The sequence below is a fragment of the Petralouisia muris genome (genome assembly GCF_004793545.1).
Classification (GTDB): Bacteria; Bacillota; Clostridia; order Lachnospirales; family Lachnospiraceae; genus Petralouisia; species Petralouisia muris.
This window is the reverse complement of record NZ_SRYA01000007.1, coordinates 57,672-115,342: the sequence shown is the minus strand read 5'-3', so window position 1 is coordinate 115,342 and position 57,671 is coordinate 57,672. Positions and strand designations below refer to the sequence as shown.

Below are 57,671 nucleotides of genomic sequence, written 5' to 3'. Positions count from 1 at the left end.
GGAATTCGCAGTTTACGTCATTGAGCACTTTAAAATATGCTACAATAGCATGTTTCTTGTCCTCTGATACTGCCATCCATGCGGAAATATTTCCCTCAAAGGGGCTTGCCAGCCGATAAAACGTTCCAGTATGGATTAATTTCCGGTATTTTTTCACAAACCGGATCTGTTCCTTTACCTCCTCCTTCTCTTTCTCTGTAAGCTGCGCCAAATCCAGTTCGTATCCAAACGCCCCGAAATACGCCACATCACCGCGCATTTTCAGGGGTGTATTTCGAAACAGCTGATGGTTGGGCGTAATGGACACATGGGCTCCCATGGAACTGATGGGGTAAGCATAAGACGTCCCATATTGGATTTTCAGCCGTTCTACCGCATCCGTATCATCGCTGACCCAGGCCTGCGGCGCATAATACAGCATACCGGGATCAAACCGTCCGCCGCCGCTCGCACAGGATTCAAAAAGAATCTCCGGAAATTCACTGGTAAGTCTCTCATACAAATCATAAACTCCAAGGATATAGCGGCGGAAAATTTCTCCCTGCCGGCAGGCTTCCCACGCTCCGGAAAAGCATTCTGTAATATTGCGGTTCATATCCCACTTAATGTAGGATATTTTTGATTCCCGAAGAATCGCTGCAACCATTCCGTAAATATAATCCACCACTTCTTTTCTGGAGAAATCCAGTACATACTGTTTCCTTCCATGAGAGCTGGGGCGGCCCGGCGTACGGAGAATCCAATCCGGATGACTCCGGTATAATTCACTGTCCTTATTCACCATCTCCAGTTCAAACCAGAGTCCAAATTTTAATCCCAGCGCTTCCACCTTTTCGGAAAGACCCCGGATTCCGCCAGGCAGCCGGTCCTTATTGGGCCACCAGTCCCCAAGTCCGCTGGTCTCTCCGCATCTGCTGGAGAACCAGCCGTCATCCAGAACAAATAATTCCACCCCGGCTTCCTTTGCTGTTTTTGCAATTTCCAGCAATTTCTCCTCTGTGAAATCAAAATAAGTTGCTTCCCAGTTATTCAAAAGAACTGGCCGCTCTCTGTCCCTCCAATATCCCCGGGCAAGGCGCGTGCGGTACAAGCGGTGAAAGGTCTGACTCATCTGATTCATGCCGCCGTCCGAATATACCATAACCGCCTCCGGAGTCTGAAATTCCTCTCCCGGTTTTAAACACCAGGAAAATCCAGCAGGATGGATTCCCATCATCATTCTTGTAACCTTATAAGTATCCACCTCTGCCTGTGCCAGAAAATTTCCGCTGTACACCAAAGAAAAACCAATAGCCTCTCCCTGAAATTCATCTGCAGCAGGCCGTTTCAAAATTACAAAGGGATTATGTACATGGCTGGATGCCCCGCGTCTGCTTCCTATAGACTGGATACCCTGCTGAAGCCTGCGGGTTTTCATATAGCGCTCCCTGGACCATGCGCCGGAAAACTGCACCCATTCATATTCATCATCCGGCAAATCCAGCGAAAGGCTCATAGCTGTGGTAAGCTGATAATCCCCTCTGCCTTTATTTTCAAAATGCACACTTCGCGCAATTGCATTTTCTTTCCGGAAAATGGTATATAGAAGCGTCAATTCCACCTGCAGCACCTCATCCCGCAACAGGATTTCCAAAGTATCCGCTTCCTCTGCAGATTCCGTATAAGTTGCCGGAAGCCCATAAAGCGCCGGTTTCCCTTGAGAAATCTTATGAGAGACATATTTAAAATCTGTAACCCTGCTTCCATTTCCTTGAAAAATTTCCACTGCAGGCATCCTGAAATCCGTTGTCCCATAAGACGGATACTCCTGTTTCAGATGTTCCAGAGAGAAAGAATACTCTCCCTCATATACATAAGCAGAAACCGGACGATAACAATTTTCTGTCAGATAATTATAGTTTTCTTTCTGAGGCACCCGTTTTCCAAAATATAACTGCCCCATCTGTCCATTTCGCATTACTTTCATTAAATAACTGATTTCATCATTGTACAAATGGAACTCCTGCGTTTTTTCATTATAGATAATTCCCATTTTACATCTCCTTTCCTTATTTCATATTTCCCTGAGCCATGCGAAGCTGATTCATCTGTTCTGTCACCTGATCCATTTTCTCCCCTTTCAGTGTATAACATTTCGTATAAATCAGATAACTGCATACTGCCATGAAAATCGGAAGCGCCACCATCAGCGCCCGCAAGCCGTTCACGGTAAAGGGGCTCTGAGTTTCCAGCTTTGCGTTATACCCTACAATCTGAAGGCCGATTCCTGTAAAGAGACCTGCCGCCGCCTGTGCTGATTTCATCAAAAATGTCTGGGTGGAACAGATAATTGATTCATTCCTAGTGCCGAATTTCACTTCCCCGTAATCGATCACATCCGCAATACAACAGGTGGTTACGCCAAGAGACAGACCTGAACCAAACATGAACAGGCAGCAGCAAATTACCACGAGCACTGCATTAGTGGGCATCACGATACCACAGATCCCCAGAAGAGCCAGACCAACAATAGGCAGTGCGCAGGCCAGCGTATAGGTTTTTTCCCTTGATATTTTCTCTGCAATCAGCGGAAAGCACACAAGTCCCAGCATCTCCGCCAGCTTCGTACCGCCGAATACAGAATACAGATATTCATTTCCGCAAACCACTTTGAAATAATACACTGCAAATCCCCATACTATCTGAGTACAGAGGTTGAAGGTCAAAAGCAGCCCGATAAACGCCAGCAGTTCTTTGTTTTTCGTAATAACCTGCACCGCCTGCTTCAGCCCGATTTTCTGCCCGCTTCCTCCGGTGGTGGCTTCCTCTCCCACATTCAATACTGTAATTGCAATTGTCACAATAAAAATCACAACAATTACAGACGCAAACATGGTAAATCCATATTCATCCATTTTCTCCTTTCCGGCCCTTTCATTGAAACCCTGGATGATATACAGCCCAAAAGTCGCAATGCAAAACCCTGCCAGGGAAGCAAAAAACCGCGGTATCACTGATACTTTTTCCCGCTGCCTCGGATCATTCGTCAGATTCGGCAGCCAGGACCAGTAAGGCACGTCCATAATGGTATAAGTCATGCCATACAGGATATACACTACAGACACATAGGCATACAGGGAAGTTCCCTGCAGTCCGAAGCTTTTAAACAGCAGGACAAACACGGCTGAGTTCAGCAGCGTTCCCACGGACAGCCAGATACGGAACTTGCCGTATTTGGTCCGAGTATTATCCACAATCATCCCCATTACCGGGTCGTTGACTGCATCCCATACCCGCGCTACAAAAAACAATCCTCCCACAAAAGCGGCGCCAGAAACAGTGTATCCGTAAAATAAAGCATTAAAAATGCCGCCACCATATTTACCACACTATCTTTCCCGATTGCTCCAATGCCAAAACAATATTTCTCCCTGTTTGTCACCTGTTTATACACAGGCATACTGGTATTTTTATTGCTCATAGTTATTCTCCTTTTCTGTGCATTTGAATCGGCCGTGTTCCTTTTACAATACCTATTTTACCTTTTTTCCTACATTATTCCAGCTAGCTTCGTCACAAAAAACTATCCATTTGTTAGATAGAAATCAAAAAAACCGTTTTTTCCCCGCATATTCTGCAGAGAAAAAACGGTTTCTCAAAATATCAAATTGCAAAATGCCAGCGTTCTGTCATCCCGCCTTGCTGATAATCTTCTTCGGGCACTTCTCAGCGCAGGTTCCGCAGCCCGTACATTTCTCATAATCAATATGGGCAATATTATCTGTTACGGTAACTGCGCCTTCCGGACAATTCTTCTCACAGAGTTTACATCCGATGCATCCTACGGAACAGGCTGCCATCACGTCCTTGCCCTTATCCTTGGAGCTGCACTGCACCTTATTCTTTGCATCATAAGGCACCAGTTCAATCAGGTTCTTAGGGCAGGCTGCCACACATTTTCCACAAGCCTTGCAGGCGTCTTTATCCACCAGTGCAATGCCGTTGACAATATGCACTGCATCAAAGGGACACGCCTTTACGCAGCTTCCATAGCCAAGACAGCCGTAGCTGCAGGATTTCGGCCCGCCGCCGGGAATAAAGGCCATTGCTGCACAATCTTCCACACCGGTGTATTCATAGTCCTGCTTTGCTTTCTCGCAGTCGCCGGCACATTTTACAAAGGCAGCCATTTTCACGCCACCTTCTGCAGAAACGCCCATAATCTCACCAATCTGAGCTGCCACCGGATCGCCGCCTACCGGACACTGGCCTACCGGAGCTTCCCCTTTGGCAATGGCAGCTGCAAGGCCGGAACACCCTGCATAACCGCAGCCGCCGCAGTTATTTCCCGGAAGAACCCCCAGGATTGCCTCTTCTCTTTCATCTACTTCTACTTTGAATTTTTCCCCAAAGATCCCAAGGAAAAAGCCAAGGAAAATACCAGTTCCGCCCACTACCAGGGCGGCAATGATAATTGCTGTTACATTCATTTTTTTCCCTCCTAATATTGCTGGCCTCTCGCGCCAAACTGTGAAATCAGATCATTCCTGAGAATCCCATAAAAGCAATTGACATCAGGCTGGCTGTAATCAACACAATGGCTGTTCCCTGAAACCGTTTGGGAATATCGTTATACTCAATTTTCTCACGGATACCTGCCATAATTACAATAGCAATAAAGAATCCAATAGAGGTTGCAAGGCCGTTAACCACGCCCTGCAGCAAATCATAGCCTTTGCTTACATTATTCAGGGCAACGCCTAATACTGCACAGTTTGTAGTAATCAGAGGAAGGAATACACCCAGGGATTCATACAGCGGGGGCATATTTTTCTTTAAAAACATTTCCACAAACTGCACCAGTGACGCAATGACAAGGATAAATACAATCGTCTGTAAATATTCCACATGGCAAGGCGTCAAAATAAACTTATAAATCAGACCGGTAACAAAGGAAGCCAGGGTAATAACGAAAATAACCGCGCCGCCCATTCCGGCTGCTGTTTCTGTTTTCTTAGACACTCCCAGAAACGGGCAGATGCCCAAAAACTGGCTTAATACTACGTTATTTACAATGGCAGAGCCGATTGCTATAATTAATAATTCTTTCATCTATTCTGCCTCCTATTCTTCGGACTTTTTCTGTGACCCTGGTAATTTACCGGTACACATAGCTGACTGGGAACAGCTTGCGCAGTCTCCGGTCAGACATCCGGAAGGAGCTGCCAGCGGCTTGCCCTTCTTCTCCATCTTTTCCCGGATGACATTCATGCCGGCAACCAGAAAGGCCAATACCAGGAACGCGCCCGGCGCCATAATAAACACGGTAATTCCAAGGCTTGCCCCTAAAATCTGACGGATCAATCCAATGCAGGTCAGGCCAATGGTAAATCCAAGGCCCATTCCAAGCCCGTCAAAGATAGACGGCGCAATTGGATTTTTGGAAGCATAGCTTTCCGCCCTTCCCAGGATGATACAGTTTACCACAATCAATGGGATATACACGCCTAAAGATGCGGAAAGGGATGGCGTATACGCCTGCATCACGAACTGCACAATTGTAACAAGAGAAGCCACCACCACAATATAAGCCGGCATACGGACGCCGTTTGGAATCACTTTACGGAACATGGAAATCAGCAGGTTGGACATAACCAGAACCACCGTGGTGGAAAGACCCATGCCGATTCCGTTGATTGCGGAAGACGTCACCGCCAGGGTGGGACACATTCCCAGCATCAGCACAAAGGTAGGATTTTCCTTAATAATACCGTTATATAAACGTTCTACATATTTATTCATACTTAGTTACCTCCCTGCAAAGCGTTTCTGAAATACACCAGGCATGCATTTACGCCGTTGGTGACTGCTCTGGAAGAAATGGTAGCGCCGGTGACTGCCTGAATCTCATTTTCAGCTGCCGGAGCTGTCTTTACTACGGAATAAGTCTCTTCGGTCTTGCCTTCAAACTGGGAATAGAAGGGCTCTTCCTGTACCAGAACTCCAAGGCCCGGCGTCTCGCTGATAGACGTAATGGAATAACCGTTTAACGTCCCGTCATTCTGTACACCTACGGAAAAAGAAATATCCGCCTGGCTTCCCTCATGTGAAGTCACATTGATGACATACCCAAGCACATTGCCGGAGCCGTCCAAAGCCTTGTTGACTGCCGTAATTTCATCCTTGGAAAACTCACTTGCTCCAATAATCTCCGCTGCCTTTGCCGCATCAAAATTCTCATCTGCTTCAAAAGAAGCCGCATCTGCAAACACGACTTTATACGCTTCGTCCAATGCGGCTTTTTCTGCCGCTGCAATGGGTTCTTTGGTGATATCATATACCACGCCCAGCAGAAATCCCAGCACTAAGGTAAAGGCGGTTAAAATCAACGCATCATGTACAATCTTTTTATTCATGCTATTTTACCTCCTTTTTCTGGCCAAACGCTCTTGGAATGGTAAATTTCTCAATAATCGGAACCAGAAGGTTGCCTAAAATAATCGCAAAGGAAACGCCTTCTGCATTGGCTCCGAACAGACGGAACAATCCCGTCAGGATTCCTAAAACAATCCCGAATACTACTTTTCCCATTGGGGTAATGGGGGAGGTCACATAATCTGTCGCCATGAAAAACGCTCCCAGCATCAGTCCGCCGCCGCAAAGATGTGCTGTCAGGTAAGTCACATCAAATCCATGGCCGCCGAACAGAAGCACAAACACGCCAAAGGACAGAATGTAACTTGCAGGAATGGTCAAATCAATGACTCCCATCAGAATCAGGAAAATCGCTCCGATTAAAATGGCAATCACACTGGTCTCACCAATGGTCCCCGCCGTGGTTCCCAACAGCATTTTCATGGTATCCACACTCTCGCCGTTCTTTAAAAGAGCCAGCGGGGTAGCTCCTGTCACTCCGTCATAGGTAAAGCTGGTCATCGTTCCTGCAAAAGACACAAGCAAAAAACATCTGCCGCCCAAAGCCGGATTCATAAAGTTCTGTCCCAGGCCGCCAAACAGCATTTTTACAATGACAATGGCAAAAACACTGCCCAAAACCGCCTGCCAGATAGGCAGTGTGTGAGGCAGGTTTAACGCCAGCAGTAATCCTGTTACTACAGCGCTGAAATCATTAATAGTACTTTTTTTATGTATCAGCTTCTCAAATATCCATTCCGAAGCCACACAGGTTGCAACGCACACTAAAATCAATATCAACGCCTGTAATCCGAAGTTCCAGATGCCAAACAAGCTGGCCGGCAGCAATGCAATTGCCACATAAAGCATTATTTTGGCAGATGTATCCTGGGAACGAATGTGGGATGACGATGATACATTATACATATCACTCACAATAAGACACCTCTTTCTATCCTGAATTTATATGGTATCACGCACATTTTTATGCACTTCGTGCCAGCGCGTGAACAGGTAATCAATTTATTTCTTTCTCCGCTCTGCAAGAATCTGCTTCTTCATGGTGCGGATGGACTGTGCCAGCGGTATTTTGGCCGGGCAGATATAGCTGCAGCTTCCGCATTCAATACATTCCATGCCGTTCCACTTTTCAAATCCTGCCATATCCCCATGGCCTGCCATTTTCGCCAGCCTGGTGGGAATAATCTGTTCCGGACATGCAGATACGCAGCGGCCGCAGTTGATACATGCGGTTGTCTCGCTTGCCGCCACATCATCTTTGGCAAGACAGAGCAGGGAAGAGGACGTCTTTGTAGTGGGAATATCCAACCCGAACATGGAAAATCCCATCATAGGCCCACCGGAAATAATTTTCTCAGGCTGCACCTTAAATCCGCCTGCCGCTTCTAACACTTCCCCGTAACTCATACCCAGGCAGATATCAAAGTTCCCCGGCTCTGCCACCGCATCTCCCGTTACCGTAAAAATACGGTTCATCACAGGCTTGCCCAGCTTTACAGCCTTATAAATAGAAATCAAGGTTTCAACATTGTCTACAATGCAGCCTGCATCTGCGGGAAGCATGGTGGAATTGATTTCTCTGTGAGTGGTGGCGTAAATCAGCTGGCGCTCACCGCCCTGGGGATATTTTGTCTTTAACGGACATACTTCCATGCGAGGTTCATCCTTTGTCAGCTCCTGCATTTTAGCAATGCAGTCCGGTTTGTTGTCCTCAATGCCGAATAATCCCTTGGCGTGGTCAAACAACTGAAGGACAATGCGCATCCCCTCTATCAATTCTTTTGGATTCTCCAGCATGCGCCGGTAATCCGCCGTCAGATAAGGCTCACATTCTGCGCAATTTGCAATGATGTACTCAATTTTATCCGGCTCCTTGGGAGATAATTTTACATGAGTTGGGAACCCGGCTCCGCCCATTCCCACTACACCTGCTTCTTTCACTTTTCCTATAATCTCTTCTTTGGAAAGAACAGCCGCATCTTCGGCCGGAACATATTCCACTTCCTTCATCTCTCCGTCATTTTCAATAATGATGGAATTCACCATATCGCCTACTGCGCCTCTGCGCGGCTGAATTGCCTTCACCGTACCAGATACGGAAGAATAAATCGGTGCAGATACGAATCCGCCGGCTTCTGCAATCTTCTGTCCCCGCAGTACGGTATCGCCAACTGCTACCACCGGGCTTGCCGGCGCCCCGATATGCTGCGATACAGGAAATACCAGTTCACCTTTGGGCAGTAACTCACGTATTGGCTTATCTTTGGAAAATTCTTTTCCATCGTGCGGATGGACGCCGCCCTTAAATGTCATGAAACCCATTTTTCGTGCCCCACTTTCTTTAAAAATATTTTTAAGAAACGGTACAGAATACTTCTGTACAATTTCTAAGCACAGCTTCCTGCATATTTGTGCAGGCTGCTGTCCATCTTAACTGAATATATTTTATGCCTTATGATAAATCATAAGTCAATAATTTTGATTATAGCACATTTTATTAACTGTAGCACATCTTTTTTCGATAAATTTGTACTTTTTTCAGCACAATAAACCATTGGGCATGGCAAAGCCCAGGAACGCCCATTTAAGCTAAAAAGAGAGCTGCATTTCTCTAAGCAGCTCCCGCAATTCTTTTTGATATATTATTTTCTAATGGCATAAACTGAAAGATATCAATCATCGGCAAATTCCTCTTTGATTTCTTTCCGGATTGATTTAATCAAGCAGCTCTTTCTTAATGCGCAAAATATTCTGCCCATCCTTATATTCATACGAAATCTCATCCATGCTCTTCTTCACTATATAGATGCCAAGACCGCCGATTTCCCGCTCCTGTGCTGTAAGCGCCACATTGGGGTCTTCCCTGGCAAGGGGATCATAGGCTATGCCATTGTCAATAAACGTCACCACAACAGAAAGAGGCTCCTGCAGGACATCCACGCGGACTGTAGCCGGACCTGTCTCGGGATTGTAGGCATAGTGGGCAATATTGCCAAAGAGCTCGTCAATGGCAATGTCAATCTGCATCTGCGCTTTCAGCGGACAATTCAGCTGCTCTAACTGCTCATCCACAAATGCCGTCACTTTTCCTATATTTTCTATTGTTGCATCAATTGTCAATTCCTTCATTATGCATCCTTTCCCTGTATTCCAGACATAACATGGTGATATCGTCAAACTGCGGCGCATCGCCCACAAAAGCATCAATATCTTCTTTAATTTTCCCCAGCAGTTCCATCGGCGGCAAAGCTGCATTCCGTGCAAGGATATCTCCCAGCCGCGCCATGCCATAGAGCCTGCCGTCCTTATCCGTTGCCTCTGTCACCCCATCCGTATACTGGAACAGCCGGTCACCGGGAGATAGCTGCATCGTGCCGCATTTGTAACGTATCCCCTCCATACCGGCAAGCACAAATCCTGCACGGATTTTATAGGGCTCATAGCTGCCATCCTTTTTGCAGATAAAAGGAATTTCATGGCCTGCATTGACAAATGTAAACTCACCGCTCACAAGATCCAGTACGCCCTCAAAGGCGGTAATAAACAGCCCTTCACTATTAGACTCGCATAAGAGGTCATTGACCTTGGTAAACACCTCCCCCAAATCTTTGCCGGGCTGGGTATGATCCTTAATCAAGGTCTTGCCAATCACCATGAACAGCGCCGCTGGCACGCCTTTTCCTGAAACATCCGCCATGACAATCGCCAAATGACTTTCATCCACCATGAAAAAATCATAGAAATCACCGCCTACCTCTTTTGCCGGATTCATGGTGGCATAAATATCAAATTCCGTTTTCTCGGGAAACGCCGGGAAAATGCCGGGCAGCATATCCGCCTGTATCTGGGTGGCAATGGAAAGCTCCGCGCCAATCCGCTCCTTTTCTGCCGTGACCATGGTAAGGTTTTCTACATACTCCACAATATCTCTTTCCATCTTCTCCACAGCCTTTGCCAGCACGCCGATTTCATCATTTTTCTTAATGGCTGACAGCTTATCCGAAGGCGTATTGGAATCCGCAAAACGCTTGGCCTCGTCTGTGACAGCAAGAATCGGCAGCAGGATCTCCCGGTACAGGAACATGCTGTACACAAGCAGAAACAGGCAGACAGCAGCCAAAACCCCAAGCAACACATCTTTTACATAAGTATTGCGGGCATTTTCCAGTCTCTTCATCGCCTTTTCCACACCGAGAATTGCCACAATTTCTCCCTTTGAGTCATATATGGCAATGCCTGCCGTGGTATGTGCCCCGGATTCCTCCGAATAAGAATAAAGATACTCTGTGGCACGCTCCCCTTTGGTAATGATATTGCGTACATTATTCACATACTCCTCAGCCACGCCAATTGCTGTATAGCCCAGAGGATAACGGTCAAAACCGCTGGCGGAATTCACCGAGTCATAAATATAAGTAAGCGTGCGGTAATCTGAAGTATCAACCTTCGCCACATAGACCAGCGTCGTGCCCGTGGCATCCACCAAATCGTCCAGCCGTTTTTCAATCTCACGATACTCCCCATCCACTTTCCCTGTGGACAAATATTCTTCAAATTTATCGGGATTTAAGTACCTTGCAGCAGTTTCCGCAATCTCGTAAGCCGAATCATTGTACTGCTGTTCCAACACAGAGGTAAATTCCCGGTAGCCAATTATGCTGATGATTGCCCCCAGCAAAATGCCAAAGATTATGATGCCCAGCGTCAGCTTTCCCGTAAGTCCGGTAATCCTTTTTTTCATTCCACTTCTTCCTTCCCTGACAGCACCTGGCTCTATTATGATACATGATCCTTAGGAATTTCTCTAATTTTCCGGTAAGAATTCTCCTGGGCAGCAAAAAACTGCTTCTTCTCCGCCGTGTCCAGAATGCACGCCTGCTTATGCTGCCCCATCTGCTTACCACTCTTTGCCAAATGCTCCTCATAACATTCAAAACTGCCTGCACGCAGATAGGAAATCCGGACTTTGCCGATTTCATTCATCTTTCTGCAGCCCTGATATTCATAATTCACACGGCACAGACAATCATCTAAAATATCTTCTGCGCCTGAACTATTAATATCTGTACATTCCAGATAAAACTGATACCGGGGCAACAGATCTGACATATCCTCCTGCACGCAATACCCCATAACCTCACAGCGCATACAAAACGCAAACCGCTTGATGGCCTCCGCAAGCTGCTCCTGGTTGCTCTTTTCCCCGGCAATATTGATCACCTGGTTTTTACGGTAGCAAAACTGCACGATGGGCGCCTGCCCATACCATCCAATGACCTCAATCACGTCCCCCATACAGTAACGGTACAACCCGGAATGATTTGTAAACACAAGCTCGTACCGCTCCCCGGTGCTGATCTCCCACATAAATAAAGGCCGATTTTCTTCCACCTGCCCTTCATTAAGCGGCAGGAACTCAAAGAATCCCGCCTCTGGAAAAAGAATATAACGATCCGGCTGATCCATCTTCTCCGCAATGCCAAAAATTCCTTCGGAAGCCGCATAGGCATAAGGATGGATGGGAATGTCTCCCGCATATTCCTTCATCTTTTTTGTATAATGAGCAAAGGATTTCCCGCCAATTGCCAGCACATACCGGACCTTCGGCCAAATCTTTTTAATCATATTTTCACGCAGCGTCTCATGGGAAAGAAGGCGCAGCTGTGCTGCCCGCAAAGGATTGGGCGGCAGTTTTCTCTCTACATACTCCCGCCACCTGGGGCTTAAACCCACGCATTCATCCACACTTCCATGCTCCATATCCCTCAGCAGCATTTCCCAGTTTCTCCAGATATAATCCATAACACCTGCCGCCCGGTTGATAAAAACGCCGTGTATGGCGCGAAGCTCCCCTTCTGCCAATGCAAACCGAACCTTAACGTAGAGCAAATCTTCCAACGTATCCGGAAACAACACCTCCTTAGGCACACAATAATCCCCCGCATCAAACTTCCCATCCCTGTCCAGCCACTGGTACACGCAGCCGGATCGGATGCCGTTCATTGTGCCGTTTTCCATATAGGTCTTTGCAAACTCCCCAATCTGAAAAATCTTACCAAAAACCTCCTCCTCCGGCAAATCCCGGTAATACTCTTTTACCATGCCAAAAAGAACGCCATACGCATAAGTATACTGAATCTTTAAATCTGTCTCCGTAAGGGGCAAATACTTCGCATCTCCGGTGGTGCCGGAACTGATACAATAATAAACGGCTGGCTCTTCTGTCAGAACCCTTTCCTCTCCTGCAATCATCCGCAGAATGTAATCCGCATAATTTCCATACACAGAAAGCGGCACTTTTTTCTGAAACTCCCCGGCAGTCCTGATTTCCCCAAAACCATATTTCTTCCCATATACGGTTTCACAGTTGCGGCACATGAGCTCAGCAAGCAGCTGCAGCTGCACATCGGCTGCCCGTTCCAGGGTATCCTTAAGTGAATTCATAGATTCCTGCCCCAGTTTCCCATAATTGGTTTTCATTCTTTCCTCCGTCTCCTGTTATATGTAAATCTGAATCGTGTTCATGCCAAAGGTCCGCTGATACATTGCCGTCTCCACCATATCCTCAATCATACGGACGCCCAGATACATATCAGAAAGCCCTGCTTCCTCCCCAGGCACATCATCACCATTCAGTCCTTTGTTTTCTATAGGGCAGAATGGATTGAACTCCTGGCCGCTGTAACGAATGCGGATGCCGATAACGCCCTCCAGGGCATACACCCGGAGGTCAAATTCCACGCCTTTTGCCTGATTCACAGACAGAATCAACGTCATCAGCTCTTCCATCGCCAAACTCACACGCATAACCTGTCCGGGAAGCATACCGTTTTCCTCACAGAATACCGTAATCTTGCTGCTGGCGTCGCAGATAGCCTCTTCCTTGCCCTGAACAGAAAAATTAATGACCCGGCCAGTCTCTTCCAACGTATGATCCATCAACAGGAAACGGGAACAGCGCCTGTGGAAATGCTGATACATACCTGTTGCCCCAAACCATACAAGCAGAGTGAGGACTTCACCTGTAACTAAAAACCACCAGGGATTGCAATTTTGCCGGCAAAGCACATAAAGGCTTGCACATGGCATAACAAACACCCGCAGCAAAATAATGACATTTGCCCACATGGCATATCCCGACACATTATAGTATCCCGACAAAATACAATTACATAATGCTGGAACCATACCAAACGACATGCACAAAAAGGCAAATCTCAGTGGTTCTGTCAGCCCATACGCACCCGCTATCAAATCTGCCCCCACAAGAATCACAACAGAAAATAACAGACAATAGGGGATGCCGCTCCTGACTTGCCTTGCCATCAGCAAACGTGCACTCTTATTGTCATGCTCTCCGCTGTAAATGCCCAGCATCGCAGACGCTGCCTGGGGCACGCCGCCAGTAACACTCTCCTCAAATGCACTGATACAGTTTACTGCCGTAAATGCTGCCACCAATCCGCTGCCGCCCCTTTGCAAAAGCAACGTATTTACCGCCATGACACGCAGGGTCTGAAGCAGATTATTCAAGGCGGATGGACTGCCTGCCCTGGCAATGGACATAAAGGAAATGTCCCTGCAAATAGCACACATACCAAAAGAAAAACTGCTCTTTTTATCGCACAGCCAGATGAAGCCCAACAAACAGGAGAGCGCCGTTGCCGCAACACTGGCAAGGGCGGCCCCAAACACACCCATGTCAAAGACATATAAAAACAACAAATCCAGCAGGACATTTCCCACACCCATCACAAGCATCATCCATGTAACGTGTCGATTCCTTCCATCCAGTCTGAGGTACCAGAAGGGAATGTAAATGAGAATTTTCGGCAATGTCCCGGCAAGGGTCACGCCCGCATACTCCATCACCAGAGGCAATACCTCCGTCTCGGAACACAACGCCCCGGCAAGGGGTTTTATACACAAAAGCCCTGCCGCCGTAATCACTGCTGAAAAAAATATACACCAGAAAACCGACATCCTGTAAAGTTCCTGCGCCCTGATCCCCTGATGATTGCCAATTGCCTCCGCTGCGCAGATGGCAGTCCCCGAAACAATAAAAGAACCGATAATACACAGGACAAGATAAACTGGTAAACTGAAATTAATAGCAGCTAAGGCATCCGTTCCGAGCCGCTGCCCGACAAGGATGCCGTCTGCAAGAATATTGATATTGCCGCTTAATATGGACAGCATACAGGGAATCAGCGCCTTCCCATATGCCTTTTTCAGAAACTGCTCATTCTGCTCCAGCGAAACGGAGGATATCTGCTCACTCATACGCTCTCATTCCTCATAAGGCATATCCAAACACATCCAACTTATGACTCTATCGTAAGGATATCGGCAAATCCGGTCACTTCAAAGATCTCCATAATCGTCTCGTTCACGTTCATGACCTTCATGCTGCCCTGCTTGTTCATCCGTTTCTGTGCCCCCAGAAGAATGCGCAGCCCCGCCGATGACAGATAGTCAAGGGCGCCCATGTCAAAGGTCAGCTCCGTTACTCCCTCCAGACTGCCAGACAGAACCTTCTCAAGCTCCGGCGCAGTGGTAGTGTCTAACCTTCCCTCCAGGGAAATGCATAACTGGTTCCCATTTAATTTCTCTGTAATATTCATATCCTTAGCTCCTTAATCTCCGATATCTGTATGTCCCTGCTCAAACTCCCACTGCAGACCATACTTATCAATAAAGTAAAAATATTTGGTATTGCCCAGAATATCCGCCGCTTTCTGTTTTCCTTCAGCATTTTTCTCTTTCACTGCATCAAAATAGTAAAAATCTGACGGCTCTGTTTTGCTGATCTGGTAAACTTTATAGTCCTCTGTGGTATTAATTAACGTTACGTCCGGCTGTGCCTTTATGTATTCAAATGCCTCCTCAATATTGATGACTTTCAACGCCACATGCCTGGCTCCGCTGATATCATTGGCTTTAAAAATCACAGGCTCATGGCGTCCCCTGGGATTGTGATAGCACATCAGTTCAATGGTAAACTTCGTCCCCGGCACATCCATAAAGCCGATGGAAACCTCCCCTTCTTCCGCTTCTTCTATAAAACCTCCCGCCTGGAAAAAACCTTTGTTCTTCCAATGGGGAATATGCTGATTGGGAATAGCACCCAAAATCCTCTCATAATATTGAAACGCCTCCATTACATCATCCACAAAAATACATACATGCGATAATCCTGTAAAAACCGGTTTTTCCATATTGTGTTTGCTCCTTTCTTTCACTATTTTTTTAATTAAGATCAGGGTATCAAAAGCACCTTTGGCGCCGCCCTCATACCATATTAACAAATATTTTCCCAAATAATTTTTTTCGGGACAATCGATATCTATTTAGGGATAAATCCTAATTTTTCCGGATATTCAGCTTCACCACTGTGTTATTCATATTCAGCACCCGCATATATTGGAAATCCGAAGTGATTTTTTTCAGCAGACCAATTCCTCCTACCGTCACTTCCTCTTCTTTCTGCGGCACATATTCCAACGGATTAAATGGAATACCGTCATCACGGATTCGCAGAATATATTTCTCATCCTGTATGGTAAAACTGATGTCCATATAATTCCTCTGGCCGCCTCGATAACCATACTGCACAATATTGGCAGCAATCTCCTCCACAGCAAGCCCAAGAATTGTGGCCTCCCGTTCACTTATGTGGTTGTCTGCGCAGAATGCAAACAGCTTTTCCCGAAAGGCAATTACCTCTTCCAGATTGCTCTCAACGGAACAATCTAAAGATGTCTCATCCATAATCTGCGGCAGCATATAAACGCCTCCTGGCTCGAACTTTCCCCTGCGCTGACCCGCAATCCGCCAGAAGGAAGCCAGAAGAATTGTGACGGCTTCACTTACTACTGCCATCAAGCATACACCGGGAAGCCCCCAGAAGAAAATCCCCGCTAAGGTAAGCGGCATGATCACCACAAATCCCTGCAGCACCGTCACCACCGTGGACAGCCCCGGCTGCAAAATCGTCTGGTAATAAGATATCAGGAACTTATTGTACACATAAAAAGGAAAGCTGCAGGCAAAGATACGCAGTGACGCCTCACAGAGTGCAAGCATATGGCCCTCCGTGATTCCAAACAACCCGGCAATGACCCCGGGGACAGCAAAAAATATCACCATCAAGATAACTATGGCCATGTAGCTGTAAGTGAGCACTCTCTTACAGAGGGTACGGATACCGTAAAAATCACGCTCCCCATAGAGAATGCCTGCGATATTCTGAACCAGTCCAATCATGCCCCCTACACACAATTCCGCAATCAGCACAGCGTTGGCGCAGACGGAATAGACCGCCATAGGGTCATTTCCCAAAATACGCACAATGGCAGAATTGACAATCACAGATTTCAGCGCCGACATCAGCGTAAAAGCTGCGCTGGGAATGCCTGCTTTCATGGAAAGCCTCACATAATGGAAAGCCTTTTTATCCAGTTTTCGCAGATGCAGCATCCGCTGTTTGGAACTAAAATAAATTACCACCGTCACCATTCCCGCCAGGTAACCAATCACTGTAGACAGGGCGCTGCCTGCCATGCCCATATGAAAATTCTGGATAAACACAACATCCAGAGCCAGGTTAACTACATTGGCAATGATGAAAAGCGCACTCCCCAACTGGGGATGGTTATCTGCATTCATAAAATAGCAGAAGATAATAGCCACCGTCAGAATAGGGATTCCCGCAAAATTCACCATAATATACGGCTGGGCAAGGGCGGCCAAATCCTCATTGCCGGCAAGCAGCATGGCAGCCGGTCCCGGCAGGATTGGCGTAAACAGTGCAAAAAGCACTGATACAGCCAGCCCGGCTGCCAGCGAGGCAGTGAACACCCCGCTGGCTTTTTCCATATCCCGTTTGCCAAGGAACACCGCTGCCTCAGCCGCACCTCCCATAGCAAGCATCAAAGCCGTCATCTGCAGCAGCAAAAGCACCGGCATGGAAATCTCAATCGCCGCCATCGCCTCCGCTCCCAGAAGGTTACCGACAATCATGCCGTCCACCACATTGCCAAGCTGCATAGCAACCGTCATCAGCACTCCCGGCAGAATATACTGGTGGATTTTTTTATTAATTAAAAACCCATTTCTCTCCATGAAATCCTCCTGTAACAGTCTGGCTGGCAGAACTGTTTGTTACAACCTTCCATCAAAGAATCCCAACGTCTCAAGGGCTGTCAGCGCATTTTTAAGGTAAACGCCATCCGGCATCGGCCACTTAAATCCAAGACGGTACAAGGCCTTGGTAGTGAAACTATTGTCCGCATCTATGTAGACGGAACTGTTATCCGCATCACTGGACGCATAGGCAATCAGGCCGGAAATCAGCTGGTTGTTCTCCTCATCTTCCAACGCGGCAAGCAGCGACTGCTGGAATTCCTCATCACTGACCGTCTCCACAAGAATGCCCGACTGGTTCATCTGCTCAACCACATCCGCCATCTGGATCAAGTAGCTGCTATAAGCATGGAATACTGTAAATCCACCCTGAACCGCAGACAATTTGACAATCGCCTCCGCTGTAGCATCAATTGGTGAAAATTCCGTTGGCATATCCAGCATGGACACCGGGAATCTGCCCAATGCCACATAACCGCGCAGGGTGCGCATAAATCCGTTCGTCACAGAGTTAATCTGGAATTCACCGTCACTGACACGGCTCATCAGGTTTCCTACGCGGATAACCTTGCCCTTCATGCCCTGGGCCGCCGCCTCTAAGACAGCCTTTTCTGCGCGGAACTTCGTGTCAATATACTTGTTGGAAAGGCTCTGTCCAAAGTATAGTTCATTCTCATACAGCTTCTTTTCCTGAGGGAATTTGCCGCCCACATTCTCCCCGGCAATGCTCACCGTGGAAATCTGAATCAGCTCGCGCCCGGTCTTTTCACATAAACGAATCAGATTCAAAACGCCCTGATAATTCACCTGCTCTAAGGTGTCATCCGCAGAAAAATGCTTCACGCACGCCGCACAGTTAATCACTCTGGCAAAGTCGTACTCCTTAAGGCTTTCTACCCTGGCAGCGTCCGTAATATCGCCTTCAATTAATTGGATCCGCTTGCCGAATAATTCTTCATAGGGATTGCTGAAATAATACACCAGCATACTCTTTAACCGTTTCTCCAAAGTGGAAGCTTTTCCTTTACGCATCAGACAATATATCACATTGTCCTCATGGTCTATCATGTTCTTTAAGATGTGCGCTCCCAGGAAACCGTTTGCGCCTGTAAGCAGCACATTGCCAAGGGCAGATGGGGCAATCTCGTCTACATGCTCTGGTACATTGCGGCTTAACACTTTTTCCAGGGCGCTCTGTCCTTCACCGTTCTTTTCCTCTCCTCCTGTGGCAATGTTCTCACCCTGCAGCTCCTGGATATGGCGTTCCAGTTCCAGAGGAGTCTTATAATCAAACAAATCAGCGTACGCTACCTGAATGCCTGCGCTCATGCATTTCATTGCCACCTTGGACGCCGACAGTGACGTACCGCCATTTTCAAAGAAATCATCCTCAATGCCAATCTGTTCCACACCCAGGGCCATCTCAAAGATTTCGCATAATTTACGCTGCAATTCTGTGCGCGGCTTCACATAATTCTTATTCTCCACCGTATACTCCGGTTCCGGCAGGGCGCGCTTATTGACCTTACCGTTATTGGTAAGAGGCAGCTCAGAAAGCTGCATGAGCACGCTTGGCACCATATAAGGCGTCAAATATTTCTGCATAAAGCACGTCAGATTCTGCTTTTCCACCTGGCTCTCTGCCACAAAATAGCCGCACAGGAATTGATTCGAATCCTTTTCTTTCACAAGCACCACGCTGGATTTCACTGTAGGATACTGGTTCATAACATTTTCAATCTCATCCAGCTCCACCCGAAGCCCCCGCAGCTTCACCTGGTTATCCATACGCCCCATAAATTCAATCTTGCCATGGTGGTTCCACTTTGCCAAATCACCGCTGCGGTAAGCATTCCTGCCTTCAAACTGTATAAATTTGTCCGCTGTCATTTCCGGCTTGCCCACATACCCTCTGCCAACGCCATTTCCAATAATCAGCAGCTCGCCCGGCACGCCGGCGGGAAGCAGGTTGCGGTATTTATCAATCATCACCATCCTGATGTTTGCCATTGGCTTGCCAATCGTAATCTTATCTCCTGTCACCTGGTCAAAGGCACAGCCAATCGTGGTTTCAGTAGGACCATAGCCATTGAAGGTGATGGCATTGGTTCCCAAAGCCATAATTTTGTCGTAGAGCGCCTCCGGGAATGCTTCTGCACCCACATTAAATACCTTAATCTGCGACAAGGCTTTCTTCATCTCCGGCATGTCGATAATATTGATTAAGAATGAGGGCGTACAAGTCATCATGTCCACGCCATTTTCCAGAATCAGCTTCGAAAGGGCAAGGGGATTGTGGATTTCCTCTTCGTTTGCCATGCAGACGGTAATACCGTGGTACAGCGGGATACATTCCTCCAAAATGGAAACGTCAAAGGTAATCGCCGCAAATGCCAGCGATACCGTGGCATTATATACATAAGACTGCGCCTCCACATTATAGGGATTATCATCCACATAGTTCACCAAATTGCGATGCTCAATCATTACGCCTTTCGGCTTTCCGGTAGAACCGGAAGTATAAATACAGTAGCACAGATTCTCCGGGCGGATATCTACCTCAGGATTCTCGGTATTGCCATCCTTCTCCAAAAGTTCCTCCAAAATCAGCACTTTAGCAGACAGCTTGTCAAGCAGCATTTTCCGCTCTCTGGCAAGCTCCCCTGGCATCAGCACAAATTCCGCTCTGGAATCTTCCAGGATATAGCTGATACGCTCATCCGGGTATTCAGGATCTATCGGCAGGAATGCGCCGCCTGCTTTCATGATGCCCTGCCTTGCTGCGTAGACATCCACGGTCCTGGGCAGCATCATGCCCACCATCTGCTCGATGGATAATCCCATTTCTATTAAATGGTTGGCAATCTTATTGGCATTCTCATTCAGTTCACAAAAAGTAAGGCTCCTGCCGCCGGCAATCACCGCCGTTTTATCAGGATAAAGTGCAGCCTGCCGCTCAAACAATCTATTTGCTGTAGTCTGCTCTACTGCATGATCTGTCTCATTGTAGCTGTCCAGTTCACAGCGCGCCCTCTGGCTTACCATGCAGACTTCCTTTAACTGCTTCTTATTCTGGAATTCCTGCACCACCACAGCAAGACTGTCAACCAGCCCGGCAATCGTACGCTCCTCATACAGATCACTGCGGTATTCCACCTGATAGCAGACCTCATTTTCATTGACCAGTACATCTATGGACAACGGCGCTTTTGCTGTATCTAAAGAGAGTTCCTCGCTGACAACTTTCTCCCCGGCAATCTCCTCAAAACGGAAGTTATCGCCCTGGAAGGCAAACATGATGTCAGCCTTAATACCGTAAGCCCTGCTGATTTCCGCAAAAGAATAGATATCGGCGTTCATGCTGTTCATCAATTGTTCCCCAGTTTCTTTCAGATAAGATCCGATCTCCTTTTCCCCATCCAGGCTGCAGTAAACCGGCAGCGTCTTCACCAGCATATTGATGGTGGATGACAGCCTGGAATCATTTCTTCCATTATAAATAGTCGTAAACACTGCCTCATCCTTGTAGACATAACGCCCCGTCACAAATCCAAAGGCTGCCGTAAACAATGTATTCAAGGTAACCTTCTGCTGGATGCAGAATCGGCGCAGCCCTTCCATATCGACCTTATCTGCCCTCTGGTATCTGCCAAGCCCCGGCGTGTCCTCCCTGCGGTCTTTATTGGGAAGGAAATCCGTATCGCAGTCTTTAAAAATGGAATCGTAATACTGTTTCGCAAGCACATATTCCTGTCCCTGCAATGCTTTCTGTTCCACAAGGGCCACCTCAAAACCGCTGAACTTCTCTTTTACCGGCGATTTCCCGCCATATGCCCCATTCATGTCACGGAGAAAAATGCCGCAGGACTCCCCATCGCTGATTATATGATGTAACTCTAAGAAGAGATATTTCCCTTCCGGCGTATCAAACAATTGTATACGAAACAGCCTGTCGCCAAGAATCTGGTAAGGCTTTACCAACTCTTCCTTATGCAGTTCCCCGCATATCTCAACATCAAAGGGCTGCCCGTCATTGCGTTTCTGCCAGATATCACCGTTATCATCCATAGTAAGCGTTGTCTTAATATAGGGATGGGCCTCTACCGTCTCCTCAATGGCCCTCTTCAAACGCTGCAGATCCACATGCTCACCCAATCGGAACAAGAACGGAATATTATATATGGTGCTCCCCGGGTTGGCGGCGCACTCCACAAAAATACCATTTTGGGTCTGGGTCAGGGGGTACATTTCCTGTTTCTCAAAGGATTCCTCCTGACTGCTGTTTGCCAGGAATTTTTCCAATCTCTCCACCGTATTGTGCTCTTTTAAATCTTTATTGCGGATGACCGCACCCTCAAATGCATCAGACAGCAGCACATTCAGCTTGACCGCGCCAATGGAAGTCAGCCCCGCCTTATAGATATCTGTATTCACGCCGAATTCCCGGTGCCCAATGACTTCTGCCACGCAGTCAAAAATCTTCTGCTGCACTTCTCCTTCCGGCGTCACCAAATCTTCCTGCCTGCGCTCCGGCATTGGCAGCGCGCGCTTATTGACTTTCTGGTTCTGGTTCAGCGGAATCTTGTCAATCTGCATCGTCACCGCCGGAACCATATACGGCGGTTTGCTTTCCTCAATAAATGCATTCATCGCCTCCACGTCAACCGCTTCGTCTGACACCACATAGGCAGCGATATACTTACCGCCTGAGGGTTCGTCAAAGGCTGCCACAGTAGCGTCTTTAATGCCCGGAAAACGGCGGATAATCTCTTCCACCTCAGTCAGTTCAATACGGAAACCACGGATCTTCACCTGACCATCCCGTCTGCCGATAAACTGAATATTTCCATCCGGCAGATACCGCACAATGTCCCCGGTATGGTAAATCCTGCTATACTCCGGCAAATCACTATATGGATTGTCCCCATACACTTCCGCGGTCTTCTCCGGGCGGTTCAGGTAACCCCTTGATACATGGACGCCGGAAATGCACAGTTCACCCGGCACGCCCACCGGAACTCTTCTGCCAAGGCTGTCCACAACATATAATTTTACATTTGGCAGGGGCTTGCCGATTGGCGGATCTTCCTCATATTTCTCAAGGGGATAGGAAGTTGCTAATATCGTACATTCTGTAGGCCCATACACATTCAGGTAATGTGTGCTGCCCTCAGGCACAAAGGGCGTCAACGATTCTCCGCCCATCAGCAGATATTTCAAATGGGTATTCTTTGTATCCCCCGCTCCGCCTGAATGGGCTGCGCCGGAAATCATGCTGGTGGCAAACGCCCGCCCAATCTGGGTCGTCATAAATACATTGGTAATTCCCTGCTCCTCAAAATACGCATACAATGCATTCAAGTCTAAACGTATGGACTCATCTATAATATGGAGCACAGCGCCAGACGTGAGCGTGGGGTACATATCCATCATATTGGCGTCAAAACCATAGCTTGCGTATGCCGCCGCACAGCTATTCTCCGTTAATTCATAATTCCTGCGGTAGCTGTCGCAGAATGCCGCAATATTCCGGTGTTCCAGCATACATCCCTTCGGTATGCCTGTGGAACCCGAGGTGTAGAGCAGAATAAATAAATCCTCCGGCTTGGGCGGCTCTGGAATTTGTTCTGCCTTGGGCAGATTAGGAATATCTTCCGTCAGCAGAACCTTTCCCTGCCACTTTGGCACCAGCGGTAAAAGCTCTTCAGCGGCAATCAGCAGCTTTGCCGCTGAGTCCTCCATCATAAACGCCAACCGCTCCTGGGGATAAGAGGGGTCTAAGGGCTGATATGCCGCTCCCGCCTTAGAAACGCCAATGGAAGCAATCGCCATATATTCGCATCTGGGAATCAACACGGACACCACTTCTTCCCTGCCAATGCCAAGGCCTGCCACATAGGCGGCCAGACGATCTGTCATCTCATCCACCTGTGCGTATGTATAACTTCTGTCTGTGTAAACAACGGCTGTTTGTTCCGGCGTCTTTTTCGCCTGTTCCCGGAATAAATCAATTACCGTCTTACCACTGTCATAGGAAACTGCTGTCTCGTTAAAACGATTCAAAATCTGAATATCCAAATCCGAAGCAAGTGCAATTTCCCCGAGATTTATACAGCTTAACATACCTTTTAAAACTTGCAGCAGCATATAAAGCAGCCCCCGCGCCGTCTCTTCGCAGTACAAATCCGTACGGTATCCCAGGGAGATTTCATATCCTCCCCTCTGTTTCATCACCATCACCGAAACATCCGCCTGGACATCCCCGGTGGCAATGGGCTCTGCCGCATACTGTCCGCCGTTCAGTGAAAGCCCCTGGAACATTTCACCCTGGTAGACGAAAAGAATATCCGAGGCAATACCGTAATCCTTCGCCAGCTCGGCAAAAGAAATGCAGTCATGGTCCATCACCCCATAGAATTCCTCCTGGAAGCTTTGCAGATAATCAGCCACAGGCACACTTTCCTCCCAGGAATGATAAATTGGCAGTGTGCGCACAAACATTCCTATGGAATTCGCCATATTTACCGTATGCCTGCCGTTATTGACCGTGCAGAACAGGCTCTTATTTTCCCCGCTGAATTTCCCTAACGCATAGGCAAACGCCCCCAAAAACAATGTATTTTCAGAAATTCCCATCTGCCTTACAAACTGCTCCACCGCCATGGATGACAATTCCTCTCCTAACGAAAGCCTTACCTCGCTGCCTGCGGGAGTTACCGTCTTCTTTCTATAATCTTTGATTAATGCCTCTCCAAAATCTTCGCCTGCAAGTTTGCCCGCAAAAAATTCCCGGGCTTTCTGATATTTGGGCGTATCTTTCAATTTTTCCTCATAAACAGACAAATCCATCAGGGAAATATCTTCTGCCACCAGTTCTTCGCCGCGGTAAATCCGTGAAATCTCTTCAAGAAATACCTTAACCGATGAACCGTCAAAAATAATATGATGCACGTCAAACAAGAAATAGCATTTCTTCCCACAACAGTACAACGCCATGCGGTACAGCGCTTCTCCCTCCAGACGGAACGGGCGCACAAACGTCCTCTTTACTGCTTCGATATCCTCTGTCTCCCACTCGTCTACTTCTGCTTTCAAAAATTCCGGGTGCAGGCACATCACAGGCTCCCCTTTACTTAGAGCAATATTCATGCCAAAGGATGGATGCATGGATATCACCTGTTTCACAGCAGCCTTAAACTGCTGCATATCAATATCCCCCGGCAGCTCGCAGCACATAGGGATATTGTACATCGTTGCCTGCGGGTCATTGACGCATTCCAGGTAAACGCCCATCTGAGAATCGGTAAGGACAAATTCTTTCCGCTCCCCGGAATACTTTTCCAATTTCTCTTCCTGTTTCTCCTCTAAAAGCGCCGCAATCCTTGCGGGTGTCCTTCCCTTCAGCACAAACTCCGGCGCCAAATCAATATCGCTGAGGAATTCTGCCAGCTTTAAGACATTGATAGAATCCCCACCCAGTTTAAAGAAATCGTCATCTACCCCGACCCTGCCGCAATGCAGGACTTCCTCAAAGCCCTGGCAAATGCGTTTCTCACGGTCACTCTGCGGCTCTTTGTACTCAGTCTTATATTCATCTAAGCCCGGCGGCAGCAATACCGTGCGGTCCAACTTGCCGTTTACATTCTTGGGCAGGCTGTCCAACCGCTTAAAAAAGCGGGGAATCATATAATCAGGAAGGGTCTGTTTCAGATAAGTACGGATCTGCTCCGCCTTCACCTCCTCTTTCCCTGGCACATAATATGCACAAAGGTAATTCTGCCCATCTTCATCCTCGAAAGCCTTGACCACGGCGTTTTCCACTTCCGGCATAGACGAAATGCGCAATTCAATCTCCCCAGTTTCTACACGCTGGCCATTAACTTTCACCATCCAGTCTTTACGGTTGACATAGATGTAATTGCCGTCCGGCAGCCTGCGCCCCATATCCCCGGTATGTAAAAGGATGCTGCCATCCTCCTGCCTGATAAATGTCTTCGCGCTCTGTTCCTCCAGATTCAGGTAAGACTCGGCAACAACGCCCTTGATGCAGATTTCACCTTCTTCCCCGTCTGCGACTTCTTTTCCGTCCTCGTCCAGCAGGAAAAAGTCCAGTCCCTCCATGGGCTTGCCGATGGGTGTATTCTCCATAGGTTCCTCAATTTTATAGCACGACGCCACCGCTGCCGTCTCGCTGGAACCATAGACGTTATACAGCTCAAAACCATCCCCTGCCAGCATGGAAACACGTTCGCTTCCGGTCATCACTTTTTTCAACGTATGGCTCTTATTCTTAAACAACCGCAGCAACTGCGGGCTGATAAACCCACAGGTAATGCCCCTTGCGGCATAATAATCTTCCAAAAGCCGCACATCTTTTCTTGTCTCTTCCGGCAGAATATGGGAACAGCCGCCCCGGGAGAGCACAGCAAAATACTCTAACACCAGGACAACGAAAGACATCGGCGCCCCCGCTGCCTGCACATCGTTTTCATCCAGATACATGACGCTCCGGTTCCGCCAGACAGCCTGCGTAAGGCTCTCCATAGTATGTACAATTCCCTTGGGGCGCCCGGTAGAACCGGAGGTATAGATCAACATTGCGCGGCTCTTATCCTCCCTTGCCGCCGGTGGGATTGGCTCATACTTATCAATATCTGACAGCCAGCCATCATCAATCACTGCTGCCGCCTGGCAGTCCTGCTCAATGCACGAAAGCCGCTCCCTGGGATATTCCGGCAGCACCGGCGCAAACGCCGCTCCAGCCATCATGATGCCAAGTTCCGACGCAATATATTCCATTTTCCTGCCCAGGCAGACCATAATGGCTTTGTCTTGCATTTCCCCTGACTGCACCAGCTTAGCAGCAATCCTGCGGCTTAACACATCAAGTTCCCCATACGTCGTTATCCGCTCTCCGTTACAGTCCGCCAGCGCCGCCCTATCTGAATATTTACCCACTATAAATTGAAATTCATCTAAAAAGTTCATAGTCTTAACCTCCTCTTATTTAATTTCTTACAAAAAATTTTTCAGACAAATAATTAAATCCTCTTACCATAAGCTCCGTAACCATAATTGACAGCAACGCAAGAAGCCAGCATTGATAGCTCTGAAAGCTCTGATAACCGTTTAATCCAAAAACAACAAAATATACTGTCACATGCAACGCATAATATTTCGATATATGCCTGCTGTAATACAGAAGCTGTCTTGCAATAGGATTCTTTGGTTCCCACAGTCTGTCATTCTTTCTGTGGATTTCTTCAATAAAGAAAAAAATTGCGGCAAAAAGGAATATATGCGCCAAACTTGCCGCCACATGCCAGAAATCCGGATGCGTATAGGCATCACTCAAAACCGTGTATATTTCCGATATATCCGAACCGTAATTTCTAAATATCAGTCCCCACCACACAATGACGATTGCAATAGCAGGAATAGCAAACACTTTGTAAAATCCCATTTTATCCTTAACATGTCTTATCATTTTGCCAAAAGCAACTCCAAAAAGCGCATAAGACAGAAAATAAAGGGGCGTAAAAGAAACAAAATCCGCATCTCCAATCAAAAGCTTCATGATATATCCGATTACCGGCACATTCACAGGTATCCCATAAATATATGGCGCTGCCAGGCTGACTGCTGCGCCAATAAGCACATACCAGATGGTTTTCACATCCAATTTCTTAAGCAATGCCAATACCAGATATATGATTCCGGTAATAAAAAAGATATTCGTATATTGTATGTAAAGCTTTACCATGAATCTTAAATTCTCCGATGCGGTTTCCGAAAATTTTCCAGAAACAAAAGGATACGGCAGCACCAGCGCGGCTACATAAGCAATATTATTCAGATACTGGTAAATCACCATGCGAATGCCGCTCTTTACGAATTCCGCCGGCGCTGCATTCTTGCTGTAAGCAGTTCCAATTCCCATAACAAAAATGAAAATAGCTGCTCCAGACATGGTTGCAAACATATAAATCCATCGTATTATGGAATCCTCCTGAGACATGGTTGCCTGAAACGCATGGATCAGATAAATAACCAGCATGAAAATCCCCTTCAGATAATCAAACTCCATTTGCCTTCCCGTATTTACCTCTTCCTTTGAAAAAATTGTATTCATCATTTTATCCTCCTTGCAGTATTCCTTCACCCGATAGACACGATTCTGCTAAGTAAGATTCAATAGAATTCTTGTTATGAACATTCCATTCTGCACGGAAAAATCTGTTAAGCCTTCATAGCGGGAAGCCGCCTTAATAATACTGAACACTCCCATGCCGCCGCCTTTATCCGACTGGGGCAGTCCTTTACGGAAAACCACCTCTCCGCTGCTTGTATTGCGGCACTGGATAATCACCTTGTTTCTGCTCTGTGAAATATAAATGTCAATCTTCTGCTGCTCCTGCCCGGAACCGGCACATCCATGAATCGCATTCTCAAACATATTCGCCAGAATGGCAATCCAGTCAACATCCCGGACAGGCAGGTTCTCTTCCAGCTTCACATCCATTGCAACCTGAATATTCTGCCCCCGTGCCTTTTTCGCATAAGCTGACAAGATATTGTTTACCGCCCGGTTCTTGCTGATATCGCTTACTTTCCACTTTTCCACATCCTCATCATACTGTGTAAGATACACAAGAAGCTGATTATACTCTCCTTTTTGAACATATTCCCGAATCAAAAGGGTATGGTGGCGCACATCGTGGCGTATCCTTGCCGCCTCCAGCTCTGATTCCTTCATAAGATCCATCTGCTGATGCAAAAGCTGTTCATTTACTTCCAGCAGTTCCTTCTCCACCTGATAATAATGTTCCTGCCCTAAGTGGATATACAAATGAAGAATTGCATACTGGAGCATACCCGCCATAAACAGAATCAGAAACGCACGTACCACATTAAAAACAGAAAATCCTTGCAGATTGGGCCAATACGCCATAATTGCACCCAACATTACTGACACAAAGAGAGTTGCCGCACTGAACAGATCCATTTCCTGGAGCAGAAAATCCACGCCACTCAAAAACTGCTTCCGGAACTTAAACCAGGTAAACACAAGGATTATCACAAGACAGACAACACGCACAAGAATATCTATCCACAGATTCCCTCCAAACCACCAGCGCGCCACATCCACGCCGCAAAAGGTACATACAGAAAATAAATAAAATGCCAACGCCATCTTATACAAAGACAAATACAGAACTTCGCTGCTCATGATACTACAGAAAACTCCAATGACAGGAAGCGCTGACAGCGCAGCAAACCGGACAAAGCTGCTGTTTGCCGCCAGATACCAGACACTATAAGCAGCAATCATAGAAACGCCAAATATACCGTAGCACCAGGCTGTTTTCTTCATGGAAAACCTCGGCCGGTCCAGCATCAAAAAAATTGACAGCATTAACCCTGTGCTAATGGCATTGCGCAAAAACGCAACCCAGAAAGAACCTCCCAGCATGCTCCTCATTCCTCCTTTTTAGCAAAACACTATGGGTTTATTATAGTGTCTGCCCTATGGAAATTCTACAAAATGGGACAAGAGGCAAATTTAGAGGGACAAAAAAAGATCCCCCTGCCCAAACGGGACAAGTGAATCTTTTTTACTTTTAAAGCTCTGCTGCAAAGGATTTAACTGCCAAAGCGTATTATGCCTTCCCCTTCCGGAAGTCAAAATAATAGGCAAAATAAACTTTCTTAAATTCCGCTGCCTTATTCCGCGGTATGTAAATCGTACGCCCATTATCCATCACAATCTTTTCACGTTCCACAGAGACAATATGATCCATGTTCAGGATATAGGAGCGTCCGCACCTGCCGAACCGGCAAAATTCTTCCAACATTTCCCATAACTTTCCCGCTGTCATGCGGACCCTGCACTCCTCATCTGTCAGATAAAGCATTTGATAATTTTTCTGGGATTCGCAGTAAACGATATCATTCGGCTGGATTTGCCGAATTCCCCCTGCCGCTTTAAATACAATCTGATTTTTTTTGCTTTTACCAAGCTGCCCCATTGCAGAATCCATAGCATGGAAAAACCTCTTGCCGTCAAGGGGTTTCACAAGATACTGTATTGCATCCACCCCATAGGCTTTCAAGGCATATTCCGTTGACGTGGTAAGGAAAACAATCGGCATGTCCAGGCCCAGCATCCGCACTTCCTCAGCAGCTTCCATGCCGTTCTTCCCGGACATAAATATATCCAGCAGCAAAATATCCGGTATATATCCATCCTCCCTGACCCGCCGCAGCAGCGCCTCCGCACTGGAAAACCTCTCCGTTTTGTATTCCACTTCCTGTTTTCTGTCCTGATAGCTTGCCAGGAAATTTTCAATCCGGTCAAGCTCCCTTTCTTCATCATCACACAATGCTATCAGACACATAAGCTTTCCTCCCTTTGTCTCTCTATATATCTGACGGAATATTCATAATCAGCCGAAAGACAAACACTCCATTTTCATTTTTAAAATCATAATCTCCGCCATACTTCTCTGCCGTCTTAATAATGCTCGAAACTCCAATTCCGCCTGTAAATTCTGTTTTTGGCTGCCCGCCCTTTAATCCGGTCTTCCTCCTGCATGTATTGCTGCAGAAGATAATCAGTTTATTTTTCCTTATTTTCATCGCAAAATGAATAAAACATTCTTTTTCCTCTGAGCACTTCTTCACTTCCATGCAGGCGTAAATCGCATTCTCATAAGCATTTGCAAGAATTGCTACCAGATCAATATTGGGTATGTCCAATTTCCTGCCGATATCAATATCCATGGTAACCTTAATCTGCGCCCTCCTCGCCTTTCTGGTATACGCTGAAAGGATATTATTGACTGCCGTATTGGCACATATCATTTCCACCATGCCTTGATCTATTTCCCTGTCATACTCCTTTAGGTACTGCAGCAGCTCTTCCTTCTGCTGATTACACACATACTCCGTTATAACCGCATTATGATGCCTTACATCATGGCGTATCCTCCTTCCTGATTCCACGGACTCTTCCAATAGCTCCATTTGACGTTCCAAAAGCCTGTGGTTCATCTGTATCAGCTGGTTTTCTCTTTCATATTCTCTCTCAATACCAACGTGCAGATAGAATCGGAACACAAGAAGCTGCAGGGTGCCTGTCAAGATAAAATTCACCACAATCTGATAAATGCGGTATGGGGACGTCCCGTTAATATCCGGGTTTAAAATAAACCCCATTCCCAAAAGAATACAAATAATCATAATGGCAACGCTAAATTTATCTGCCTCTTTCTCTACATACTCACCAAAGCCCTTAATGGAACTTTTCTGCTTTTTTTCTATAACGAAAGCCATTAGCAGAATCAATATCACACGTGTGGCGATATCCGCCCATACATTCCCGTCAAAAAAAATGACAGCAGCCTCCAACCCGCCAATCAGAAAAACTGCAAGCAGATAAAAAGTCAGCGCAAGCTTATAAATAGACAGATATACGGAATCACTGCTTATCATTATGGCAAATATTGCAAAACATGCATACATTGCAAACGCCACAATCCGCACACAGCTTTTCCAGTCCGCCACATACCAGGCTGATGCCAGGATAAGTACAACCAAACTGAAACATCCATAACAGACGATTGTTTTTTTCCTGCCAAACCGTGACTCACTCATCTCGGAAAACAAGATAATGACTCCTGCAAGGCTTATTGCAAACCGAATAAATGCTATATACACAGAACCGCCTAACATACAATTTATCTCTCCTATCCACGATTACTGCTGAATATTTTCAATTGTTTTATATTATCAAACAATCCACATTAATCACTATGTTTGGCATATTTGGCTGCTTTTCAGGCATAATTGGTCAACATCCCTCTTGGGATTGACATTCACAAATTCAAAACTGCACAAGCAGAGCAGATTCCATGTTCTACTTTATACTCCAAATTGCCGCCATATTTCCGGCAAACGTCAAAAATACTGGAGATACCGATGCTTTTACCTGCAGGCAGGCTACCGGACAGTTCCAGACCATCGGGACAGATATTGTCACAGACGATGGTCAGCCTGCTGTTTTGCAGCCGAATATAGATTTCAATATATAAATTTTCTTTTCCGGACTTCTGGCATCCGTGCAGGGCGTTTTCAAACAGATTTCCCAAAAGAGCAATCAGGTCAATATCCCGCACCGCCAGTTCTGCCGGAACATTGCACTTAACCAAAAAGGCAATGCCGCTTTCCTTTGCCTTACCTGCATAAACAGAAAGGATACTGTCTATCGTCCTGTTTACGGAATACTGCCTTACCGCCGTTTCCGAAACTTCGATGCTGTATTCCCTGATATATTCAAGGATAGCGGGCGTATCGCCGGTTTTTGCATATTCTGCTATCGTTTCAAGATGATGCCGTATATCATGCCGAAGCCTGCGGTGTGTCTCCTCAGCCTTCTGCTGAGCCGACAGCCGGGCGGAAAGATATTCCGCATTCTGACGCACTAAGGCAGCCTCTTTAGCCTTTTTCATGTAATTGATGTTACTGAAAACAAGCCAATATGCTGCATACATAATGAAGTTAATCACAAAAAGCGCTGACATCAGCCACACATCCGATATGACGTCTTTTACATTTAAAACGCTTAAAGAAGCCTGCAGCAGATAAAACAGCAGGGCAACCAATGCCAGATTCCACCATCTCCTGTTGCTCCCGTCCCCAGGGAAGTGCAGGATTTCCTCCCCAGATTTTTTATACAGCGCTAATATCAGCAGCAAAGATGCGCTGCGCAGCACGATTGCCGCGTAATATCCTGCCGGGGCAGAAATCCTGGGACAAAACAGTTTAATCATCATCTTTAAGACATTATCCAGAACAGAAAACAAGCAGAAGTATGTGATAAATAAAAAACACTTTTTGGCAAAGCAGCCCCAAGAAACCATACAGGAAAAAAGAAATGTGCATATTACAATCCCACTGTAAGCAAAAATACCAATTGCTCCCCCTGCTGCATATCCATAAATACCTATACTAACAAAACCGGCTGCGTACATGCAGCCATAAAGTGTAAATCTCTTTTTGGAGTATTTGAGTTCTGACAAATGGCAAATCACAAATACATGGCACAATGCTGTGAGGATTAATCCTGGAATCTGGTACACCTCGCTCATTTCATCGCCTCCCTCCGGCAGAAATCCATATATGCTTTCTGCACTTTTCCACTGCTCCTTCTGGGAATGGGAATTTTTGCGCCATTATACATTTCCAGAGTATTAACAGAAATTTTACGCACAAAGGAAAGATTTGCAATATAAGAAGCTCCAATCCGGATAAATTCAGGATATTTCTTTATCTCCTCAAACATCTGAATTATTTTCTTACGCATACGCAAAACCTCACCGCACGAAAGGTTCAGCAGCAGATAGTGATTCTGCGACTCTATAAATACAATCTCACTTGCACGGACGCGGTATACACCGTCTACACAGGACAGGGAAATAAAATCACAATCCACCATTTTCCTAACGGCACGATCCATGGCTTCATCAAATTGTTCCTGGGAAAAAGGTTTGAGCAGATAGTGAATGGCATTCATTGCAAATGCCTCCACCGCATATTCATCGCTTGCCGTCAGGAAAATAACGCCCATATCCGGGCTTTGGGAAAGCATTTCTCCTGCAACATCTGTTCCCAGGATTCCAGGCATACAGATATCCAAAAGGGCAATGTCGTATCCTATTCCTTTTTCCACTGCATTTAAGATATCCATTGCCGTACCATACTCATCAATGTCAAAACACAGTTCCGGATGCGCCTTGATATACGCGCTTAAGGCCGCTGAGATTTTTTCCACTTCACTTGGCATATCATCGCATACAGCTATCCGCACTCCACCACCTGCTTTCTCCTAATATTCCCTTTATTGTTCCAGCATAATGCCGCATGGTATTCTCCCTCTGTCCAATCCTCTATCCCATACTCTTCGTTATTGTAACGCTGTTCCACCTGTATATTCCTGCCAATCTTTATATAAAATTCATCCATAGGAAGCATCAGCCCACTTCCAACTGCCTTCACAAAGCTTTCCTTGATAGTCCAAATGCGGTAAAAAGCTTCTTTCCTCTCCTGCTTTTGTTGTTCCATAATAAACTCATATTCAGACTTGCAAAAAAATCTTTCTGCCAGCTTCAAATCAACCGAATCCATATATTCAATATCACATCCCACTTCTGTGTCTGCAAATACAGCAAGCACCATTTTTTCCGAATGGGAAACGCTAAAATGAATATCTGGATAATCAGGAAAATAGGGCTTTCCATAGGTTCCTTCTGCAATTCTTACATTTGCCTCACGAAGGCCGAAAGTTTCCAAACCTTTGTCAATCAAAATTCCTGCTCCAAGTGACAGCATCTTATCCTTTTTCATCCGGTAGCTATTTATCTTTTGCCGACGCTTCTCCGATAATTTTTCATAAAAGCTGAAAAAAGTTTCCGAATTCTCCAACTCCTCTGTATTAAGCTTATATACCTGTTTCATATGTCCTGTACTGCCTTTACACTTTTGAACCATTCTACGGTCTCAATCTATCATTCTATTATGTTTTTGTCAATCATTTTTTAGCAGGCAAAACGTACCACAAAAGGCATAAATTATCCCAAAACGAGAAATTTCTGTTTTTTTGTTGTATACTTAAAAGGGAATCTGGCAGGCAACCTGCCCTAATATTTAAAGGAGGAATTTAATTATGGCAAATTGCGATAATACCAGATCATGTCCCTGTACCTATGACTGTCCAAGGCATGGGAAATGCTGTGAATGCGTGGCGCATCACAGGGATCATGATGAGGGGGTGCCCGGATGTTTCTTTTCCAGGGAAGCGGAAGCCACCTATGACAGAAGCATAGAGGCGCTCTGCCGGGATAAGGGAATCCTCTAAATGAGGATTTGAAACAGACACCGGAACATAAAAACATCAGAAATGAGGAAAAGATTTATTCTATTTCTTAATGCAAGGGTCAATATGCCATGGAAATGGACAGACCCTTTTTCCGGCGGTACGCCATGGAACCGGGTATGCCGTGTTGGTTCAGATACAGAAATGTTATATTATAGAAAAGGAATAGAGCCTAAAATTCCCAGTGTTACTTCCATGATATAGTATCATAGCAGCTCCTCCTGTAAAAGCTGGATATCCTCCAGTGTGTCCTGGATAGATTTCAGCAGATTCAGATGTTCTTCTTCTTTCATTATTAATCTCCTTGTTCTATTAAATTTTGATTTTGCATCCGAAACAATTCTACCACATATCTGCAAATAAATCATTTCACATTTTAGGGCAGAATGAAATTTTTATAAAACATATTCCATCTGGAAAGCCATTGCAGTATAATAGAGCCATTGATAAATCAGAATTAAGAGAGGACACGAATATGATAGAACTGGATGCGTTCAGAAAGCTGTTGGAGGAAAATGATGACCGTCTTCCTCTTTTGACGCTTAATGAATTTTTTGAGGGAAATACAGCAGAGGATTCATTTGCGTCAAATGACTGTGACTTTGGACGTCCTTCAATTGCTGAAATTTGGGAACTGATGCGAAATCTTGAGAAAACGCCCAGCGTTGCATGGATTCGCATTGAACTGCACAATGACACGGAAATTGCAGAGTATGAAGGGAAAGAGGCATTAGTTCTTGCGGGAGAATCACCTATAATATGTACATCACTCTCAGCACCGGAATTGGAAACGCTTGCAAGATGTGAATGGCTGCATTCTGGTGGGGTGGAGGAATGGGATGTATCTTCGATAGATTCTTTATTTTCGTGCAGACCCCCTGTTCCAGAGGGCTTTCGCTGTTTTGCCATTGTGTGGGATTGATAAGCGTATAGCAGAGAATTTTAGTTTATGCTGAAAACGGATTGGAAAGCAAAATCGGAAGATGTAGTTAAGCACGTCAAAAAGGGCGATATAGTAGGTTTTGGCACTGGAACCAGTGGAAATTTTACGCTCAAATTCAGAGAAGGCTACCCTGAAGAACAATTATTAATGGAATATCCTGTTGCGCTTCGTTTAGGCATTGATATTCAAGACGAAAAATTATGTGTAATTGATTTGTATTGGCTGATGGATTGGAGTCCAGAGTGTCCTTTGGAACAAATTATTCCCATAGATTCGGGATATTATCACATAACATTATGCACAAGGCAGCCTGATTCGGGAATCTGGGGTGATGAACAGACAATATTTGTATATTTAAACAAATTAGATTCCATGCCAGAATTGAAGTATTTTGGCATACCTACGCTGCTTCCGCAGTGATTAGCTGGTTGAGCAACTACAATTTGTAGAGACGGCTTATAAAGTGGGTAAAAAGATTTGGGGTTGTGATTTTATATTTACCAATTGCGCTTGCAGTAGTCTGGGTGATATATGAAATCTTTGGTATGTACGAATTCATATTACAACCAAAGAACAAACGAACACATTGCAGACGAATTTAGAAAGCGAAATTTCTGATATTGAGATTATCAGTGTTGATTCGGAAACGGGAAATATGTCAGGATCTGGAAACCATGTTGATTGTCTATCCTCCATCATATTTTCAACAGAATTGCAAGAAACTGAAATAGAGAATTGTATGTCTAAATACTATTTTTTTGATGAATGGAGTTGTTATGTGAATAAAACAGACGATGGGTATTACAAAATTTGTATCAATACATCGGCTCCGTTTGCAGATAATTAGAGGGACACTGACTTTTTTGTTTATCAGAACAGAATAAAGCAAGAAATTGGAAGTTATACAGGAGGCGCTCAAATGAATTTTTCAGATATGATTGTAGGAAAAAATGGATTCTTAGTAAAATTGCGCGTTAATAGCTCTTTCAACGAGCAAATATATACAGATATTATAAACTATCTTAATGATAATGTTCCCAAGTGGAAATCAAGCGGCTTTATACCCATTGCAGATGCAGTGCCTATCTTTAACCTGATTGACGGACTATCTGGAGGAAGCAGATTTTGGAGTGAAGAAATTCAACTACGAGCAGAAGATGCCGTACTTGAAATACAAGATATACTCAACACATTAGAAGAATAATCACAATTAATTCAGGAGGGACACAGTGGCTAAACGACCTGCATTTTTTATTCGGCAAAGAAAAGTTGTCAGTGAAACGTATTCGTTTGAATGGTTTTCAGGTTTTGCGGTATCTCAAAAGCAAAAGTCCATAAAAAGCCTGCATAATACAATTATGGAAGCCGATGGCAATGCCAAGCCATTGGAAATCAGTACCAAGAGTAACGAACCCATTGGAATAAAGCTAAGCGCATTCCATCTCAAGTTAAACAGCTATGCCCTTGAGAATATTTTTCAGAGCGCTAAAGTTTTTGAAAACGGTGGTCCGTATCTCGATTTACTTGATGTGCTGCCTAAAGAAGCCAAGCGTGATGAAAGGTTACATAATTCTGGGAATCTAATAGCGTTTCATTATCAAAACGAGGATTTTCCTTTAACTCCTAAAACGGTATTTTATGATTTCATCTATATTACTTCTGTAAAAAAATCATTTACAGCAGATGAAATTAGTGCAATTTCAAATTATAATTATTTTACCGATATTGAGTTTAATCCAACAAAAAGTATCAATACTCAAGCGAGAGCCGTTGCAATCATTAAATTAATATTAGATGAATACGGGTATCTGCCAGATTTTCAGAAAAAAGATTTTATTCAATATCACAAGGAACATATTGTTTATAACTGAACCACTACCGGCTAAAGCCGGTAGGTTCATTCCTGCAAATCTTAAGTCTGGATATACTCTTTGATGATTTCATCTGTCACATTTCCGCTGCCTGCCACAAAATATCCCCTCGCCCACAAATGCTGTCCCTAAAATTGCTTGTTTAATTCTTTATACTCCATTTGCAGCTTTCTTGATGTGTTTTCCTTGATATATTGCACCAGTTTGCTTGCTGACAAATGCGGCGAAACGGACACCAACATATGGATATGATCGCAACCTACACATGTCCTGCCAGGATTTCCACTTCATTGCTTTGGCAAACGAGACGGATCAATTCCCTTGTCCGCACCGCTATTTTTCCTGTAATTACAGGCTTCCTGTCCCTTGTAATCCATACTAAATAGTATTTTATGTCATAGGTGCAATATGATGATTTCCTATAATGTTCCATATTTTGCACCTCAAGTTTAGTATCCCTTTTTTCGCTTTTTCTAAACTTGAAGATATAGGGGTGACCTAAAGATTTCGCCTTAAGGCAAGGGTTTTACCCACATTATACAAATAATAAAAAAATATAGGATATTATTTTTTTGTTTTTGGTCTTTTTTGTTGTTATGGCAACTCACCAATTTCATGCCCTGCCTAGGGAGGTTAAATTTGCAGCTCACGGAAAAAAATGCTGCACTCAGGAGAAAGTGCCAAACTCAAAGCTTGATTGAGTTTTTGTTATAATGTTCGTGTAACAAACCACACTCCCACGCAGGGAGTGACGCGCGGAATGTAAAAAGGCGTTCCGGAGTTTCCATTTCAATCCACACTGGGAGTGACTCTTTTTGATCAGTTAACACTAATCGAGAGAATAATTTCAATCCACACTCCCACACTGGGAGTGACTTTAATCACGTTTGACGGATTCTATCATGCGTTGATTTCAATCCACACTCCCGCGCAGGGAGTGACTGCAGAAACATTAGTTGTGACTCTTTTGTTTGCGATTTCAATCCACACTCCCGCGCAGGGAGTGACATAACCACAAGCGCAAATGCACCCGTGCAGAATCATTTCAATCCACACTCCCGCGCAGGGAGTGACAGCATTACTATGACTTTTCGGTTTGATTTTATCAATTTCAATCCACACTCCCGCGCAGGGAGTGACATAATCGCGGACTGGTCTATCATCATCATTGGGATTTCAATCCACACTCCCGCGCAGGGAGTGACGCTTTCCGTTGCCATACTTTCAACCGCCCAAATAATTTCAATCCACACTCCCACACAGGGAGTGACTGGATACACTGTTAAAACTCAAAGATTCTTTTATATTTCAATCCACACTCCCACACAGGGAGTGACAATCACAACTGGAAAATTCGATTAAAATACTACAAATTTCAATCCACACTCCCACACAGGGAGTGACAGACATTGACCCTTTTAATAATGTTAATTATAAAATTTCAATCCACACTCCCACACAGGGAGTGACCAACATGCGTTGCGTTGCTTGACCCGTCTTCACCAATTTCAATCCACACTCCCACACAGGGAGTGACACAGATATTCCACAATTTTACTATTGCCCTTTTCTATTTCAATCCACACTCCCACACAGGGAGTGACCAAAAACAGTGTTTTTTATTGCGATGCATCCAATATTTCAATCCACACTCCCACACAGGGAGTGACGCGCCTCCTATCCTATGTTCTGACAAAATCAAACCATTTCAATCCACACTCCCACACAGGGAGTGACTTTTTCATACATCACGATTAGTTTGTCTGATATATTTCAATCCACACTCCCACACAGGGAGTGACTGCATTTACAGTAACATCCTCATTGTCAGATGTATTTCAATCCACACTCCCACACAGGGAGTGACTGCATGGATATCACCTGTTGATACGGCCGCTCGCCATTTCAATCCACACTCCCACACAGGGAGTGACTGATAATGGTAGACACCTGTCTCAAGATTTTCTGATTTCAATCCACACTCCCACACAGGGAGTGACACAATATTTTCAGCCGTTCGTAATCTAGTTCTGCATTTCAATCCACACTCCCACACAGGGAGTGACTGGGAGCCACACGGTTTGGTTCCGGCAGCCAGGTATTTCAATCCACACTCCCACACAGGGAGTGACCTAGCAATAGACTGCTCGGTAAAACTGCAATCATATTTCAATCCACACTCCCACACAGGGAGTGACCTTATGCAATACGGTTATAAGCCGGGAATACGCAATTTCAATCCACACTCCCACACAGGGAGTGACTTTTTACTTTCGTAAATTTCTCCTGTTTCACGTATTTCAATCCACACTCCCACACAGGGAGTGACTTCTGCCTCCAATCATACTGCTTAGCAGGCACTGATTTCAATCCACACTCCCACACAGGGAGTGACAAATCCCTGTTAATCTCTACGTGCGACGTATGGAATTTCAATCCACACTCCCACACAGGGAGTGACTTGTATTTGGTTTTTACAAAAGGTAAATCATTTATTTCAATCCACACTCCCACACAGGGAGTGACACGTATGCAACCGCGCACGAAATTTTTACGTGGTATTTCAATCCACACTCCCACACAGGGAGTGACTCTAATTCAATTTTAAACGCTCCTAATTTTGATATTTCAATCCACACTCCCACACAGGGAGTGACTATCTCAGTTGTGTGCGAGTTGATAAAACGGACGATTTCAATCCACACTCCCACACAGGGAGTGACGAACTTCTGATGTAACACTACAGCATAGGAAAGAATTTCAATCCACACTCCCACACAGGGAGTGACGATTCTCTGTTTCATATAACAGTTTTAATATCGAATTTCAATCCACACTCCCACACAGGGAGTGACGCATATCAACCTTTATGATAAATCGGATAATCAATCCACACTCCCACACAGGGAGTGACGGGGCCGATGCCGCTGACTCCCAGCAATAACCGTAATCAATCCACACTCCCACACAGGGAGTGACAGCAAAAATCACCTATTTTTTTCCAAAAATAGATTTCTGCTTAAGCAATATCAACAAAATTTACTATTGCCCATTTCATTTTAATGTGGAATTCCCCACATTTAGTTACTTTTTATGGTGCGAACCTTCCTGGCATTTCATGTTTGCTTACTATCCGCACCAACTTATATCATTAAAGTTCCTTCAGCCTCATAAGATGTTTTACTGCCAAAATGCTCAACTTTCGTCTGATAATTATTTCCAAGGTAGTAAAAACGCAAGCTATCTTCTTTCTCATTAATCAACGATACAAGCCTATCCTTTAACATCAATAGCTGTGAAGCATCTAAGATACACTCAAATACTGAGTTTTGGACTCGCTGCCCATAATTGACGCACTCTTTTGCAACTTTGCGAAGACGGGTCTTTCCTGCTGCACTCTGAGTAGAAACGTCATATGTAATTAATACTAACATGCAAACACCTACTTCCAAAAAAACGGCGGATACTCATCCATGTCGCCCCGGATAGTCCGGGCAAGCAAAAGCGCCTGCACATAGGGAACCAATCCCCATTCTATCTTTTCTTTTAAATATGGATGTGTAATGGTTTCTCTTTTGCGCTTCTGCCATGCGTTAAAAAATACCTTTCTGCCATCGTCATTTAAAAGAACCGCATTGTCCTTTTGCCTTTCAAAATGCGCTGCCTGAATCGCTTTCGTATTAACCAATGTCAAAATAAATCTATCCGCAAGAACTGGCCTTAATTCCTCCATCAAATCAAGGGCCAGTGAGGTTCTCCCCGGTCTGTCACCATGCATAAATCCCACGTAAGAATCCAATCCGACACTTGACAGCGCATTCGCACAGTCACCTGCAAGCACTGTATAGACGAAAGACAATATTGCATTTATATGGTCAAGAGGAGGCCTGCGGCTCCGTTTTGTAAATGCAAAATCATCTTTCTGATTTAATATCATATCATTAAATACAGAAAAATATTGCTCAGCAGCTTTTCCCTCTATTCCCCGGAGTTCCTCTCGCGTAAGCGTTCCGTCTATTTTAGGCAGCGTATCATACAAAGTATTTGATACATTTTTGAGCTTTTCTGCATCTACGCGATATGCATGATCCCGTAAGGTACGTTCGATACTCCATCTGCAATTAAAGACTTTCCCCACAATCATATTCTTGGCATATGCAATACTTCTGCTTTCATCATCAGAGATACGATACTGCTCTTTTCTAAGCAGCACATTCCCATATTCCTTTCCTACCACCCTGGCTAAAAACGCGCCTCTGGGAGAAAAGAAACTCATCCCTATTTTCCGCTCCGCACAAACTCCCATCAACGCCGGACTTGCGCCTTTATAAGTAAAACATATAATATTCTCCAGGGTATGAAGAGGGAATCTACCCAGTGTTTTATCATCGTCCTGTATTACGATATTTTCTCCATTCAGAGTTAAATAGCAATTCTCCGTCATGACATATAAAGTATTTAGTAATTTTCTCATATCACACTCCCAATCGGATCGCCCAAAGTGATCCTCTGCCGCAATTGATACTCCAGAGTATACTTATCTGCCAAATGATTTGCTATTTTTCTTTCAAATAATTTGAAGATGTTGGCTAATCATTTGGCTCACGGGTATCATCATTCGCTTTTATATTCTGTTCTATATATTTCCTGACCTTTATTGCTTTTTGCAGTTTTGGAAGGCACAAACTTTCCAGAGAACACGCTTTGCATTGCTTCGTAGGCTTCACATTCGGCGTATATCCTCTTTGTAACAAAGCATGCATTTCCTTCGCTGCTTTCTTTACCTCATTCCGCAGCCCATCTGTAAATTCCACATGGCTGCGCCGCCTGTTTTCACCATAATACAAATATCCATCTGATATCCTTGTCTGAAACATTTCTTCCAGGCAGATTGCCTGTGCACATAGCTGCAATTCATCCGCATTATTTTCTTTCGGTGAGCCATGCTTATATTCGACAGGGCTCGGATTCCATGTTCCGTCATATCCGAACAGTTCGATTCCATGTTTGTCCTGGCGAAATTCAACCACATCACACTGCCCGCTGAATCCAAGTTCATGGGAAGAAATACGTAACCCTCTTACAATCAGCAAATCTCCTCTCTTTTCAAAAGAACCTTCGTCATGGGCTTTTTTATGCAACAATTCCCCGGCAGTTGTCCTGTAATTTTCTGCCCATTGCTGTTCAATATGTATCATTGCCCACTGCCTTCTGCAAAATGCAAAATGCTGAATGCCGGAAAGCATAAGATAATCTTCTTCCGCATACATCACTAAATACCTTCGATTTCTTCCAGTTCCAGGTTCGGCAACGAATCAATTGTGATATCGTAGTCTTCAAACTCTTTTGGGTCATCTGTTTTCGCTGTAATTTTTATCAGCCTGTGAACCTTTGCAGATGAATACTGCCCCATCGGGCAATTATGTTTCCACCAATAAACCTTGCACACTTCCATACTTCCGTCAGGCCTTGCAGAAGAACTGTCATTGACAAACAAGGTACGCAAAGCCTCTTTTATCTTTTCGGCGTCCGCATCGCTAAATCCTGTCTTTTCGGCAAGCTGATGGTTGATACTGCCTTTTATTGCATATAATGCGGAAGATACTTTGTGTTTCATTCCCATGGTATCAGAAGATTTCTTCTCTTTCGTTTCGCTGTTCACACTTTTGGTTATCTGCATGCTGTCAATGGATATGGGCAGTACGCTGAAAGCCGAATGGACAGAAACAGGCCCTCTCACGCCGACAGATACACTGTCCCCTTTAAATGCAAACACCTGTCCAAAGCTGCGGACATCGATCCAGGTCTCACATGCTGCTTTGGCATAGCTTTCTTTATCCTTAGCCTTTAATGCTTTTTGCATCTCCTCATTTTTCTTTGCCCGGTCTGCAAGGCTCCTGCATGCATCATCGGAACGCTCATCACTCTGTACAAAAATCCTTTCTCCCATATCCTGGAGCCTGTTTCTGATTTTCCGTTTAATACACACATCCGATATTTCTCCAAATCCATCATATGTCTCCCGGGGCCTGTTTCCATTCAGCGGATCTCCATTGGGATTCGCATTTCTTACCATTACCAAAACCTCAAAATCAATCTTGTTTGTAAATTCACTCATTATTTATCTCTCCTTTACTGTTCTTTTTCCAAAGTTCATTTTTCATATATTCCATCTGCTGATAATATGCTGGGATATACATTTCTGACAATGCCCTGTTATCATATTCTTTTATTGTCATATGGCCCATAATTTCCCCTGTCCATTCTTCAAACTTCTTCCGTTGATAACCATTCAGCTTTTTTTCATAAGCATTCAGATTCTCTTCAATCGTTTTAGCTGTTTTCGCCGGCCTTCTGCTGTATGTATTCCAATAACGCTTTGCATTTGTCATGCGTTGCTCTTTTACTTTGCCGTTCTCATCCTTTTCAAACATGGCGCATTGTTCCATGAAATCATATACCGCCAATAACCTTCCAAATAGAACATTCCGGTCATTGATATTTTCCTTTAGAAAATCATCCATTTTTTTATCTCCCTCCTCGTAATTAAACCGTATCATTGCGCATGTGACGCACAACACATCATTGTACCATACAAAATTGCTCATTGTCTGGGGCATAGACACGCGCCTTGCCGCTGCCCGGATCATATCAGACGGAATCTTTGCACTCCTTTGGGTGATGCATGGGAGCAAACGCTTCACCGTTGCCCTAAGCAGGCCAGCGTCTGCCTCCAACCACTCTGACCTTTGTACGCCAAATGCTGCAAGCGCCATATCCCTGGGCGACGGCGTACATTCACATGTGACTTTCCTTTTTTCTTCTTCTGGTTTTCCCACCTTTATCGTCCGCCGCCAGTTACAATGATTCTGCCAGTTTAAAATGGCGTCTATGTACTGTCTTCCGCCCATTTCATCATAATACGCAATGGACAGCCTTCCGGTTGTTGCCGCTTCTAACGCAATAATTACAATTTTGTCATCCTGTTTTATTTTTCCTGCATATCCGTTTACCGCATGGTTAAACTGCTCTGCAAAATATTTCCCGGTATCATGTTTGCGGATACTGGAAGATTCATAAGTATCAAGTGAATCAAAATCGAAGTCAATATCGTCAATATCGCCGAACCCATTGACAGAATCCTTGGTGATGTCCGGAATCTGCATGTCCCTGTTTGCCATCCAACAAACAATCGCCGATTCATCACGGGTATATCCCTGTTTTTGAATCAGCCATCTTAAAGCATTGTGGGCTCTCTGGGACGTATCATATCCCACGGAAACTGCCTGGTCTTTGGACACAAACCTGCCGCGGTAAGTAAAACCGGATTCATCATTTCCCGAAATCAGCTTGGCTTTATCCGCGCTGTTGCGTATCTTAGAAGGATGTTTATCGGAACAAGATTCTATCTTTCCAGATGCATAGCAGAGCTTTTTGTCTGCTAACTTCTGTTGGTAATAGGAACTATATTGCTTGTACAATTCCTGATTTTTCCATACCTCTCCCGAACTGTCGCTGCCCAAAATCCGAAATCTTACATTTGCTCCTGTTTGTCCCAATCCCTGTATTTTAACGTTATCCGTAAGCCTGCCGCCGCCATCTAACTCCAAGGTCCCTTTGGTTACTAAATCCTGTATCAGCGTTTTCTTTTCCAGATATTTATAAATTGCCTGTACAAAAGGATGCGTATATTCTGATTCTGCCCAATCCTCAAGCTGCCTGAGATAGGCTTCAAAATATTTTTCCTTATTATCGCCTGTGTATAAGGTATAATCTCCTGCTATGTAACAGAGCTTATCACATAACGGATGGGGTGTAATTCCACTGGCTTTAGCAGCCGAATCTTTTGTAACCGGAATAATCGTAACCACATCACTGCCCTTTTCCAGCCTTTTCGAACTCTGGAAATTGCCGTCCAGGTCAATTGCCACTTCTATCTGCGCATTAAAGGTTGAATGGGAAATTGGCAGAAGCACTGCCTGTTCATTTTTGTCCACTCCTGCCAAATGCCCATAAACATCATAGGTTTCCGCCAACGTTTTCAGCCATGCCAAACATATCACCTCCCTCAAACTCTTCCAATCCTTTAAAATTCTCTCCCCACACAAACTGCTTAGATTGGGATTCCCGCAGAACCCTCCGAATCTCACACTCTTCGGGGAGCGGAAATTGTATCACGCCCTTTTTCATCTGCGCATTCCAAAGCCGTACCGTCATTCTTCCTTTTTCTTCTTCCCGGACTGCTTCGTCAGGGTACGTAATCCCGTGCACCATAATGCCGAAGGACAAATTCGTCTCATCGTATGCGCCTTCCCCTTCCCCGAAGGGACAGGGTTCCACATATCCCTGGCATTCCCTGGCTCCCAGAAAAATATCCCTTCTGCCTCCCCGTTCCAGCATCCTCCTTGCAATGTCATAATGCTTATTTTCATTTCGGTCATGGGCTAAGTCCGGCCTGTTTTCATTCCATTCAAAGTGTGCCTTTACCCGATATTCCACATTCCTAAGATAAGTGTAATAAGACAAATCATTCCCGCCGCTGTACTTAATGGGCCGGATTCCTTTTGATTCCGTCTGTATCGCATTCATAATCCGGCATTCATCAATGACCCATGTAATCGTGGGTTTCCAGTAAATGGATTCCGTAATCCCCTTTAACGCCTGATAAGTAGGTATCTGGTAGCTGCATTTCTCACCCCCTGTCTTAGACAGCGGATCGGTAAATAATGCATATCTTCCAAAAACACTGTATTCAATCATATTCGGCTTATCCATATCTCACCCGTCCTTTCCTGCTAAAATATAAGTATTTCCCACTCCGGCGCAATCCCATAATCACTGTTATATGCCCCGGGAGCCGACGCCATATAAATGTTCGGTACATTATCGCTTATGGGCTGTACAAATCCTTCCAGCTTTTTCAACTGGCTTCCCCGAACATTTACCGTATAACGCTGGGCCTTACGTATCAATGTTTTTATCTTGGCAGCGTCGGATGTTTCCTGAATCGCTGTGATAAGTTCCCCGCCCTCTTTATATGGGACAATCACGCCGAATGACTCATCATCTATCACCCGGTAGGCCCTGCCTGCCGTTTGATAGGCCTGATTCATAAGGTTCTTAATTTCTTTGGGCATAAATCCTTTGGACAGCAATTCCACCACATTTGTATCCAATGCTTCTATAGGAAAATTCATTTTGTCCGCCCCATCTGAATATACTGTTTTATAATACTCGTCCATCCACCTGGGCATTAAAATGCTGTCTGGTTCCCCACTGCGGTTATACAGGCAAATTACATTCTCAGCAGCCCCTATATTTCTCTGCAATTCTTCCATATTGCCGCTGTTTTCTCCCTCCAGGGCAATCAAATATATCATCCCCCACTCCAGTTCCCCATTTCTGTTGCACCGTCCCGCCGTCTGCGCCAGGCTGTCTAAGCCTGCCATAGAGCGATAGACACATTCAAAGGAAATGTCTACCCCGGCTTCAATCAAATTGGTGCTGACAACCACGATATGTTCCTGCTTTTTGGCAAGGGTCTTTTTGATGGATGCTATCTTATCACTTCTATGTTCTGCACATAAATTGGTGGTAAGATATTCTACATTAATATTCTGCGCCTTTAACATATCATATAGCTTCCGAACAGCGGATTTGGTATTCAATACCACAAGAATAGACTGATATTCTGCTGTCTGCCTGACAATTTCATCTTGAAGGCTCTCAAAGGTATGTGCCCGTTCCATCCCGGCCGTGCAGATTTTCACCCGTTCAAACTTATCAAACCAATTGCTTCTGTTTTTTATCATGTATTCTGGCTCGCTGTAACAAATCGGGCACTCCGCCTCTTCCAGGGTGGGCTGAGTCGCCGTACATAGAATTACGTTGGTATTGCATACTGCATTCAGAAAGTTAATCATATAGTTAAATGTATTGACGCACTTTAACGGCATTGCCTGAACCTCGTCAATAATGACAACCGCATTGGACAGACGGTGCATCCTTCGGATAGATTCCTTTTTATCCGAAAACAATGTATTCATGAACTGGACAAAGGTGGTGCAGATAAACGGTTCTTCCCAATTGATATCATATTTCAGCGATTGGTTCCTGCGGTAATCCTCATGTTCCGTTTCCTCACTTCTGATTACCGCCGAATGGTGTTCCAGTATCCACTCGTCATTGCCGATTGCATCACGGAATACCTGGGCGTTTTGTTCTGTGAGGCTGATAAAAGGCGATACGTAAATAATACGCTCTGTCTCTGGATGACGCTGACAGTATTCCAATGCATAGGCAAGGCTGCTCAGCGTCTTTCCGCCGCCGGTAGGAATGGGCAGGCAGTATATGCCAGCCGGATGTTTCGCAAATCGGATACATTCTTCCTGGAGGGCATTTCTTCCGTCAAATATATTTTTCTCTTTCTCCGTTAATTTAGAACCATCTACAGATTCCTTCTTTTTCCGCATATATTCCGCAAAGTTTTCCCCAGCCTGTCCAAATATCTCTTTTCCCGCAAATTCGGATTGTTTGTACAAGGTATCCACATTTCTCATAAAATCTGATGTGGACTCCCAGTCGGAATCAATTAAAATGGACAGCATCAGACGCTGGAAACACGCAAGCAGGAATAATTTGCAGTCAAGCAGCATTTCCCTTGCATCTTCAGGAAATTTAGCCTTTAATAAAGGCTTTAACTTGAACCATACTTTTCCTATTTTGTTCCATACCAACTGAAATTCATCCGACGCCTCTTCAAAAAGCTTGTCAAATTCATATTCTTCCAGGTAATCCCGTTCTGCGTTTCTGCAGGCCTCCTCATATGCATCCACCTGGCTTAGCTTTTTGGAAAATAAATCACTATGTTCGATATCAACACAATCAAATAAGCCATGATGGGCCGCGATTGCATAGGAAATCATTTCAACCATATATTTCCTGCTGCCGTACGCCGCATGGTGCATGTCGTAAACATATTTTGCCCCTGTGGAGGCATGTTTTACCGTCCCTTTTAATCTCCACCTTACATTTTCATCTGCCTGCAGGTAATCAGAAAATGATTGCTTGTTTTTTCCCATATCATGGAGTAGGCCGCACAGCGACATAAGCTGCGGTATGCCGCACTCTTTTCCTTTTTCACTGCATAAAAATACTGTCTTTTGGGTATGTTCCGCTACAGATTCTTTCCGATGGACTCCATCGTCCGAGATATGTGCAATCAAACTGCTCCCCTCCTTTATCATTTATAAAATCCCTCTATGTTCCAAATTCTTCCATCAATACTCTAATTATGCAGTGATACTAGAAACCTGTCAAGGAAATCCCAATGATTTTTGTAATATTTTGTCACCTGGATGAAAAACGATATGTTCATGCCAGCATAATAAGTTCACCTCAAATTTCTTATTTTTTGTTTACAATCGTTCCACTTTCCTGTATACTTGTATCTGTGAAAGCATAAAATAATAATGTGCCGCAGGCTTGGTATTTATTTATAAATGCTGTTGTCCAAAGGTACAACATAATTGATTTCAAAAGGGTTTTCTGTACGGTGTCTGTTTACAGGTGCTTTAGTCAGAAAATTCTTTTATTTATGGCAATAGAAAGTTTGCGGAGCATGCTTTCTATTGTTTTTTCCATTTTAAATAATCATAAATCCTAATTAACCTGCGTATATCTGAACGTTCATTAGCCCCAACATTTTGAAGGACGTTTACATCTCCTTCAAATATTTCTTTCAATACATCCTCTAACTCATCTACACCCATCTGCTTTTCTTCGAGATGAGCAATTAATCTTAATGCCTTACTGGTTGAGAACTTCTCTTGTTCCCAAATCTGCTTTACAGATTGATAACCTCCCAAATACTTTCTGTTATTTTTTATCGTTTTTGAAATAATTGAATCAAAATCCTGCTTTTTCGCTATTTCTTTACATTCTGGAAAATCCTTAGCAGCTTCCGCCAAATATTTATTCAATGGCAGCTTACCCGAATTTTGCCTAATCAATTTAGGGAAAGCATGCTCTAATAATTCATCTGCTGAAAACTCCAAATCATTCAAAATAATATTTCTATACCATTCATTTGCATCAAGCCCGCTAAGTCCTTTCAGTCCAAATGTAGAAGCTTTTCCTATTGCAAGTACCAAGTCATCATCCTTAATACGTTCATCATCAATAGATGCTACTCGAAGGTTTGCTGTCGGCATATTTGTAATGGTATATTCATACAATTCCTTTTTAAATCTGCCTAAAATCACAACCGGCAGTTTAGCTTTTTTATTTTTCAACACATTATAAAGTAACATGAAATTATCTAATGTCACTTTTTTCATTGTTAAAGGCTTATTTCCAATCATAATGGTATATGGAGTCACCTCTGCTCCCACCATTCCCGGCTTATATTCAATAAATACAAATCTATCCTTCAGCAGATTAACCTGACTTGCATTCAAACAATTCACAATAGACTTAATAATGCCCTGAATATTACTATCACCGATAGAATATCCCATAAAAATAATAGGATACTCCATGAATATTGTCATTAATTTAGCCGCAAGGTAAGTACTTTTTCTTTCAAATTCTATATAATCTTCCTCATTAATTACAATACTTTCCGGCACTTCAACAGAGCCATGTATTTTGTATATTTCAGCAACACCTTGTATGGCCGAAAAAATAAGTTGAGATTGTCCTACATATTTGGTAAACCCTTTAAAGCAGCTTTCTAAAAGCGAATCATAATTAGTTGTAATGACGCCTGCAATGTTCTTTTCTGAAATTTCCGACAGTTTATCTAGTTCATCTTTGTAATTCATATTAACAATGGATTGTTCTTTTATATATTCAGCCATTTCCGCCTTAAATGGAGATAAGCCTTTATGAATTTCTTCTATTAAAGTTTTATCTATTGTCCGTATTTGTTCCTCTGAAAACCATTTTCTATCAAAATCCTGTTGTATAAGTTCAGCCACTTTGGGCATTATCCCTAATTTGCACTCCATTGTTTTTGCCCTGTTTTCATATGAATCATATGCAAATTCATCATTAGAAATACTCTCAGCAAAATATTTTAGCAACCCTTTCCAATCTGGCAGATTTAGATATCTTCTGGACATTCCGGATCCAATAAACAAAAAGGGCGTTGTATTAAATTTATTGATAACATCTTCTATTGTCATTTTTCCTCCCAAATAAACCTAACCGTTTTCTTCCCCTAATTTCAAATGTTTGATTATATCATAGAGAAACTTGAACATAAATTGATGATACAAGCTGCTCACCGCTTCCTTGTAAACTTTATGCTTTAGCAGCAAAAATTCTTGTCAGCATAACTATTATCAATATCATATTCATTAGTAGTATAATTATAAGTATATATAAATTGGTGGAAAATGTCAAGAAAAAAATCATCAGCTCTTGAAAAATGTTCGTAAATCACTTAAACTATCTATGTCACTTTACAAAGTGTGGATTGAAATATTAGCAGTACCATTATGAGTTTCGCTTTGGTCTGTTGTTTTAGTAGATGAACATTCTGCTGAAGCAGCAGACTTATTTTCTTAAAAACAAGAGAAAACCCCTATCACGAACTTAGGAAATGTTCAGAAATAACTTGTGATATTGCTGAACGGTTCCTTAACATAAGTTTTATTGCCGTCATCAAAGATTTTTTTCAATTCCCCATAATGAATGAAACCAGATAAGGAGAAAACTCAAAATTTTGTTTAAGACAGTAGACATAACAACGTGGAGTGAATATCTTATCTGGAGAAAATAGAAAATGGCAAATATATTATTTGAGAAACTGGGCGGCAAATATGAGCGGCAAGGAGATTACTTAATACCATGCTTGACTGTACTCGCCGAAGAAGAACAGCCGATAGGCACATGGGGACAGCGGCATCTGGACTATCTGAAGCAGTATCGCAAGGTTACATACACCAATCTTCTCACAAACGGCAAGCTGAATACATACCTTGCCGACATCGATAGGCAGGCACAGGAACGCTTTGAAAGGCTCATAGAGGGCATGAAACAAGCGCAGGGCATAACGGAACGCCTAAAGGAAGAAAATGCCTTAGAATGGGTACAACACTTAAATAACATAAGGGCATGTGCGAGACAGATTGTGAACGAGGAAATTGTTTTTGCATAAGTACAGAAAGGCGGCAGAAAATTGCCGCCTAAAAATTTTCCGAAAAAGTCTTGCTTGTTACGTTGCGTAATGATTTATAATATGTTTCAGGAGGTAAAGGACTATGGCAAAATACAGGGCAATCCCAAATGGATATATGACAGTTGATTGATACCAGATAAGGATAAAAATAGATATGTATGGGCAGGAGCATAGACTTTCTCCTGCCACGCCTATATTTAGGCGGTTTGACGTTTGGTACGTTTTCCGTATTCACGTTCTATTTCCCGCATTTCTTCATCCGTTGGAATATCAACAATCCCGACATAGGAATAGTAGATGTCAATATCCTGTGTCCGTTTCCCGTCTTTTTTCTCGCATTCATGGACTACGATTTTATCCACAAAGGTATTTAAGATTTCGGGCGTTAGCTCGTCAATACGAGTATATTTTTGGGTGACGGCAATTAGCTTGGAAACATTGGTTGCTTCTGTGTCGGCTTCGCTGACTTCGGATTTCAAGGTTTCGATTTTGTGTTTTAGCTGTTCCTGCTCAGCTTCATAACCATCTGACAGCTTGTAAAAGCGTTCGTCATTCAGCTTTCCGTTGACATTATCTTCATAGATTTTGCGGAACAGGCGGTCAAGTTCTTCCATGCGCTTTTCGTCTTTTTCAATCTGTTTCTGCTTTGCGTATAACTCGTATCGGCGTTCCGCAAGGGTAGTGTCAATCTGCTGTCGGATAAATACCCTTTCAAACTGCTGTAAATAGGACAGGAAATGCTGAAGCTGTTTTAATACCAACTGGTATAGGACATCTTCTCTGACTGCTTCGCATCGTGGTGTGCCGACCAGTGCGGCTATCTGGAAAGCGGCATCATCCCGAAATTCTCCCTCTGCTCGGACGGTGTAAACTGGTTCAAGGGCAAAAGGCAATGGCAGGATAAGAACTATGAGCCGCAGGCAGGCGACCTTATTTTCTTTGATTGGGGGAGCGACGGCTCAATCGACCATGTGGGAATCGTGGAGAGATGCGAGAATGGAACGGTCTACACCGTGGAGGGTAACTCTGGGGATGCCTGCAAACAGCAGAGCTATCCAGTCGGGAGTGGCTCAATATACGGCTACGGAGTGCCAAACTATTAGCAGGGCAGGGCAAAAGGAAACCAGAGGGACTTAATCCTTTGTCTGTTCCTTTGCCTTACATAAGGCAATTACTTTAAAAAAGGTTAGATAAAAAACACCAGAATAGGTTTTTGATTTTTTGAAATATCATAGTTGCTCATAATATAACAAAATGACTATTTGAATAGTTGACACCACATGACTATTGTGATAGTATACTCAAAAAGAACTATTGCAATAGTCATTTTAGGAGGTGCAGAATGAGGATGAAGTTATTTGATTCAGAATTAAAAGTGATGGAAGTATTATGGAAAGAGGGAAACATTACAGCAGGACAGATTTCAAAAATACTGAAAGAGGAAATTGGCTGGAATAGGAATACAACTTACACGGTGATAAAAAAATGTATAGAGAAAGGCGCAATCGAAAGAATTGAACCTAAATTTATCTGCAAGGCAATGATTTCCAAAGAAGACGTACAGGCATATGAAACAGCGGAATTGATTGAAAGGGTATTTGACGGTTCTAAGAAAAAATTTTTTGCCGCTTTGTTGTCTGAAAAAACCTTGACACATGATGAACTGCAGCAATTAAAGAATTTGATAAACCAGATGAAATGAGGTGAAAAGTATGTTGCTTAAAATGAGCATCTCAAGCAGTATATTGATTATCTTGATTGTTATTTTGCGCTTTGTTGCTTTAAACAGGCTGCCGAAAAAATTTTTTGTGCTGTTGTGGAATATTGCAATACTAAGATTGCTGATACCCTTTGACTTACCGATGCATTATGGACTTGCTTCACCTATGACAAAATTAGCGGATAGTGGCATCAGTCACTATAATACTGCCAACAGTCCGCTTATAACAGAAACATTAAAAGAACCAATTACTGATACAACAGTAGCATTATCTTTAAACAACGTCGCATGGATGACGATTGTTTGGGCAGCAGGTATGGCAGTCATGCTTGTGATTTTCGGGGTATTATATTGGAGAGAATATCAAAAAATACGGACAGCATTACCTATTTCAAAAGAAAGCGATGATTATTTCAGGTCAGTGACAACGATTCCTAAACGTGTAAAGTTATTGGTATCGGACAGAATCTCAACACCTTTAACGTATGGAGTTTTGTCACCTAAAATTATATTCCCGAAAATTTTTAAACTTTCGGACAACACGAAAATAAAATATGTCCTTACGCATGAAATGATACATATAAAACGGTTGGATAATCTTTGGAAAATAATTATCCTTATAGTGGTGAGCATACACTGGTTCAATCCTTTCGTTTGGATAATGTATCGGCTTCTCAACCGTGATATTGAATTATCATGTGATGAAAAAGTGGTTGCTCTTTTGGGAGAAACAGCAAAAAAGGAATATGTTACGACGCTTGTAGATTTGGCGGAAAAGCAGTATCATTGGTCGTTTATCTCAAATGGATTTGGAAAGAACGCCATACAAGAAAGGATTGTGGCAATCATGACGTTTAAAAAAGCAACTTGTTTAAGCATAGGCTGCACAGTGGTTTTATTAGCAGGCGCGATTACAGTATTTGCACAAAATGATTTTAAAGTGGCAGGTACTGATGCTGGTACAATGTCTAAAGCCCACATTACGGAAGACAAAAAAAATTATTTGGAAAAAACTGAAATCGAAGATGGTGAGTATTTACATCATGGAATTACAGTTATCAATGGAGCTTATTATTACCAAGGCGTGCGCATCCGCATATTCATGGATTTAAGGGAAAACAAATCTTTTGAAACTTTCAGTTTTGATAAGGAAGGAACCGTTGATATACGGTTAATACGGTCAAAAAATAATTCTATTAAAAAAATTGAGTATCTCACAAAAGAAGAAGCAGATGAAATCCTTAGTGATTTTGAAGATAGCGAGTTGGATGGGCAGACGGAAGAACAGCATACGGGTGTGATAACCAGATTAGCAAAAGAAGAACTTCCGAATAAGGTTATAGATGCCATAAATTCTTGTGATGATGAAAAATGGTATGTGATTAATGACAAGGAATATCAATATGTTTATTTTAATGGTTTGACTGCCAATTATGCTTTCCAACCAGAGATTTATGCTGACAGCCATAGCGGGACTTTACAAATATATGATATGGGTACTTCAACTAAAAATTATGTATTGCTTGAAATTGAACGGAATATTTCACTGAAAATTTTATACAACCATTCGCAAGTTTCATATACAGAAATAGCTTTATGATGGAAACATGGTATTGAAACTGGTATGCCATAAAGAGCGGATAAAGGAGGATAATTTCAAATGAAAAGAAAAACAATTTTTTCAATAGTTACAATATTTATTTTTATATTCATGGTTTCTATGCCAATAGCTGCATCTGCAAAGGGTACGCCATCTAGTAAGCATGTTTCTGAATATGCCCAATTAGGTATTATAAAGAAAGATGATGCGTTCTTTTATAAAAATAAGCGTATCCGTATTTTTTTTGATGAAAGGGCTGACCGTTCTTTTGAATACAGCTTCGTGGATATTGATGGAACAATTGATATACGTCTGTTGAGAAATAAAGCTGGAGATATTAGCAGGCTGAAACGGATACCAAAAAAGAAAGCGAATAAAATATTGAAAGATATGCTTGGTTTTGTTCCAAAACACCCCACTGAAAATACGAAACCTCACAAGAAAAAAGAGTATACTGATATTGAGCGTTGCCAGCTTAAAGATGTCCCTGTCGGAATTAAGAAAGTTATTAAAAAAAGATGCACTAAGAATAAATGGTACATTATCAAATCTTCAAATAGAGATTATGTATATTTTAAAAAAGTGCCAAAAGACTTTGCATTCCAAATTATCGGCAAAAATTTAAATATACATGATATAGGGAAAAAGAAAAAAAATGGTTCTGTACTGCTCTCTATCGGCAGGAATTTTAATTTTACTCTCACTTATAATTCCAAGCCAGTAAAAACCATTATTATAAAAGCTAAATAGAAAGAAACGACTCAAGCAAATGTGTCTGCGTGGATATTTGGCGATTATCACGAGAGTTAATACCCCGCTGTTCACAGCGGGGTATTGGTTTATTAAAAAAATTCATTTATTTTAGTGCTTGCCAAAATTTATAGATATATTATCTATTTATGTAATGATATTTTTTACATATTTTGTTCTTTCTATAATCATAGGTAGGACAAGCCCACCAAATAAAAAAAACGATGTTCGGGTGGGCTATTTCGTCATACCCTGACCACCCTCCGACTTCGCTTTTTGAAGTTTGGAGGGATTTTTATTGCCTGCAAATAGCAAATTCTATTTACATATATCATATCGGGGATGGGCGGACAGCCTGTTAAAAAACTCCTCGTCAGTACATGGGGGCTTTGTACCCTGCAAGTAGAAGTCATATTTCTACATATTGGAACTAAAATCTCTCTAAACCGTAAAGGTCACGGAACCTTTGCGGTTTTTCTTTTGTCGTTTTTTATCGGAATGTGCCGAAGGGCTGTTTCCGCTGTTGGCTGCCGTTCGCCGCCTATCCAATCTGGATTATTACATTTCAAAAATTCAGATTGGAGGAAAAAAGAATGGCATACAACAACGGACGGGAGAACAGGAAATGGCTTATCTGGAAAGAAGCCGAGGAAAAAATATTGAGGGAACACGGAGTTGATGAAACCACCATTGAACAAATCCGCACAGACGACAGGGCAGACTTCAATTCCAACAGGCGGTTTTACCATTGGACAAGCGACTTCGGTGAATACCTTGAGGGGATGGCAGACAGGGAACAGAATACCGAGCTAAAGACGGTTGCTGATTTACTGGACGAGATTGAGGACGAAACTCTGTATCGGGCATTGCTTACGGTGGACAGGCGTACCCTGCAAATCATCCTGCTGAAAATGCAGGGCTATTCCACAAAGGAAATCGCCCCGCTTGTGGGATTGACAACGGGTGCTATCTATGCAAGGCTAGACCATCTGCGGAAAAAGCTGCGGAAGATTTTATAACCAGCTAATAAAGGCAGCTTTCTGGCGGGCTATTGGGTGGGGGATAAAATTTCCCCACCCAATTTAAAATTATATGAATAAAATTCCCGTCCACAGGGAATACTAAAAAGTTTGCCCAAAGTATTGACATGGGTACAGCCGCTATGGTATTCTGAAATACCCATGAGGGAATTGGAAGATTGAAAATGAAATAGCACATAGATGGAAGAATGAAATGTCAGCCAATGGATAAGGCTGACTGCCGCCGAACGTAAGTCGTCCTTTTCGGCTGGCGTATGGCAGCAAGGTTTTGAATCCCAAAGCCGTTACATAGCATTGCGAATCTGAGCAGGAGAAAACACTCCTGTCATTCGTGGTGCGGTGTGGCGGCTTTTTCATTTATCCAAAAGTCAAGAAAAATCGAATCCAGAACGGAGGTGGAAGGACATAGGATTTTCTTTTCGGCGGGTAAGGCAGGTATGGAAGAATACTGCTGCACAGGAAAAATGCTCTGCGGCGTTGTCCACAGAGATAGCGAGCATCGGATTGTGTCAGCCACAATCCCGCCCACACAAAACAAGTGGGCGTAACTTACTCAGGGGACAGCCCCTGTTTACCCCGAAGAAAGGAATTTAAGACTGGAGGATTAAGGAAAATGAGCAAAGAAAAATCAGAAAAGGGCGTGCGGAATGTCCCGATTACCGTCCGATTGAACGAGGGAGAACATGAAAAATTAAAGCAGTGCGCCGCCGCTTGCGGTCTGTCCGCTGCCGAATTTATGCGCCAGTTATGCAAGGGAAACGCCCCGCAGCCGAAGCCAAAAACCGAGTTTTGGGAACTGTTAAACAAGCTCTATGAAGTGCATGACGCTTTCAAAAAGTGTGTTCCCTACTATCTAACCGCCGCCGAAATCTGTAAGGAGATTGAGGATTTTATCTTAGAACTGCAACAGAAAATAACTCTCCCACTACGATTTAATGTAGAAGAACTGATGGAACAGGGGGCGGTCTGATATGGCAACAACGAGCTTATGGCATATCAAAGGGCGGCTGAAAGACCTCATTGATTATGTGGAAAATCCAGAAAAGACCATGCCGAATGAAGATATGCAG

General features: G+C 44.0%; 45 protein-coding genes, 2 pseudogenes and 1 CRISPR repeat array (2 of these 48 cut by a window edge). Of the genes and pseudogenes, 13 read left to right on the top strand and 34 right to left on the bottom strand.

The features are described 5' to 3' along the window. From E5329_RS04915 to E5329_RS04805, 24 genes are all read right to left on the bottom strand, one after another. Positions 1-2,032, bottom strand: the 5' portion of a protein-coding gene (locus E5329_RS04915) for an alpha-galactosidase (RefSeq protein WP_135988474.1). The gene continues 206 nt to the left of window position 1, outside the view; 2,032 of the gene's 2,238 nt are visible here — the first part of the coding sequence; it begins with the start codon at positions 2,030-2,032; the stop codon falls past the left edge of the window. Between the two features lie 16 nt (positions 2,033-2,048). After that, positions 2,049-3,290: a melibiose:sodium transporter MelB gene (gene melB / locus E5329_RS04910; RefSeq protein ID WP_275443006.1), complete on the bottom strand. Its 1,242-nt coding sequence runs from the start codon at positions 3,288-3,290 to the stop codon at positions 2,049-2,051. Beyond that, positions 3,278-3,460 carry a hypothetical protein gene (locus E5329_RS30405; protein ID WP_275443005.1) on the bottom strand — a complete coding sequence of 61 codons (183 nt, stop codon included), beginning with the start codon at positions 3,458-3,460 and terminating at the stop codon, positions 3,278-3,280. Before E5329_RS30405 ends, melB begins: the two co-directional genes overlap by 13 nt. A 208-nt stretch (positions 3,461-3,668) precedes the next feature. Next, positions 3,669-4,469, bottom strand: coding sequence for an RnfABCDGE type electron transport complex subunit B (locus tag E5329_RS04905; RefSeq protein WP_135988473.1), 801 nt, complete (start codon positions 4,467-4,469; stop codon positions 3,669-3,671). Between the two features lie 46 nt (positions 4,470-4,515). Continuing rightward, positions 4,516-5,091: an electron transport complex subunit RsxA gene (gene rsxA, locus E5329_RS04900; RefSeq protein ID WP_135988472.1), complete on the bottom strand. Its 576-nt coding sequence runs from the start codon at positions 5,089-5,091 to the stop codon at positions 4,516-4,518. 12 nt (positions 5,092-5,103) lie between these two features. Next, positions 5,104-5,781 carry an electron transport complex subunit RsxE gene (gene rsxE / locus E5329_RS04895; protein WP_135988471.1) on the bottom strand — a complete coding sequence of 226 codons (678 nt, stop codon included), beginning with the start codon at positions 5,779-5,781 and terminating at the stop codon, positions 5,104-5,106. Between the two features lie 2 nt (positions 5,782-5,783). Then, complete coding sequence (locus E5329_RS04890; protein ID WP_135988470.1) at positions 5,784-6,395, bottom strand: RnfABCDGE type electron transport complex subunit G; 612 nt, start codon at positions 6,393-6,395, stop codon at positions 5,784-5,786. Position 6,396: 1 nt separating this feature from the next. Then, positions 6,397-7,329, bottom strand: coding sequence for an RnfABCDGE type electron transport complex subunit D (locus E5329_RS04885; RefSeq protein ID WP_135988469.1), 933 nt, complete (start codon positions 7,327-7,329; stop codon positions 6,397-6,399). An 87-nt stretch (positions 7,330-7,416) separates the two neighbouring features. Continuing rightward, positions 7,417-8,736, bottom strand: a complete 1,320-nt coding sequence (gene rsxC / locus E5329_RS04880; RefSeq protein WP_135988468.1) for an electron transport complex subunit RsxC — start codon at positions 8,734-8,736, stop codon at positions 7,417-7,419. A 393-nt stretch (positions 8,737-9,129) separates the two neighbouring features. Continuing rightward, positions 9,130-9,543: an ATP-binding protein gene (locus E5329_RS04875; RefSeq protein ID WP_135988467.1), complete on the bottom strand. Its 414-nt coding sequence runs from the start codon at positions 9,541-9,543 to the stop codon at positions 9,130-9,132. Continuing rightward, a complete protein-coding gene (locus E5329_RS04870; protein ID WP_135988466.1) occupies positions 9,524-11,155 on the bottom strand; it encodes a PP2C family protein-serine/threonine phosphatase in 1,632 nt (543 codons plus the stop codon). The genes E5329_RS04875 and E5329_RS04870 overlap by 20 nt, the downstream gene beginning before the upstream one ends. Before the next feature lie 35 nt (positions 11,156-11,190). Further along, complete coding sequence (locus E5329_RS04865; protein WP_135988465.1) at positions 11,191-12,894, bottom strand: GH3 auxin-responsive promoter family protein; 1,704 nt, start codon at positions 12,892-12,894, stop codon at positions 11,191-11,193. Positions 12,895-12,912: 18 nt separating this feature from the next. Beyond that, entirely contained in the window at positions 12,913-14,697 is a 1,785-nt protein-coding gene (locus E5329_RS04860; RefSeq protein ID WP_135988464.1) for an MATE family efflux transporter, read from the bottom strand. Between the two features lie 41 nt (positions 14,698-14,738). After that, a complete protein-coding gene (locus tag E5329_RS04855; RefSeq protein ID WP_135988463.1) occupies positions 14,739-15,038 on the bottom strand; it encodes an STAS domain-containing protein in 300 nt (99 codons plus the stop codon). A 12-nt stretch (positions 15,039-15,050) separates the two neighbouring features. Further along, a complete protein-coding gene (locus E5329_RS04850; RefSeq protein WP_135988462.1) occupies positions 15,051-15,632 on the bottom strand; it encodes a VOC family protein in 582 nt (193 codons plus the stop codon). Between the two features lie 145 nt (positions 15,633-15,777). Beyond that, on the bottom strand, positions 15,778-17,538 hold the full coding sequence (locus E5329_RS04845) for an MATE family efflux transporter (RefSeq protein ID WP_135988461.1): 1,761 nt from the start codon (positions 17,536-17,538) through the stop codon (positions 15,778-15,780). Positions 17,539-17,577: 39 nt separating this feature from the next. Continuing rightward, entirely contained in the window at positions 17,578-26,547 is an 8,970-nt protein-coding gene (locus tag E5329_RS04840) for a non-ribosomal peptide synthetase (protein ID WP_135988460.1), read from the bottom strand. A gap of 19 nt (positions 26,548-26,566) precedes the next feature. Then, a complete protein-coding gene (locus E5329_RS04835; RefSeq protein WP_135988459.1) occupies positions 26,567-27,694 on the bottom strand; it encodes an acyltransferase family protein in 1,128 nt (375 codons plus the stop codon). Positions 27,695-27,739: 45 nt separating this feature from the next. After that, positions 27,740-29,032: an ATP-binding protein gene (locus E5329_RS04830; RefSeq protein WP_135988458.1), complete on the bottom strand. Its 1,293-nt coding sequence runs from the start codon at positions 29,030-29,032 to the stop codon at positions 27,740-27,742. A 187-nt stretch (positions 29,033-29,219) separates the two neighbouring features. Further along, positions 29,220-29,957: a LytR/AlgR family response regulator transcription factor gene (locus tag E5329_RS04825; protein WP_135988457.1), complete on the bottom strand. Its 738-nt coding sequence runs from the start codon at positions 29,955-29,957 to the stop codon at positions 29,220-29,222. A 22-nt stretch (positions 29,958-29,979) separates the two neighbouring features. Continuing rightward, on the bottom strand, positions 29,980-31,293 hold the full coding sequence (locus tag E5329_RS04820) for a sensor histidine kinase (RefSeq protein WP_135988456.1): 1,314 nt from the start codon (positions 31,291-31,293) through the stop codon (positions 29,980-29,982). A 143-nt stretch (positions 31,294-31,436) separates the two neighbouring features. Further along, the gene (locus E5329_RS04815; RefSeq protein ID WP_135988455.1) at positions 31,437-32,708 is read right to left on the bottom strand and encodes a sensor histidine kinase; all 1,272 of its coding nucleotides are present in this window, start codon (positions 32,706-32,708) and stop codon (positions 31,437-31,439) included. Continuing rightward, a complete protein-coding gene (locus E5329_RS04810; RefSeq protein ID WP_135988454.1) occupies positions 32,705-33,427 on the bottom strand; it encodes a LytR/AlgR family response regulator transcription factor in 723 nt (240 codons plus the stop codon). The genes E5329_RS04815 and E5329_RS04810 overlap by 4 nt, the downstream gene beginning before the upstream one ends. Beyond that, the gene (locus E5329_RS04805) at positions 33,418-34,074 is read right to left on the bottom strand and encodes a 4'-phosphopantetheinyl transferase family protein (RefSeq protein ID WP_168356524.1); all 657 of its coding nucleotides are present in this window, start codon (positions 34,072-34,074) and stop codon (positions 33,418-33,420) included. Before E5329_RS04805 ends, E5329_RS04810 begins: the two co-directional genes overlap by 10 nt. Before the next feature lie 208 nt (positions 34,075-34,282). Here E5329_RS04805 and E5329_RS04800 point away from each other — a divergent pair, with 208 nt between their 5' ends. From E5329_RS04800 to E5329_RS04780, 5 genes are all read left to right on the top strand, one after another. Beyond that, positions 34,283-34,474: a hypothetical protein gene (locus E5329_RS04800; RefSeq protein ID WP_135988452.1), complete on the top strand. Its 192-nt coding sequence runs from the start codon at positions 34,283-34,285 to the stop codon at positions 34,472-34,474. Positions 34,475-34,916: 442 nt separating this feature from the next. Then, on the top strand, positions 34,917-35,414 hold the full coding sequence (locus E5329_RS04795) for a hypothetical protein (protein ID WP_275443002.1): 498 nt from the start codon (positions 34,917-34,919) through the stop codon (positions 35,412-35,414). A 27-nt stretch (positions 35,415-35,441) separates the two neighbouring features. Then, positions 35,442-35,855, top strand: coding sequence for a hypothetical protein (locus E5329_RS04790; RefSeq protein ID WP_135988451.1), 414 nt, complete (start codon positions 35,442-35,444; stop codon positions 35,853-35,855). Between the two features lie 499 nt (positions 35,856-36,354). Beyond that, complete coding sequence (locus tag E5329_RS04785) at positions 36,355-36,639, top strand: hypothetical protein (protein WP_135988450.1); 285 nt, start codon at positions 36,355-36,357, stop codon at positions 36,637-36,639. 25 nt (positions 36,640-36,664) lie between these two features. Beyond that, positions 36,665-37,306 (top strand): DarT1-associated NADAR antitoxin family protein, encoded by a 642-nt coding sequence (locus tag E5329_RS04780; RefSeq protein WP_135988449.1) that lies wholly within the window; start codon positions 36,665-36,667, stop codon positions 37,304-37,306. 41 nt (positions 37,307-37,347) lie between these two features. Here E5329_RS04780 and tnpA read toward each other — a convergent pair. The 9 genes and pseudogenes from tnpA to E5329_RS04735 all read right to left on the bottom strand — a co-directional run bounded on the left by tnpA (position 37,348) and on the right by E5329_RS04735 (position 50,493). Then, a pseudogene (gene tnpA, locus E5329_RS04775) lies at positions 37,348-37,739 on the bottom strand (IS200/IS605 family transposase). A 411-nt stretch (positions 37,740-38,150) separates the two neighbouring features. Continuing rightward, positions 38,151-40,285: direct repeats of the CRISPR family, unit length 32 nt; unit sequence ATTTCAATCCACACTCCCACACAGGGAGTGAC. A gap of 164 nt (positions 40,286-40,449) precedes the next feature. Next, a complete protein-coding gene (gene cas2 / locus E5329_RS04770; protein ID WP_135988448.1) occupies positions 40,450-40,740 on the bottom strand; it encodes a CRISPR-associated endonuclease Cas2 in 291 nt (96 codons plus the stop codon). A gap of 8 nt (positions 40,741-40,748) precedes the next feature. Next, a complete protein-coding gene (cas1c, locus tag E5329_RS04765; protein WP_135988447.1) occupies positions 40,749-41,780 on the bottom strand; it encodes a type I-C CRISPR-associated endonuclease Cas1c in 1,032 nt (343 codons plus the stop codon). Between the two features lie 115 nt (positions 41,781-41,895). Next, entirely contained in the window at positions 41,896-42,576 is a 681-nt protein-coding gene (gene cas4, locus E5329_RS04760; RefSeq protein ID WP_330571965.1) for a CRISPR-associated protein Cas4, read from the bottom strand. Between the two features lie 2 nt (positions 42,577-42,578). Continuing rightward, a complete protein-coding gene (cas7c, locus tag E5329_RS04755; protein WP_135988445.1) occupies positions 42,579-43,424 on the bottom strand; it encodes a type I-C CRISPR-associated protein Cas7/Csd2 in 846 nt (281 codons plus the stop codon). Beyond that, positions 43,417-45,360, bottom strand: a complete 1,944-nt coding sequence (gene cas8c / locus E5329_RS04750; protein WP_168356523.1) for a type I-C CRISPR-associated protein Cas8c/Csd1 — start codon at positions 45,358-45,360, stop codon at positions 43,417-43,419. Before cas8c ends, cas7c begins: the two co-directional genes overlap by 8 nt. Continuing rightward, positions 45,326-46,081 (bottom strand): type I-C CRISPR-associated protein Cas5c, encoded by a 756-nt coding sequence (gene cas5c, locus E5329_RS04745; RefSeq protein ID WP_135988443.1) that lies wholly within the window; start codon positions 46,079-46,081, stop codon positions 45,326-45,328. Before cas5c ends, cas8c begins: the two co-directional genes overlap by 35 nt. Before the next feature lie 20 nt (positions 46,082-46,101). After that, positions 46,102-48,531: a CRISPR-associated helicase Cas3' gene (gene cas3, locus E5329_RS04740; RefSeq protein ID WP_168356522.1), complete on the bottom strand. Its 2,430-nt coding sequence runs from the start codon at positions 48,529-48,531 to the stop codon at positions 46,102-46,104. 402 nt (positions 48,532-48,933) lie between these two features. Then, the gene (locus tag E5329_RS04735) at positions 48,934-50,493 is read right to left on the bottom strand and encodes an SIR2 family protein (protein ID WP_135988441.1); all 1,560 of its coding nucleotides are present in this window, start codon (positions 50,491-50,493) and stop codon (positions 48,934-48,936) included. 602 nt (positions 50,494-51,095) lie between these two features. Here E5329_RS04735 and E5329_RS04730 point away from each other — a divergent pair. Next, entirely contained in the window at positions 51,096-51,470 is a 375-nt protein-coding gene (locus E5329_RS04730; protein WP_016306758.1) for a TnpV protein, read from the top strand. Positions 51,471-51,688: 218 nt separating this feature from the next. Here E5329_RS04730 and E5329_RS04725 read toward each other — a convergent pair whose 3' ends face one another. Next, on the bottom strand, positions 51,689-52,252 hold the full coding sequence (locus E5329_RS04725; protein ID WP_275443001.1) for a DUF4368 domain-containing protein: 564 nt from the start codon (positions 52,250-52,252) through the stop codon (positions 51,689-51,691). 24 nt (positions 52,253-52,276) lie between these two features. Between E5329_RS04725 and E5329_RS04720 the strand changes: the two are divergent. The 7 genes and pseudogenes from E5329_RS04720 to E5329_RS04685 all read left to right on the top strand — a co-directional run. After that, positions 52,277-52,594: pseudogene (locus E5329_RS04720) on the top strand (CHAP domain-containing protein); the annotation flags it as partial. 239 nt (positions 52,595-52,833) lie between these two features. Further along, positions 52,834-53,193, top strand: coding sequence for a BlaI/MecI/CopY family transcriptional regulator (locus E5329_RS04715; RefSeq protein WP_016306761.1), 360 nt, complete (start codon positions 52,834-52,836; stop codon positions 53,191-53,193). A gap of 10 nt (positions 53,194-53,203) precedes the next feature. Beyond that, positions 53,204-54,811, top strand: a complete 1,608-nt coding sequence (locus tag E5329_RS04710) for a M56 family metallopeptidase (RefSeq protein ID WP_135988439.1) — start codon at positions 53,204-53,206, stop codon at positions 54,809-54,811. 60 nt (positions 54,812-54,871) lie between these two features. Next, positions 54,872-55,561 (top strand): hypothetical protein, encoded by a 690-nt coding sequence (locus tag E5329_RS04705; protein WP_016306763.1) that lies wholly within the window; start codon positions 54,872-54,874, stop codon positions 55,559-55,561. Between the two features lie 593 nt (positions 55,562-56,154). Then, on the top strand, positions 56,155-56,580 hold the full coding sequence (locus E5329_RS04695; protein ID WP_016306764.1) for an RNA polymerase sigma factor: 426 nt from the start codon (positions 56,155-56,157) through the stop codon (positions 56,578-56,580). A gap of 634 nt (positions 56,581-57,214) precedes the next feature. After that, complete coding sequence (locus tag E5329_RS04690) at positions 57,215-57,571, top strand: plasmid mobilization protein (protein WP_135988438.1); 357 nt, start codon at positions 57,215-57,217, stop codon at positions 57,569-57,571. Position 57,572: 1 nt separating this feature from the next. Then, on the top strand, positions 57,573-57,671 hold the 5' portion of the coding sequence (locus tag E5329_RS04685) for a relaxase/mobilization nuclease domain-containing protein (RefSeq protein ID WP_135988437.1). 1,266 nt of this gene lie beyond the right edge of the window; only the first 99 of its 1,365 coding nucleotides appear in the window; its start codon is at positions 57,573-57,575; its stop codon lies beyond the right edge, outside the window.

What these genes read in the sequence shown, in the direction of transcription:
- E5329_RS30405 (WP_275443005.1), bottom strand. Translation starts at nt 3,460, where the DNA reads ATGAGCAATAAAAATACCAGTATGCCTGTGTATAAACAGGTGACAAAC.
- E5329_RS04905 (WP_135988473.1), bottom strand. Translation starts at nt 4,469, where the DNA reads ATGAATGTAACAGCAATTATCATTGCCGCCCTGGTAGTGGGCGGAACT.
- rsxA (WP_135988472.1), bottom strand. Translation starts at nt 5,091, where the DNA reads ATGAAAGAATTATTAATTATAGCAATCGGCTCTGCCATTGTAAATAAC.
- rsxE (WP_135988471.1), bottom strand. Translation starts at nt 5,781, where the DNA reads ATGAATAAATATGTAGAACGTTTATATAACGGTATTATTAAGGAAAAT.
- E5329_RS04890 (WP_135988470.1), bottom strand. Translation starts at nt 6,395, where the DNA reads ATGAATAAAAAGATTGTACATGATGCGTTGATTTTAACCGCCTTTACC.
- rsxC (WP_135988468.1), bottom strand. Translation starts at nt 8,736, where the DNA reads ATGGGTTTCATGACATTTAAGGGCGGCGTCCATCCGCACGATGGAAAA.
- E5329_RS04875 (WP_135988467.1), bottom strand. Translation starts at nt 9,543, where the DNA reads ATGAAGGAATTGACAATTGATGCAACAATAGAAAATATAGGAAAAGTG.
- E5329_RS04870 (WP_135988466.1), bottom strand. Translation starts at nt 11,155, where the DNA reads ATGAAAAAAAGGATTACCGGACTTACGGGAAAGCTGACGCTGGGCATC.
- E5329_RS04865 (WP_135988465.1), bottom strand. Translation starts at nt 12,894, where the DNA reads ATGAAAACCAATTATGGGAAACTGGGGCAGGAATCTATGAATTCACTT.
- E5329_RS04860 (WP_135988464.1), bottom strand. Translation starts at nt 14,697, where the DNA reads ATGAGTGAGCAGATATCCTCCGTTTCGCTGGAGCAGAATGAGCAGTTT.
- E5329_RS04855 (WP_135988463.1), bottom strand. Translation starts at nt 15,038, where the DNA reads ATGAATATTACAGAGAAATTAAATGGGAACCAGTTATGCATTTCCCTG.
- E5329_RS04850 (WP_135988462.1), bottom strand. Translation starts at nt 15,632, where the DNA reads ATGGAAAAACCGGTTTTTACAGGATTATCGCATGTATGTATTTTTGTG.
- E5329_RS04845 (WP_135988461.1), bottom strand. Translation starts at nt 17,538, where the DNA reads ATGGAGAGAAATGGGTTTTTAATTAATAAAAAAATCCACCAGTATATT.
- E5329_RS04840 (WP_135988460.1), bottom strand. Translation starts at nt 26,547, where the DNA reads ATGAACTTTTTAGATGAATTTCAATTTATAGTGGGTAAATATTCAGAT.
- E5329_RS04835 (WP_135988459.1), bottom strand. Translation starts at nt 27,694, where the DNA reads ATGATGAATACAATTTTTTCAAAGGAAGAGGTAAATACGGGAAGGCAA.
- E5329_RS04830 (WP_135988458.1), bottom strand. Translation starts at nt 29,032, where the DNA reads ATGCTGGGAGGTTCTTTCTGGGTTGCGTTTTTGCGCAATGCCATTAGC.
- E5329_RS04825 (WP_135988457.1), bottom strand. Translation starts at nt 29,957, where the DNA reads ATGTGTCTGATAGCATTGTGTGATGATGAAGAAAGGGAGCTTGACCGG.
- E5329_RS04820 (WP_135988456.1), bottom strand. Translation starts at nt 31,293, where the DNA reads ATGTTAGGCGGTTCTGTGTATATAGCATTTATTCGGTTTGCAATAAGC.
- E5329_RS04815 (WP_135988455.1), bottom strand. Translation starts at nt 32,708, where the DNA reads ATGAGCGAGGTGTACCAGATTCCAGGATTAATCCTCACAGCATTGTGC.
- E5329_RS04805 (WP_168356524.1), bottom strand. Translation starts at nt 34,074, where the DNA reads ATGAAACAGGTATATAAGCTTAATACAGAGGAGTTGGAGAATTCGGAA.
- E5329_RS04800 (WP_135988452.1), top strand. Translation starts at nt 34,283, where the DNA reads ATGGCAAATTGCGATAATACCAGATCATGTCCCTGTACCTATGACTGT.
- E5329_RS04790 (WP_135988451.1), top strand. Translation starts at nt 35,442, where the DNA reads ATGCTGAAAACGGATTGGAAAGCAAAATCGGAAGATGTAGTTAAGCAC.
- E5329_RS04785 (WP_135988450.1), top strand. Translation starts at nt 36,355, where the DNA reads ATGAATTTTTCAGATATGATTGTAGGAAAAAATGGATTCTTAGTAAAA.
- cas2 (WP_135988448.1), bottom strand. Translation starts at nt 40,740, where the DNA reads ATGTTAGTATTAATTACATATGACGTTTCTACTCAGAGTGCAGCAGGA.
- cas1c (WP_135988447.1), bottom strand. Translation starts at nt 41,780, where the DNA reads ATGAGAAAATTACTAAATACTTTATATGTCATGACGGAGAATTGCTAT.
- cas4 (WP_330571965.1), bottom strand. Translation starts at nt 42,576, where the DNA reads ATGTATGCGGAAGAAGATTATCTTATGCTTTCCGGCATTCAGCATTTT.
- cas7c (WP_135988445.1), bottom strand. Translation starts at nt 43,424, where the DNA reads ATGAGTGAATTTACAAACAAGATTGATTTTGAGGTTTTGGTAATGGTA.
- cas5c (WP_135988443.1), bottom strand. Translation starts at nt 46,081, where the DNA reads ATGGATAAGCCGAATATGATTGAATACAGTGTTTTTGGAAGATATGCA.
- E5329_RS04735 (WP_135988441.1), bottom strand. Translation starts at nt 50,493, where the DNA reads ATGACAATAGAAGATGTTATCAATAAATTTAATACAACGCCCTTTTTG.
- E5329_RS04730 (WP_016306758.1), top strand. Translation starts at nt 51,096, where the DNA reads ATGGCAAATATATTATTTGAGAAACTGGGCGGCAAATATGAGCGGCAA.
- E5329_RS04715 (WP_016306761.1), top strand. Translation starts at nt 52,834, where the DNA reads ATGAGGATGAAGTTATTTGATTCAGAATTAAAAGTGATGGAAGTATTA.
- E5329_RS04710 (WP_135988439.1), top strand. Translation starts at nt 53,204, where the DNA reads ATGTTGCTTAAAATGAGCATCTCAAGCAGTATATTGATTATCTTGATT.
- E5329_RS04705 (WP_016306763.1), top strand. Translation starts at nt 54,872, where the DNA reads ATGAAAAGAAAAACAATTTTTTCAATAGTTACAATATTTATTTTTATA.
- E5329_RS04695 (WP_016306764.1), top strand. Translation starts at nt 56,155, where the DNA reads ATGGCATACAACAACGGACGGGAGAACAGGAAATGGCTTATCTGGAAA.
- E5329_RS04690 (WP_135988438.1), top strand. Translation starts at nt 57,215, where the DNA reads ATGAGCAAAGAAAAATCAGAAAAGGGCGTGCGGAATGTCCCGATTACC.